Genomic DNA, 57,671 nt, shown 5'->3' with positions numbered 1-57,671 from the left:
GGGTCACGGGGGCGTATTGGATCGGACGGATAGCTGGCTGATCGTATTTCCATTAGTTCATATGCTTGGCCTTCTAACGATGTAATCGATTCGTTCCCCATACATAACTCGAGAGTAATAACCGTAAGGTTGATAGCGGAGGTTTCTCATGAAAAAAATAGTCGTCCTCGGCAGTACGGGCTCTATTGGTACCCAGACCCTTGACGTTATTGCTCGACAGCCCGAAGATTTCGAGGTTGTGGGCTTAGCGGCGGGTCTTAATGTAAATCTTCTGCTGGAGCAAGTCCGCCAATTTAAGCCGAAGTGGGTTTCCGCGGCGAACGAGGCTTTGGCCGATCGTATTCGGTCGGAAGTCCCTTCCGACGTTAAGGTCGTTCACGGAGATGCAGGTTTGAACGAAATCGCGAGTCAATCCGGGGCCGATTATGTGGTGTGCGCGTTGGTCGGCAGCTTGGGATTGACCTCGACCCTCGCCGCGATCGAAGCCGGGGCCGATATCGGACTTGCCAACAAAGAAACGTTAGTGACGGCAGGACACTTGGTCATGCGGAGGGCAAAGGAAAAGGGAGTATCGATCTTGCCAGTCGATAGCGAGCATTCCGCGATCTTCCAATGCATGAACGGGGAAAATCGCCAAGCGATCAAAAGGATCATGTTGACCGCTTCCGGCGGAAGCTTCCGCGATCTCGGGCGCGAACAACTGAAGAACGTTACGGTCGCGGATGCGCTCAAACATCCCAATTGGAGCATGGGCGCGAAGGTGACGATCGATTCTGCGACTATGGCTAACAAAGGCTTGGAAGTCATCGAAGCCCATTGGCTATTCGATCTGCCCTACGACCAAATCGACGTCGTCCTTCATCCGGAGAGTATCATCCACTCGATGGTGGAGTTCGCCGATACGAGCGTGATGGCGCAGCTTGGGAATCCGGACATGAGAGTGCCGATCCAATACGCGCTAACTTACCCGGAACGCAAAGTTTCGCCGGCTTCTCCGTTGGATTTGCTTGCGATGGGCGCCTTGCATTTTCGTAAAATGGACTTCGACCGATATCCATGCTTGAGATTAGCGTATGAGGCCGGGCGAGAAGGGGGCACCTCGACTACCGTATTCAACGCGGCTAACGAAATTGCCGTCTCGCGTTTTCTTAAAAGCGAAATATCGTTTCTCGCCATCGAAGAGATCATTGAACGGGTATTGTCCAAACATAATTTCGTTGCTGCTCCAAGCCTTGAGGCCATATTGGAGACGGATTCTTGGGCGCGTATCGAGGCTTCGGCGATAGAATAATGGTCAAGGTGGTATTCTCTTGTAACGGCTCGGAGAATAATGTTAATCTAAGATCAGCCGTTCGCGGTACAAAGGGGTTGGAATGATGGGAAATATACAGGTCGCATTGTCGATCGTGCTAATGTTTTTCTTATTGGTTTCGTTGCATGAATGGGGGCACTATTATTTCGCCCGCCGGGCGGGGATCTTGGTGCGCGAGTTCGCGATCGGATTCGGGCCTAAGTTATTTTCCATCAAACGCGGGGAAACTCGATATACCCTAAGATTGCTTCCGATTGGCGGATTCGTGCGAATGGCCGGCGAGGACCCGGAAGTGGTCGAGGTTCAGCCTGGACAAACCTTGGCGGTAAGGGTGAACAAAGACGATGTCGTCACCCGCATTTACTTGGACCGTTTGGATGAACGTTCGGGCTCCGGCGTCATGCGCGGAGAAGTGAAATCGCTCGATCTGGAGAGAGACTTATACATTGCGCTGGATGTCGACGGAGAGATCGAACGGTATTCCGTGCATCCGCAGGCGCTCATTATCGCACGGGGCCGGGAGACGCAGATCGCGCCTATCGACCGCCAATTCGGTCACAAACCGGTAGGCAAACGCGCGCTTGCAATCTTTGCGGGACCTGTAATGAACTTCCTGCTCGCCTTTGTATTATTTGCCGCTTATCTGATACAGGTCGGAGTGCCGCTAGAAAACTCGTCTAAGGTGTTCATCTCGAAGGTGCTTCCCGATACGCCAGCGCAACAATCCGGTCTTGCGGACGGGGATTGGGTGAAGTCGGTAAACGGCGAGCCCATCGGAGGCGACGTTCAGAAGTTCGTCGATCAGATCAACGCATCCGCCGGCAAGCAAATGAACTGGATCGTGGACCGGGACGGCTTGGACGTTCCGATTAAAGTAACGCCGGATCCCGAAACGGGGAAAATCGGCATCTACCCTGCAGGCGAGATGAGAAAGCCAGGCGCCGGAGAGACCTTGAACTTCGCTAGCAAATCGATGGTGGAGATGACCGAGCGAATTTTCGAGGGCTTCCGGAAACTGATCTTCGGAGAGTTCAAGCTGGATGACCTAGGAGGTCCCGTGAAAACAACGCAGGTGAGCGTTGAAATCGCTAGAGAAGGCATCGACCAGCTTACGTTATGGGCAGCCGTTCTAAGCTTGTATCTCGGGATATTCAATTTGCTGCCGATACCGGCGCTCGACGGAAGCCGACTGCTGTTCCTTGGCATAGAGGCGGTACGAGGGAAGCCGATCGATCCGAATCGCGAAAGCATGGTGCATCTAGTGGGGTTTGCCATGCTCATGCTACTGATGCTCGTGGTTACCTATAACGATATCGTTGGATTAGTGAAAAATTAAGCCGTTTAAAGCGTTTCGTAAGAAACGCACATCGTAAGCATTAGCTAGCGTTTCGTGAGAAACGAATTTCGTGAGCATAAGCCAGGAGTTGGGGGATCACCATGTCGAAGGATAAAGGATTCGTAACGGAGATTACGCCGCAGAGCGAGGATTTCTCCCGTTGGTATATCGACGTTATCAAGAAAGCCGAACTAATGGATTATTCCCCGGTTCGGGGCTGCATCGTATTTCGTCCGGACGGCTACGAGTTATGGGAGAACATGCAGAAGGAGTTAGACCAGCGCTTCAAGGATACCGGACACCGCAACGCGTATTTCCCGCTGTTCATTCCTGAGAGCTTCTTTAACAAAGAGAAGGAGCACGTGGAAGGATTTAACCCGGAGCTGCCTTTCGTAACGGAGGCGGGCGGAGAGCAGCTCGAAGAGAAGCTCGCGATTCGTCCGACCTCGGAGACGATGTTCGGTCATATGTACGCGAAGTGGATTAACTCTTATCGCGATTTGCCGCTGCTCATTAATCAATGGGCGAACGTCGTGCGCTGGGAGAAAAGAACGTTGCCGTTCTTGCGGACAAGCGAATTTTTGTGGCAGGAAGGCCATACCGCTCACGAGGACGAAACGGATGCGCGCAAAGAAACGATGCAAATGCTGGACGTCTATACGGACTTCGTACAGAACGTACTAGCCATTCCGGTTATTAAAGGTCAGAAGACGCCTTCGGAACGTTTCGCGGGAGCGGTAGACACTTTCTCCATCGAAGCGATGATGAAAGATGGCCGCGCCGTACAAGCGGGAACGTCCCATTATCTCGGAACGAAATTCGCCGTTGCATTCGATATTAAATATTTGGATCGCGAGAATACGCAGCAGTTCTGCCATACGACCTCCTGGGGCGTTAGCACGCGTTTGATCGGCGCGCTGATCATGGTTCACGGCGATGACCGCGGACTTGTTCTGCCGCCGAAGGTCGCCGCTACCCAAGTCGTCATGATTCCGATTGGTCCTCCGAAGACGAGAGAGGTCGTCATCGGCAAGACGGACGAGCTGTTCGCGCAATTGAAAGCGGCCGGCATTCGCGTACGCGTCGACGATCGCGCGGACGTATCACCGGGCTGGAAATTCAACGAGTACGAGATGCGGGGGATCCCGATCCGTCTGGAGCTCGGTCCGCGGGATTTGGAGAACGGACAATGCGTGCTCGTGTCCCGCGTAAGCGGAGAGAAGAAGTCCGTTTCGCTGGATAATTTGGTCGCGGAAGTGCAATCGCTTCTGGCGCAAATTCACGACGACATGTTCGCTCGCGCTCTTGCGTTCCAACAGGAAAACTTCTTCTCCGTCGATACGCTGGACGAATACAAAGCGGCGATGGATGAGAAGAGAGGTTTCGCGCTTGCGGGTTGGTGCGGATCGGAAGCTTGCGAGAAACAAGTGAAGGAAGAAACCGGCGCGACGAGCCGGAACATTCCGTTCGAGCCTGCCGAGCAAAAGTCCAAATGTCTCGTGTGCGGCGATGATGCGGCACACACGGTAGTATTTGCTAGAGCTTACTAATTCGTATGCGAGAGGACCTCAAAACCCGCTGTAAGCGGGGATTGAGGTTCTTTTTAGAAAGAGCGCTATGCAAAAGGAGCAACCAACGATGACGAGTATTTTGATCGTGGACGATGATTCTAACATTCGCAAGTTGATCTCTTTATATTTAAGAAACGAAGGATTCGATACGATCGAGGCGGGCGATGGCGTTCAGGCACTGATCAGCATGGAGCGGCAGCCTGCCGATCTAATCATTATCGATATTATGATGCCGAACATGGATGGATGGGAGCTGTGCAAAGCGATTCGCTCCCGGTTTCCGGAAGCGCCGTTCATGATGGTAACCGCGCAAGGAGAATCCGAGCAGAAGGTGAGAGCGTTCCGGCTCGGAACCGATGATTACATGGTCAAGCCGTTCGATCCGGTTGAACTGGTGTTCCGGGTCAAAGCTTTACTAAAGCGTTATCGGATCGCGACTTCTCAGATCATTAGGCTGGGCGACATCGTGCTGGATCGTGGATCTTACAAAGTTTTTCGCGGGAACGAACAATTGATATTGCCTAATAAGGAATTTCTTTTACTGTTCATGCTGGGAAGCTATCCGGGGCAAATATTGACCCGCGAGCAACTGATCATGGAAATTTGGGGGATAGACTACGAAGGAGATGATCGTACGGTAGACGTTCATGTGAAACGCATTCGTGAACGGTTCTCCGGCGACGAGCGCCACTTTCGGATCGCTACCGTACGCAGTCTCGGTTATCGGCTTGAGGTGGCGAAATGACCCGCACGTTGTACTTCCGTGTCGCGCTAACGTTTCTTGCCGCGGTGATCGCGGGAATGACTATCGCGGTGTTGCTCGGTTTGTTGTTTTTCGAGAAGGAGCTCGACGAGACGGGTCACCGGGATTTGCTAGCAGCAGGCAGAGAAATCGTACAAGTTTATAGGCAGACGAATCCAACCGATATGGCCCCATTCATGACAAGTATGGCTAAGTTAAGCTCTTATGATCTAGATCTGTATGCGACGAATGGCTCTCATCAATATTTTCCTTATGAATCCGGTCAGCTTCATCAAACCAATATCCGCACGGAAGCCGTACAATTCGTTCGGAAAGGCAACGTATACCTTTCGAACGCGCAAGATAACGAGACGTTAGTCGGTCTGCCGTTTCTCATTGGCGACGAACATCTCGCATTATTCGTGTCCCCTTCCTCCAAGAACGAATCGGCTATCTTCAGGCTGCTAGGCGCCATTTTGTTTATCGCGCTTGCGATCGGCGGTCTCTTCGTTCTCTTGGGCGCGAAATATATCGTTAAGCCGATTAAAGCGTTGACGTTAGCGACGAATAAGATCGCGAACGGAGATTACGACCTCGCGCTCGCCACGGATCGTAAGGACGAGCTCGGTACGCTCGCCCGAAGCTTTACCGAAATGACGGTTGGTCTTCGGCAACTGGAGAACATGCGCAAAGAATTCGTTTCTAACGTCTCCCATGAAATTCAATCGCCGCTGACGTCTATCTCGGGTTTTGCCAAGGCACTGAAGGACAAACGCCTTGTTCCTGAAGATGAACGCGAACAAGCGTTGGAAATTATCATCGCGGAAAGCGGGCGTCTATCCAAATTGGGCGACCATCTGCTGAAACTCGCCTCGCTCGAGTCCGAGCGTCATCCTCTGGAGCTAGAACAATATCGGCTCGATGAGCAGCTCCGACAATCGGTTGTCACGAGCGAGCCTCAGTTGTTGGCCAAGAACATTCGTATTGAATTGGAACTTCCGCGAGGTTCTTATTCGATCCTGGCCGACCGGGAGCTGCTGAGCCAAGTGTGGCTTAACCTTCTCGGCAACGCCGTTAAATTCACGCCGAAAGGCGGCCGCATTTGGATTCGGCTTCAAATCGATCCAGGTTCGGCTGGTTATTTCGTCACGATTAGAGATTCCGGCATCGGTATCGCTTCCGAGCATCTCGGGCGAATTTTCGAGCGTTTCTATAAGGGCGATACTTCCAGAAGCGAAGGCGGAAATGGTCTAGGGCTGGCAATCGTTCATAAAATCGTCTCCCTCCACGGAGGAAAAGTCGAAATGGATAGTATCGTTAAGCAAGGAACGACGGTAACCGTACATCTCCATCGGACAGTTCCTAACGAAAAGAAACGCTAAATTCAGTTCACGCTCCGTTCATATTTCTCTCTTATGCTACGTTTTGTACCGCGCGGACAGAGAAAAAGTAAACAGAGGTGAACGGAATAATGAGTTTTATCGGCACGATTGATTCGATTAAGTGGCTTACCGTCTACACCGCATTTCTAATCGTACTCCAGTTGTTTGTGTTGCTTCGTTATGCTTTGCCGATCAAAAATCAGGTTAGAGCGTTCGATTTCGTTCCGAGCGTGGGTGTGCTTGTTGCACTCGTTAGCTTGTTAATCGTCGGAGACGCTTCGCTTCCCGCCCTAGTCCTCTATGGACTGACGGTCTTGCAGTTTCTGCTCACGCTTCAAAGATTATTCCAACGGAAACGCCCATGGGTTCCATCCCGCAAGCCGCTCATTCGAGTCGTCCGAATGGCCATTGGTTTGCTCGGAGTCATCCCTATCTCAATATCGCTTATGTACGCAGGGGTATTGCGGTACAATCCGACCAGCGAATTCGGCGAGCTCGGCTACGCTGAAGCGTTCGTTCGCATGAACGATAGACTATCGCGCGAGTATCCGTTCGGCGAATGGAAAAACATCGATTGGCGAGCATTGCGGAACAAATACGAACCGATCTTCGCGAAAGCGGACCAGGACTCGGACGAAGCCGCATATTACCGGACGCTGCGAGAATACTTGTTTTCGTTCAAGGACGGGCACGTAAAAATCGCAAACGAAAACGTCTACGATGGCAATAACCACTTTTATGATTCGGTCGGCGGAGGATTCGGCATCAGCGTCGTAAAGCTCGATAACGGGGAAGTGCTTGCCAGCTTTGTGATTCCGGGCAGTCCGGCCGATCTGGGCGGCATGAAACCGGGGGCGGAAATTGTCGGTTGGAACGGCATGACAGCGGAAGAAGCGTTCGAGCGTACCTCTTGGAGCGATGCAAATTCGGCTACGATCGAGGCGATAGCCGAAAATAAAGGTCGTTTTATGGCGCGGGCCAAAGTCGGTAATTCCGTACGAGTGGAGTTTCGTAATCTGGGGGAACAACGACTTATTGCAACAAAATTAACGGCTTACGACGACGGATTCGAGACGTTAAAACGTACGAAACCAAAGCTAACCGAAGCCGATTTGAAAGTGTCCCCCGTAGAAAGCCAATGGCTTGACAACGGAATCGGCTACGTGAAAATTAAGCATTTGTTATCAAGCCCGGGTGTCATCTCTCCGACAAAAAGCGTTGGTGAAGCGATTCGAGGCTTTCTGGAGAAGCAGGTAAAAGGTTTGATTATCGACTTAAGGAACAACCCTGGAGGTGAAGATCAAATGGCCGCCGACATCGCCGCATTTTTCGTCCAAGAACGGCAACATTACGAAACGGTAAGTTATTACAATCGGAATTCGGGACGTTTCGAGGTCAATCGCAATGAAATCATCTCCGTGGTACCACGGGAGCCTTATTATGGCGGTAAAATCGCGATTCTGATCAACAATCGTACGGGCAGTTCGGCAGAAGGCATTCCTCTGGCGCTGGACGGCTTGCCCAACGTTACGGTCATCGGTTTCACGCCATCCGCGGCTTCCTTCGGCATTATGAGCAGCCCCATCGAAATCGAGCTGCCCGGAGATCTTGCCGTACATTTTCCCGACGGCAGATCGCTTGACGAGAAGGGGCGGATTCAAGGAGATTCCAACGGCGCGGGCATCGGGGGAGCGATTCCCGACATTCGGATTCCTCTTAACGAAGACACTTTTCGAGAACGTTATCTGGAAGGCCGGGACGTCGAATTGCAGAGCGCAATCGAAGCGTTAAGCAGATGATCTACGAATATAAATCTACGAAAGCGGTCGAGATTATGTATTGCTCGCATATGGTCATTCAGGTAGAATAATAGAAAGCGTAACGTTAGCTTCTGATTGAAGACGGTTTACGGATGCATGTGCATCGGACCTTTTTCACGGAAGCTTTTATATTTACCGGGTGTGGGACAGGAGAGGAACGTGGGGATGCAGCCGACGGAAGATCAACGAAAACGGTTCGAGGTACTGCTGCAACAGGCGGAGCTGCCGACCGAGTGGCTAGGGCAACATTTTCGGGACGGTCATATCGAGAAGGTGGAAATCAGCCGTTCCAGCAAGGAATGGACCTTATATATCGGGAAGAATACAATAATTCCTAAACCCATTTATACCGGATTCGCGGAGAGGGTTAAGGCAAAGCTCGGACATATCGCGGAGATCGGCATGATATTCAACTATGCGCCTACCGTGACCACGCAGAGTATCGTTCAGGAGTATTGGATGGTATTCGTGGAGAGGATGCAGCAAGAAATCGCTTCGGTCAACGGATGGCTAGCGAAAGCCGACGTGGGCGTGGAAGGCGACATCCTTACGATTACTTTACTTAACGATACGAACTTAGGGCTTGCGCGAAAAAAAGAAATCGACGTATATGCCGCTAAATTTTTCGAGGAACGATTTCTTCGTCCTTGTCGGGTAAAGCTCGCGGTTGGAGAAACAAAGCCGGAAACTTACTCCGAGTTCACGCAGAAAATCGAGCAGGAAAATCGAGAGGCGATCGAGCAACTGATGGCCAGCGCGAGAGAGGAAGTTCCGGTAGAGGAAGGCGAAGCTCCGCAAACTCTCGCTCACGGTTACGAGATCAAGGAACCCGCCGTTCCGATACAGGAAATCCGCGAGGAAGAGAAGAAGGTTACCGTGCAGGGCGTGATCTTCGGCTTGGAGACGAAGGAGCTTAGAACGGGCAGCACTTTGTTCCAATGTTATATTACCGATTTCACGGATTCGTTGTCGATTAAGATATTCGGCAAAAACAAAGAAGACGTCAAGATGCTCGGCTTGCTCGCTAACGGCAAATGGGTGAAGATGCGAGGCAAGATCGAATACGATCGGTTTCTTAACCCTCCCGAGCTCGTTATGTTCCCGAACGACATACGCGAGATGATGCCTCCTGCCGAGCCTAAGGACACTGCGGAGGAGAAACGGGTCGAATTTCATCTGCACACGACGATGAGCACGATGGACGCGGTAACTCCCGTCGACGTCTACATTAAGACGGCGGCGAAGTGGGGGCATAAAGCGATCGCGGTCACGGACCACGCGAACGTCCAATGTTTCCCGGATGCGGCCAAAGCCGGGAAAAAACACGGCATTAAAGTAATGTTCGGAGTGGAAGCGAACGTTGTCAACGATGCCGTCCCTATGGTTATTCAGCCAAGGGAGCAAAGCTTGGCGGACGCCGAATACGTCGTGTTCGATATCGAGACGACGGGGCTTTCGGTGACGAACAACAAAATCATCGAGCTCGCGGGCATCAAGATGGTGAACGGACAGGAAGTCGACCGATTCGAAACGTTCGTGAACCCGCATGAGCCGATTCCTTATAACATCCAACAATTAACGAACATCACGGATGAAATGGTCGCGGATGCGCCGGAACTCGAACCGAAGCTGAAGGAGTTCATCGCCTTCATCGGGGATGCCGTTCTCGTCGCTCATAACGCGAGGTTCGACGTGGGTTTCATGCAGGAAGCTTGCAAGCAACACGGCCTTCCTCCCATCTCGAATCCCGCGCTGGATACGTTGGAGTTGGCTCGGTTCCTGCATCCTTCGATGAAGAATCACCGATTAAACACGCTAGCATCGCTATACAAGGTTTCATTGGAAAATCACCATAGAGCTATCGACGATACGATTGCTTTGGGCGGCATCCTGACCGGTTTGCTGAAAGACGCTATGGTCCGCGGCGTAACGGAGTTAAATGCGTTGAATGAAGTTAACGATAATAGTTGGAAAACGACCCGTCCGTTCCATTGCGGCGTCTACGCGCTGAACGCGGTCGGCAAGAAAAACTTATTTAAGCTCATTTCCTTATCCCATACGGATTATCTAAACCGCGTTGCATGTATTCCGAAGAGCAAGCTGATCGAGCATCGCGAAGGTTTGCTGGTCATATCGGGCTGCGAGAAGGGCGAATTGTTCGAGACGGTGCTGAACAAGTCGCAGGAAGAGGCCGAGGAAGTGGCGGCGTTCTACGACGTACTGGAAGTTCAGCCGATCGATTTCTACCTGCATTTGCTGGACAAAGGTTTAGTCGCCAGCCGGAGCGCCTTGGAAGAAGCGTTACGCCGCATTTGCCGAATCGGCGAGAAGCTGACGAAACCCGTGATCGCGACCGGGAACGTGCATTACCTCGCGCCCCGGGAGAAAATATTCCGCGACATTACGATTCATGGCATTACGGGGTTCAGTCCGCTGAAAGACCAGCGCAAACCGGATGCGCACTTCCGAACGACCGCGGAGATGCTGGAAGCTTTCCAGTTTCTCGGCGCCGAGAAAGCGTACGAAGTCGTCGTCAAAAATACGTCGGAGCTTGCGGACCGGTTCGAGGAAATCAAGCTGTTTCCGGACAAGCTGTTCACCCCGATTATCGAAGGGGCGGACGACGAAATTCGCAATACTTGCTACGATACCGCTAAGAGCATGTACGGAGACGAATTGCCGCAGCTTGTTATCGACAGGCTGGAAAAAGAGCTCGTTCCGATTATCAAATTCGGATTCTCGGCCAACTATCTGATTTCCGAGAAACTCGTGAAGAAATCCAACAAAGACGGATATCTCGTTGGATCGAGGGGGTCCGTAGGCTCTTCCGTCGTCGCCATGTTCCTGGGCATTTCCGAAGTTAATCCGCTTCCGGCGCATTATCTGTGCGTGAACCCGGAATGCAAACACAGCGAATGGTTTCTGGACGGCAGCGTGCCAAGCGGGTTCGATCTGCCGGACAAGGCTTGTCCTCATTGCTCTACGATTATGAAAGGCGAGGGTCAAGATATTCCTTTCGAAACTTTCCTCGGTTTCAAGGGAGATAAAGTTCCTGATATCGATTTGAATTTCTCGGGCGAGTATCAGCCGACGGCTCACAATTTCACGAAGGAGATGTTCGGCGAGAAAGGCGTTTTTCGCGCGGGTACGATAGGAACCGTGGCGGAGAAAACCGCGTTCGGCTTTACGAAAAAGTATGAGGAAGAACAAGGGAAATCATGGCGGGGCGCGGAGCTGAATCGATTGGCGGCCGGCTGCACGGGAGTTAAACGCAGCACGGGTCAGCATCCGGGGGGAATCGTCGTCGTTCCGGATTACATCGAAGTGGAGGATGTCACTCCGGTGCAGTTCCCTGCGGACGATAAAAACTCGGAGTGGAAAACGACCCACTTCGATTATCATGCCTTCGAGGATAATCTTCTGAAGCTCGATATCCTGGGACACGACGATCCGACGATGATGCGGATGTTGCAGGATTTGACCGGGGTAGACCCGACTACGATTCCGATGAACGACCCTAAAGTCATGAGCATGTTCAACTCCGTGACGGCGCTAGGCGTCAGCCCGCAGCAAATTCGCTCCCCCGTCGCTACCTTCGGCGTGCCGGAGATGGGAACACGGTTCGTAAGGCAGATGCTCGAAGAGACGAAGCCGTCCTCCTTCGCCGATCTGCTGCAAATCTCGGGGCTCTCGCATGGAACGGGAGTATGGCTCGGCAATGCGCAAGAATTGATCAAAAATAATACTTGCACGATTAAGACGGTTATCGGTTGCCGTGACGATATCATGCTATTTCTTATTTATAAAGCCGGAATGGATGCATCGCTTGCGTTCAAAATTACGGAAAGCGTCCGGAAAGGCAGAGGGTTAACGCCGGAGTGGATCGAAGAGATGAAGCGATGCAAGGTGCCGCAATGGTACATAGATTCTTGCCTGCGCATCGAGTACATGTTCCCGAAAGCCCATGCCGCGGCATACGTCATTTCGGCAGTCCGCACGGCCTATTTCAAACTTTATTATCCGATTGAATATTATGCGACTTATTATTCGGTTCGCGCGGCCGATTTCGACGTGGAATTGTTCTGCCAAGGGTATGACGCGATATTGAAGATGCTGCTGGAAATCGAAGAGAAAGGTTTCCAAGCGACGACGAAAGAAAAGAGCATGATCTCGATCCTCGAGATGGGGCTGGAGATGACCGCCAGAGGACTGAAGTTCAAATCGGTCGATCTATATCGTTCGGAAGCGACGCGCTTCATTATTGATGGAGATAGTCTGATTCCTCCGTTCGGAGCGATCGCCGGCGTCGGCGAGAATGCCGCCCGCAACATAGCCGCATCCCGGGAAGAAGGGGATTTCCTGTCGATCGAAGACTTCCAGCAACGGTCCAAAGCGAGTAAGACGATCGTGGAAGTGTTGACCGGTTTAGGGACTTTCAGAGGGCTTCCCGAATCCAACCAGCTCATGCTGTTCTAAGGGCGAGGGGGGCGGCACGGCAGGAAAGTTGTGGTTGCCAGCGGCTTTAAGGTTATGTTATATTAATTTTGGTAATCATGTGGATATCACTGTCTGCAGAAGAGTGGGGAAACCCACTCTTTCCGTTTTGTCTGCGGATCTTTAAGGTTATCAAAGGCTGCAGGAATCCATTTGGAGCATCGGGAGGTCAACCATTTTGAATTCACCGCAAATCAAGTCCATCGTGGAAAACTTCGCAGCTTCCTATCTGGAGGAGAATAAGTTGGAACTCGTGGACGTGGAATACGTGAAGGAAGGCAGCAACTGGTTTTTGCGCGTTTACGTAGACAAGGAAGGCGGCATCGACATCGACGATTGCGGCCGGGTTTCCGAGTTCGTAAGCGGGAAACTGGATGAGCTGGATCCGATCGAGGAAGCGTATTTCCTGGAAGTAAGTTCTCCTGGCGCCGAAAGGCCTCTCAAGAAGGCAGAGGACGTCGCGAAAGCAGTCGGAAAACACGTATTCTTAACGACTTACGAACAGATTAACGGGGCCAAAGAGTTTGAAGGAAGGCTTGACGAGTTCGACGGAACGACCTTAATCGTGACGATAGGACGCCGCAAACAGGCCATCCCTTACGATAAAGTGGCCTCCGCAAGGTTGGCCATTGTTTTCTAATTAACCATTACAGTGATGGCAAATCGCCACGATAACGTGAGGCGATTTCGCGCACAATAGGAGGAATCAATCAAGACATGAGCATGGAGTTCATCGAAGCGCTGTCCGAAATCGAGCGCGAGAAGGGCATTAGCAAAGACGTCCTGATCGAAGCTATCGAAGCGGCACTTATCTCCAGCTACAAGCGTAATTTTAATACAGCTCAGAATGTTCGCGTCGACATCAACCGGACTACGGGACAAATTAAAGTATACGCTCGTAAGACGATCGTGGAAGAGGTTCTTGATCCGCGTCTGGAGATTTCGTTGGAGGCATCAAGAGCAATGAACCCGCATTATCAGCTGGATGATATCGCGGAGATCGAAGTTACGCCAAGGGATTTCGGCAGGATTGCAGCCCAAACGGCGAAACAAGTCGTTACGCAACGGATTCGCGAAGCAGAACGCGGACTCATCTATCATGCTTTCGTAGATAAAGAGCAAGATATCGTTACGGGTATCGTGCAACGGATGGACTTGCGCAATCTTTACGTCGATCTTGGCAAGGTGGAAGCGGCATTGCCGTTAACCGAATTGATGCCGACCGACAAGTTCAAGCAAGGGGATCGCGTGAAATCCTTCATTACGAAAGTGGAGAATACGAGCAAGGGCCCGCAAATCATTCTTTCGCGTACTCATCCGGGCTTGCTGAAACGGTTGTTCGAGCTTGAAGTGCCGGAAATTTTCGACGGCACCGTGGAAATTCGTTCGGTCGCCCGCGAAGCCGGTTTTCGTTCCAAGATCGCCGTCTATTCTCGTAACGAAGAAGTAGATCCGGTAGGATCTTGCGTCGGTCAACGCGGAATTCGCGTTCAATCGATCGTTACGGAGCTTAAGGGCGAGAAGATCGACATCGTGAGATGGTCCGAATCCATAGACGAATATGTCGCGAACGCGCTCAGCCCGTCGAAGGTATTGGAAGTGATCGTATTCGAAGCCGAGAAAATGGCTCGCGTCATCGTACCCGATTATCAACTTTCGCTCGCGATCGGCATTAAAGGCCAGAACGCTCGTTTAGCTGCGAAATTGACCGGTTGGAAAATCGATATTAAGAGCGAAACGCAGGCCGAACAAGAATACGGTCGTCCGAAATCGACCGGAGCCACGATGCACCAGGACAGCGTATCCATCGACTGAGTCTTTCGCTTACGTGATGCGTTTCTTACGAAACGCCGGGAGGAATCATCTTGAGACCAAGAAAGATACCGCAGCGCAAATGCGTCGCCTGTCAGGAAATGATGGCCAAGAAAGAATTGATTAGAGTCGTACGTTCCCCGCAAGGGGAAATACAAATCGACCTAACCGGCAAGAAGCCTGGCCGTGGCGCTTATCTATGCGGCAAAGTCGCTTGCTTTAAGCTGGCGAAAAAGTCGAAAGCGTTCGAGCGCGCCTTGAAGACGCCGGTCGGTGCGGATATATATGATCGTCTGGAAGCCGATTTCATCCAGGTGGAAGAGGAGTTCCAGGCTGGCAAGGAGCTAGTTGGCGACGATGAAGACGGCGAATAAGGTTTTATCCCGATTAGGATTGGCTACGAGAGCGGGCAAGCTGATCAGCGGAGAAGAAGTCGTGCTCAAAGCGATCAGATCGGGTGAAGCTAAGCTAGTCTTGCTTGCCGGCGATGCTTCGGACAATACGACGAAAAAGATATCGGATAAATGCAATAGTTATCAAGTTCCATTGTTAGTCGGCTTTACGCGATTCGAACTCGGATCGGCGGTAGGTAAACCCGAGCGTGTACTGTTTGCGGTAACGGATCGAGGATTTGCCGACATGCTGGCCAAGGGTTGGGGTCATCACTCGGAGGTGGAGAATATTGAGTAAACAAGAAGGTACGGATAACAAAGATAAGCTCAGAGTTTACGAATATGCCAAGCAGCTTAATATGAGCAGCAAAGAAATCATTACGATTTTGAAAAGACAGAACATGCCGGTCAACAACCACATGAGCGTTATGGAAGACGGAATGACCGGAGCGGTTGAGAAATTCTTCCGCGACGTTAAAGCGAATGCAGCCGCCAAAATGGCTCAAGCTGCCAAACCGGCAGCGCCATCGGCACCGACGGCGTCGAATGACCGTCGTCCGCAGTCGGGAGCGCCGGTTTCTTCGAATACGTCTAACGCAAGCGCTCAGGCTCAACCGGCACGTCCGGCGGCGCCTGCTCCAAGCTCGGCTCCGAAAGCGGCGCAAGCATCTACGGCTTCCGTTTCTTCGGAATCGGCGTCAACGCCTGCAGCACCGGCGCCAACTGCAAATGCGGCGCCTTCGCAACCTTCCGCATCTTCGGCTCCTTCGTCTGCGCCTTCGCAAGGTCATACTCCTCGTCCGCAAGGGCAAGGCAGCCGACCGCAAGGCCAAGGCGGATATAACCAACGTGACGGCGGTAATCGTCCTCAGGGAGGTTACAACCAACGCGACGGAGCTAACCGTCCGCAAGGAAGCGGCCAAGGCGGATACAGCAGCGGCGGCGGAAGCCGTCCGCAAGGAAGCGGCCAAGGCGGATACAGCAGCGGCGGCGGAAGCCGTCCGCAAGGAAGCGGCCAAGGCGGATATAGCAGCGGCGGCGGTAGCCGACCGCAAGGAAGCGGCCAGGGCGGATATAGCAGCGGTGGCGGAAGCCGCCCGCAAGGAAGCGGCCAGGGCGGATATAGCAGCGGTGGCGGTAGCCGACCGCAAGGAAGCGGCCAAGGCGGATATAGCAGCGGCGGCGGTAGCCGACCGCAAGGCCAAGGCGGCGGGTACAGCAGCGGTGGCGGAAGCCGACCGCAAGGCCAAGGCGGATATAGCAGCGGCGGCAATCGTCCGCAAGGCGGCGGCCAAGGCGGGTTCAGCAGCGGCGGCGGAAACCGTCCGCAAAGCGGACCTAGCAGTACGGCTGCAAGCCGTCCGGGTCAAGGCGTAGGAGCTGGCCGTAGTCCGGCTGCGTCTGCTGCCGGAGCTCGCGGCGGACGTCCGGGAGACAAAGGTCGTCCGGGCGAAGGGGATTTCAATCGCGGCGCAAGCGGCGGTCCGGGTGCCGCAGGCAAGCGCAAAGAAAACAACAGCCGGTTCGATGACGGCAGAAGCGGCAACTTCAGAGGACCAAGAGGCAAAGGCGGCAAAAACGCGCGCAAGAGCAATCAGCCTCCTCGCGAGAAAATCGACAACACGCCTAAGAAAGTTATCGTTCGCGGTAACATGACCGTGGGCGAATTAGCTAAGCTACTTCATAAAGATGCTTCCGAAGTGATCAAGAAATTGTTGATGATGGGCGTAATGGCTACGATCAACCAAGATCTCGATCTGGATACGGTGCTTCTAGTCGTTGGAGAATACGGCGTTGAAGTAGAAGTCAAAATCGCCGTCGAAGACACGCAGTTCGAGACGATCGAAGAGAACGACGAGCCGGACGCGCTCGTATCCCGTCCTCCCGTTGTTACGATCATGGGTCACGTCGATCATGGTAAAACAACGCTTCTTGACGCGATTCGCGAGACGAAAGTCGCTAGCGGAGAAGCGGGCGGCATTACGCAGCACATCGGAGCTTATCAAGTCGAGATCAACGGTAAGAAAATTTCCTTCCTCGATACGCCTGGTCACGAAGCGTTTACGACTATGCGTGCTCGCGGAGCTCAAGTTACGGATATTACGATTCTCGTCGTAGCGGCGGATGACGGCGTTATGCCTCAAACCGTGGAAGCGATCGCCCATGCGAAAGCAGCTAACGTGCCGATTATCGTTGCCGTGAATAAAATCGACAAACCGGGCGCTAATCCGGATAAAGTTAAACAAGAATTGACCGAATACGGTCTCGTTCAAGAAGCATGGGGCGGGGACACGATCTTCGTCGAAGTATCGGCTAAGCAACGCATTAACCTGGATGGCTTGCTCGAGATGATTCTCCTCGTAGCCGAGGTGAACGATTACAAAGCGAACCCGGACAAGCGCGCTCGCGGTACCGTTATGGAAGCCGAGCTCGACAAAGGAAAAGGTCCCGTCGCGCGTATCCTCGTGCAGAACGGAACGCTTAAAGTGGGCGACGCCTTCGTAGCGGGAGATTGCTTCGGACGTATCCGAGCGATGACGAACGACCGCGGTCGCAGAATCAAGGAAGCGGGTCCTTCGACGCCGGTTGAAATTACCGGATTAACCGAAGTGCCGCAAGCCGGCGATCCGTTCATGGTGTTCGAAGACGAGCGTAAAGCGCGCGAAATCGCCGACAAACGTTCGATCAAGACACGTCAGTCGCAGATGAAAGCCAACCAAACGGTTACGCTTGAAGATCTCTTCAGCAAAATCAAGGAAGGCGACATTAAAGAGCTTAACGTTATCCTTAAAGCCGACGTTCAAGGTTCTCTCGAGGCGCTTAAAGGCTCGCTCGAGAAGATCGAAATCGAAGGCGTGCGCGTTCGGACGATCTACAGCGGCGTAGGCGCGGTAACAGAATCCGATATTATTCTGGCTTCTGCTTCCTCCGCGATCGTCGTCGGCTTTAACGTTCGTCCTGAACCGCGCGCTCAAGGCATCGCGGAACAAGAAAAAGTGGACGTTCGCTTGCATTCGATTATTTACAAAGTAATCGAGGAAATCGAGCACGCTATGAAAGGGATGCTTGATCCTGTATTCAAGGAAAGAGTAACCGGTCATGCGGAAGTTCGCGAGACGTTCAAAGTGACCAAGGTCGGTACGATTGCCGGTTGTATGGTAACCGACGGCAAAATCGCCCGCAACTCCGAAGCGCGTCTTACCCGTGGCGGAATCGTCTTGTACACAGGTAAAATCGATTCCCTTAAACGGTTCAAGGATGATGCGAAGGAAGTTTCGGAAGGCTATGAATGCGGAATTACGCTCGATAAATTCAATGACCTTCAACAAGGGGATATTATTGAAGCGTTCGTGATGGAGTCCGTAGAGCGCTAATAACAGCAAGCAAGGTGGGATCTGGATGGCCAAATTTAGAGTCGGACGGGTCGGAGAACAGATTAAGAAGGAGATCAGCTCCATCATTCAGACGGAGCTGAAGGATCCTCGCATCGGTTTTATTACCGTGACAGGAGTAGACGTAACGAACGATCTTTCTCTCGCCCGAGTGTATATAAGCATATTGGGAAGCGAAGAGCAGAAGGAAGAGACGCTTAAAGCGATCGGCCGTGCGAACGGGTTTCTTCGTTCGGAGCTTGGGCGCCGAGTGAAATTGCGTCATACTCCCGTTATGGAGTTCCGTTTCGACAGCTCCATCGCTTATGGCAGCCATATTGAATCGCTGTTAGCGAAAATCAACAAAGATTCGTTGGAGTCCAAGTAAAACGGCTGCGCCGTCTTGGACGTCGCTATACGTTTGTATCGAGCAATCAGAAAGGTATAAAAACATCGAATGATATGCATTCTGATTGTCACAGAAATCGGCTAGGGGGAAATAGCATGTGGGCACAGGCTTTGAAGGAGGCGGCCGCTTTCATTCGTGAAAGGGACGATTTCCTTATCGTTTCTCATGTGCAGCCCGATGGCGATGCGATAAGTTCTACGGTTGCCACTGGCTGGCTGCTGGAGAAGCTGGGGAAAAAATTTACGATGCTGAATGAAGGCCCTGTGCCTTCTCGGCTTCAGTTTTTATGGAAAAGCTCGGAAATCCGCACGCTTGATGGAGACGGAAATCCGCCGGATCCGGATCGCAAATATCGTAACGTGATCTGCGTCGATTGCGCGGATTATGCACGCGTGGGTCAAACCAATCAATGGTTTGATCCGGATGCCGAGTTGTTGAACATTGATCACCATCCAACGAATGACGGGTACGGCCGCGTAAACCTAATGAAGTTTCATGCGGCTGCGACCGCCGAAATCTTATTCGAATTGATTGACGAGTTGGAACTGCGGATGGATACCGACGTTGCAACGGCGATCTATACGGGATTATTGACAGATACGGGCGGTTTCCGTTATTCCAACACGAGTCCGTTAGTTATGGCAATGGCTTCGAGGTTGCTGGAAGCCGGAGTTAACGGTCCGGATCTGGCCGAGCATTTGCTTGAACGGATGACGGCGGGACAGCTTCGCATCACGCAACGAGGATTGTCGCGACTTACTTTTAGCGATGATCAGCAAATTGCTTGGCTGTGGGTGAATTCCGAAGATCTCGAGGAATCGGGAGCGACGAACGAGGACTTGGAAGGTTTAGTGAACTATCCGAGAAATGTGGAAGGCGTAGAAGTCGGAATGCTGTTTAAGCAGAACGGCCAATCGTCGGTTAAAGTGAGCATGCGTTCCGCTGGACGCGTTAACGTCGCCGCCGTGGCTCAACATTTCGGTGGTGGCGGACACGTACGCGCCGCAGGCTGCAGGCTGACGGACCCTTTGCCCGAAGTCATTTCCCAAGTCGTCGCTTACGTTCAGAAAGCGCTGGATGAACAATGAAGCAACAGGCAGAACAGAATTGGGATGGCGTGCTGGCCATTTGGAAGCCCGCGGGCTGGACCTCCCACGATGTAGTGGCGAAAGCGCGCGGTTTGCTTCGGGTACGGAGGATCGGACATACGGGTACGCTAGATCCGGCTGTAACGGGCGTACTTCCCTTATGTGTCGGGCGTTCGACCCGTTTCGTAGAGTACTTGCAAGAGATGCCCAAGACGTATGTTGCAAAGCTAAGATTCGGTATTGCAACGAATACGGAAGATCTAAGCGGCGAAGTGATCGAGCAGAAGGACGCGTCGTTTCTGACGGAGCCTATGATGGTGGAAGCCGCCTTATCTTTCGTTGGCGAAATCGATCAAATTCCGCCAATGGTATCGGCGGTCAAGGTCAACGGTCAACGGTTATACGACTTGGCGCGGCAGGGGATCACGGTAGAACGCGCTTCCAGACGGGTAACGATTCAGGAGATTCATATACTCAAAGTCGTTGACGGAGTCGACCAGCCGGAGCTGACTTTTTCCGTTACGTGCTCCAAAGGCACCTACATTCGTACGTTATGCGTGGATATTGGCCGCAAGTTGGGCGTTCCGGCTGTCATGGCTGAACTTGTTCGTACGGAAAGTGCCGGTATCAAACAAGAGCAGTGCGTGACGTTAGAGCAGATTCCGGAGCTGATTAAGCAAGGGGAACTGGGAGATAAGCTGCTAGCTGGCGATTCGATGCTAACGGCAATCCCTTCGTCATCGGTAGCTTACCCGGAATCGTTATATGCATTGCAGGGCAAGAGGATTGAAGCCGCAAGACTTCAACCCCCTCCCGACAGCACTGGATTAATAAAACTTTACCGATCGGACGGTGCCTTTCTCGGATTATTCTTCGTTGACGAGAATAGAGAAACAGTCCGCCCGATTAAGGTGTTTTACGCTTCGGATGACAGTTAAAGTATTGTCCGTCCGACTGAGCAGGAGGGCATCACGTGGAACGGTTTGATCTATCAATTGCGAATGTAACGGGAGCTCTCCCTGAAGGAGCACGGAAAGAACAAGGGATATCGCTAGCGATCGGTTTTTTCGATGGCGTACACTTAGGTCATCAAGAAGTCGTACGCCAAGCTGTCGCTCTGGCGCGCGAACAAGGTTTGGTACCCGCTGTAATGACCTTCGATCCGCATCCTAGGGTTGTCTTAGGCCATGGTTCTCAGTACCAAACGGTGCTGACTCCGCTTGCGGACAAGCTTTCCCTGCTATCCAAGCTTGGCGTTGAAGCGGCGTATGTTATTCAATTCGAGCGGTCGTTCTCCGAAGTGACGGCCGAAGAGTTCGTCAAGACGCTAATTAACCCGCTAGGCGTGAAGGCGACGACCGTGGGCTTTGATTTCTCGTTCGGACACCGAGGCGAAGGGAATGCGGACACGCTTAGGCTTCATGGTAATGGGGAAATTCAAGTGCAAGTCGTTTCCCCCGTATTTCTGGAGGACGACAAAGTCAGCAGTACCCGAATACGCGACAGGTTGGCTGAAGGTGAAAGCCTTGAAGCTTCCGCGCTTCTCGGGCGTCCTTATGTTATTAAGGGCTTAGTCGTCCATGGCGACGCGAGAGGTCGATTGCTCGGCTATCCGACCGCGAATTTGTTGCCGGAGCAGCCATACGTGATTCCACGCTCCGGCGTATATGCGATCTATATCGATCTTCTATCCGACTCCGGCGAATTCGAAAGTCGATATAACGGAGTGTTGAACGTTGGCTATCGTCCGACATTCGACGCCCCTGGAGGCGCGTTAAGATTAGAGGCGCATTTGTTCGATTTCGGTGGGGACTTGTATGGGCGCCAACTCGCCCTGACATTCCATACCTTCCTACGCGCGGAGAAAAAATTCGATTCCATCGAGCAGTTGGTCGCACAGATATCGCTCGATGCCGCTCAAGCCAAAGAAATCGTTTCGGTTCAAAGATAGGTAGAAATAATTCATGTTTTAGTTGTCCCTCATACTCTGGCATTGTATGTAAGGCCAATAGTATGCTATACTGTAACACGTTGCTGTCATCCGGGTTTCACTCGGGTGTACATGCGCTAATGAACCTTATCTTGGCAATTCGTGCTCACCGACGTTTGCTGGGGTAACGGCGATTCTAATGAAGGAGGTGAACAAGGATGGCATTGACACAAGAACGCAAACAAGAATTGATCGAAGAGCATAAGACGCATGCTACGGACACGGGTTCCCCGGAAGTCCAAATTGCTATCCTTACGCAGAACATCAACAATCTGACGACTCACTTTAGGGAGCACAAGAAAGATCATCACTCCCGCCGTGGTTTGCTCAAGATGGTTGGTCAACGTCGTAAGTTGCTAGCATACTTGAAAAACAAAGACGTAAGCCGGTATAGTGCCCTGATTGCAAAATTGGGACTTCGCCGTTAATTTATTACCCGCACGAAAGCAACCTGGCTTCGCCGAATGGGGCTCAACGCCCTTTCCGGCATCAGGTTGCTTTTTCCCATATTAGGGATTCGAATCTTAAGAGTCATGCCTAAGCTACGGTTTGGCAGGAAATAATGAGAAGAGTGTCGAAATTACATAAGGTTATTTAGCCCAAGTCTAATATCGTGAGATACGCCTTATGGTAGGATTTGGATGACGTGACGAGCAATGCTCGCACTTAGAGGAGGGAATCAGTTTGGAGCAACGCGTGGAAATGCAGCTTGGCGGCCGTACATTCGCTTTGGAAACGGGAAGATTGGCTAAGCAGGCGAACGGCGCTGTCGTCGTACGTTATGGAGATACGGTGGTTCTTTCTACTGTAACGGCTTCTAACGAGCCGAAGGATCTCGATTTTTTTCCGCTTACCGTAAACTATGAAGAGCGTTTATATGCGGTAGGTAAAATTCCCGGAGGTTTCATTAAACGGGAAGGACGCCCGAGCGAGAAAGCGATTCTTGCCAGCCGATTGACGGATCGTCCGATTCGTCCGTTATTCTCCGAAGGCTTTAGGAACGACGTTCAAATCGTAAATCTCGTACTGAGCGTGGATCAAGATTGTTCTCCCGAAATTGCCGCAATGATCGGAACTTCCGCTGCGTTGGCGATTTCGAACGTACCGTTTAACGGTCCGATCGGAGGCGTAATCGTTGGCCGGATCGACGGTAAGTTTATCGTGAACCCGACGCAAGCTCAGGAAGAAATCACGGATATGTACGTAGTCGTAGCGGGAACCCGAGATGCGATTATGATGGTCGAAGCAGAAGCTAACGAGGTATCCGAGGCGGATATGCTGGAAGCGATCATGTTCGGACACGATGAGATCAAGAAGATCGTAGATACGATCGATCAATTGGTTAATGCAGCCGGTCAACCGAAAATGGCGGTGAAACTTCATAGCGTGGACGAGACTGTGGAAGCAGACGTTCAAGCATATGCACAGGCTAGACTCGTACAAGCCGTTAGCATCTCCGAGAAACATGCCCGCCAAGAAGCGATCGATGCTATCAATGGCGAGACGGTAGAACATTTCGGCAACTTGTACGCCGAGACGCCAAGCAAGCTTAAAGACGTCAAAGAAGTATTGTACGATATCGTCAAGAACGAAGTTCGCCGTCTGATCACGCATGATAAAGTGCGTCCCGATGGTCGAGGGTTGTCCGAGATCCGTCCGATTTCAAGCGATACGTCGATTCTTCCTCGTACGCACGGTTCCGGGTTGTTTACCCGCGGCCAAACTCAAGCTCTTAGTATTTGTACGTTAGGACCGCTTGGCGAAGTCCAAATTTTGGACGGTATTAGCCCGCAAGAGTCCAAACGGTTCATGCACCACTATAACTTCCCGCCGTTTTCCGTTGGCGAGGCACGTCCTTTGCGTCCGCCGGGCCGTCGCGAAATCGGTCATGGTGCTCTCGGCGAGCGGGCATTGCTTAAAGTTCTCCCGTCGGAAGTGGATTTCCCTTACACGATCCGCCTAGTATCCGAGGTTCTGGAGTCGAATGGCTCTACTTCGCAAGCAAGTATTTGCGCGAGCACGCTTGCAATGATGGATGCCGGGGTTCCGATAAAAGCACCTGTCGCGGGTGTTGCGATGGGCTTGATCAAAGACGGAGATCATACTTCGATCTTAACCGATATCCAAGGGATGGAAGATCATCTGGGCGATATGGACTTTAAGGTGGCAGGAACTGCCGCTGGAATTACGGCTATCCAAATGGACATCAAGATTGACGGAATCGATCGTCAAATTCTTACGGATGCCTTGCAACAAGCCAAAGAAGGACGTTTGTTCATCTTGGGCAAAATGCTCGAAACGATTCAAGAGCCGCGTAAGCAATTAAGCAAATACGCTCCGAAAATCATTTCGCTCAAAATTAACCCGGATAAAATTCGGGACGTTATCGGCTCCGGCGGTAAAATCATCAACAAAATCATTGAGGAAACCGGCGTGAAAATCGATATCGAACAAGACGGTACCGTCTATATTGCTTCTACGGACGAAGCGGCTAACCAACGCGCCCGCGGAATTATCGAGGGAATCGTTAAAGAAGTCGTAGTCGGCGAAGTGTATACTGGAACGGTTAAACGGATCGAGAAATTCGGCTGTTTCGTCGAAATTCTGCCGAACAAAGACGGGCTTATTCACATTAGCCAACTCGCGAACGAACGCGTTGCGAAAGTGGAAGACGTCGTGAATATCGGAGACCAGATCGAAGTTAAGGTCACTGAAATCGATAATATGGGCCGTATCAACTTGTCCCGCAAAGCTTTGCTGAATTCGGAGCAAGTATCGGTATAACCCAACAAACAAGTGCATAGGATTGACAAAAGAGACTCCAACAAGCTGGTCTCTTTTTGTTTTGCATAAATCAGCGAGTTCAATGGGATGCTCACTCATAAAGCCCAATTTCCCGGCATAGGATGAGGCAGGGAACAGGGACAAGACGGGGGTGCGCCAATTGAACAGAAATACGTCAGCTGCCAAGTTAGGGATCATGCTGGCATGCTTGGTAACGATCCTGATAGCCGGGACATATGGTCCGTTACAATCTTTCGTACAAGCCGTTAAATCACGCCCGACCGCGAGCGCGGCAATTATGAATGAGCAATCCGAGGATCAATTGATGAGTTGGATCAAATCCGAGGCTGCCAAACAAAACCAATCTCCGATCAACCCTGTCATCGATAGGGTGTGGAAAGCGATTCCCGGCTACGACGGCCGTGTAGTGGATGTAAAAGCTACGTATCTGAAAGCGAAACTGATCGGCTTCAAACCAGAGAACGCGAAAGGTTTTCCATGGATTTATCGGAGTGTTAAACCGAAATTAGCTTTAGACGATTTGCCAATGGAACCGATTTACCGCGGCAACTTCGCCAAACCAATGGTCGGCCTTATGATCAACGTGGCTTGGGGAGATGAATTCTTGCTTCCTATGCTCCAAATATTAAGCGAAACGGGAGTGAAAGCGACCTTTTTCTTCGATGGAACATGGCTGGCTAAACATATGGACACCGCGCAAAACATCCTGGCTCAAGGACATGAATTATCGAATCATGCTTATACTCACCCGGATATGAGCAAGCTTAGCGCGGCCAGGCAACGGGAGGAAATAGGGAAAACCGAGCAGTTATTGAAAAAGCTCGGAGTGAAAAACGTTTGGTTCGCTCCCCCGTCCGGATATTACAATAGCGAGACGGTAAAGGTCGCTTCAGAGTATGGTCTAAGAACGGTTTTATGGACGTTGGATACGATTGATTGGCAGAAGCCCGAGCCCTCGTCCGTCGTTTCGAAAATCTATCGTAAGGTAGGCCCGGGAACGTTGATCTTGATGCACCCTACATCGACTTCGCAGGGGGCGCTTAGAGGAATGATCAAGGCAATAAGGGATAAAGGATTCGTACCAGGCACGGTGTCGGAAACGTTGTCTTCGGAACGAGTAGAGGATCGGTTGTGACAGTTGTCGTAATTTGATATAGTGGTATCACTGTTCGTTAGGTATTCAGCAAAGGGGGAAATCGGATGAACAAATATGAGCTTAAGAACGGACTGCGCGTGATGATCGAATCGATACCGACATGTCGGTCGGTGTCGTTCGGAATTTGGGTCAAAACCGGTTCCCGTTACGAGGATTTGAACAACAACGGGATCTCCCACTTTATCGAGCACATGCTGTTCAAAGGGACTAATCGCCATAGCGCTAAGGATATAGCCGATCGTTTCGACGGAATCGGCGGCAACGTTAACGCATTTACGTCCAAAGAATATACATGCTATTACGCTAAAGTTTTGGACCAGCATTTGCCGATCGCTGTAGATATTTTATCCGATATGTTTTTTGATTCGCAGATGGCCGATGTCGAGCTAGCGAAAGAAAAGAACGTTATTCTTGAAGAAATCTCGATGTACGACGACACGCCGGATGATACCGTCCACGATCTTGCTTCCCGTGCAGCCTATAACGATCATCCGCTAGCCTATTCTATTCTGGGAACGGCAGAGCGGTTAAACGCGATGGGCTCGAATGATCTGCGCAAGTATATGGGAGAGAGATACCGGATTGATAATACGGTTATTAGTCTTGCGGGGAACGTTGGAGAAGAAGTGCTGGAGCTTCTCGAACATCATTTCGGACAGTTTGATGTTAAGGGCAGCGACTCCGTGCTGGAAGTACCGACATTCCAATCTCGTGCGTTGTTTCATCGTAAGAAAACGGAACAGAACCACCTGTGCTTAACCTTCCCCGGAAGCTCGAGCAAGGCGCCTAACCTTTATGCCATGATTTTGTTGAACAATACGATCGGCGGAGGGATGAGTTCCCGCTTGTTCCAAGAAATCCGGGAAAAGCGCGGTCTTGCCTATTCCGTTTATTCCTACCATACTTCGTATGCGGATAGCGGTCTGTTTACGGTTTACGCGGGAACTGCGCCCAAGCAAACGAAAGAAGTATACGATCTCACGGTTGAATTGTTGAATGATATCGCGGACAAAGGGTTAACCGAAGCTGAACTTTCCCGTGGGAAGGAACAGTTGAAAGGTAACTTAATCTTAAGTCTAGAGAGCACCAGCAGCCGCATGAACCGTTTAGGCAAAAACGAACTCATGTTAGGCCGCCATTATACTTTGGATGAAATGCTGGAGCGGATCGACCAAGTGCAAATGTCCGATTTGGACGCTATAATGAAATCAATGATTTCGCAGCCTTGTGCTGTTGCACTAGTAGGCTCGAATGAGAAAGTGCTGTCGGGAATCGGGAGGGAATTCATTGTATCCAATTCAGTTGAAGAGGCTGCCGGGGAATGAAGACGTTGAATTGCCGCGTCAAATGTCTGAATGGGCAGCAGGATTCGATTTACACGCCGCGGTGGCGGAGCCCGTTGTACTTGCTCCTGGAGAACGGGCATTGATCCCTACGGGATTCGCGATGGCGATGCCTCGGGAGCTCGAAGCTCAAATCAGGCCTCGTAGCGGTTTGGCTTACAAGCATGGAATTACGTGCCTGAACTCGCCGGGGACGATCGACGCGGATTATCGCGGAGAAGTGAAGGTGCTGCTCATTAATTTAGGGCAAGAGCCGTTCACGATCGTGCGGGGCGAACGTGTCGCGCAGATGGTTTTCCAACACGTGCCGCAAGTCAAGCTCGAAGAAGTGACCGAACTGTCGGAAACCGTTCGCGGAGAAGGCGGCTTCGGCCATACCGGCAAATAGCCGGAATAAGAAAAATGATAAACCACCTGACGCAGCCGTTTGCGATGCTCGGGTGGTTTTTCGCACATGATCCCCCTCGCTCAGGATAATCGTAAACGAATGCAAGTGCTTGTTCACATGTTCACCCTTGTTGCCATTATCCCTTTTGCTCAGGTTTCACGTAACCTGTAAATCTGTGCATCTGTGCATCTGTACATCTGTGCATCTGTACATCTGTGCATCTGTACATCTGTGCCTCGTCATCTGTATACCCATTATCCCCTCAGCTCAGGGCCGCTCGGTTATAGAAGAAAACCCACAATCAGTTGGTCGTTTGAATATAAATTCCATAGCCATTAGATCTAAATCCACCCGTATTCACCCCATCAATTATCCATCCAATCAACTATTCGACTAATAGCCAATATGACCAACTTATATCCTCGATTCGTCAAATATCTCCATTATCCCCGTCGATCAGGTTTAGAGTTAAGCTCATTTGAAGCTGAAGCTCGTTCAAAGCTCATTCAAAGCTCATTCAAAGCTCATTCAAAGCTCATTCAAAGCTCATTCAAAGCTCATTCAAAGCTCATTCAAAGCTCAGCAAAATGTCGAATTAGAAACTAACTGGCATTTTTTAAGTAGTGAGCATATTGTAATCTAAGTTTAGGTTGAATGTTCGGTTTACGGATGAGTTCCGGGTATGGAAGAGCAGAAGTCGTCATGCTGAGGTTAAAAAGACTAGAGAAAGCATCTTGTTTTAGAACAGTCATATTAAACCCGTAACTGTACTGATCCAAATAAGCCTGCAGATGCTTAGCTCCAATGCCTCTAAAAGTGGAATTAATCCATATGGAAGCATTTTGGCAGATACGGAGAAGAGACTTGTTTCTATCTTTGCTGTACTTTAGGGTAACCGCAACGATTTCTGTGGCTTGGGGATCGACATGTTTACGAATAAAAGGAAATTTATCCAACGGGCAAGTGAACTGGGGATACGAACATTCCTCGACGGCTTGCTTGATTTTGATATGGGTAAACTCACCTGCTGCATTCATACTTGCTCCGATTAAGAGAGGTTGCTCCTGCGGGTGCCTGAAAACAGTTGGGTTATATGGGTGACCGTATTGAGCGAAATTAATACGCACTAATCCTTGTAATAATTGGCTTTGGTCGGAATGGGCAATGGCATGGCGAATCTTATGGCAAATAAGCCACGCGGTCTTGTAGGTGGTACCGATTATTCTTGTTAAGCGGGAAGCGCTGATGCCTTCAGGTTTCGAGTGAAGATATATGGCAAGAATCCAAAGTCTGATTGGCGTTCTGCTTCCCTCCATAATCGTACCTGAGGTAAGCGAGGTTTGTGTTCCGCATGCGCTGCATTCGTAGAGAGGTAATCTTCGGGTTCGGATCGTGTAGGAATGCCGAGCACTACATTTCGGACAGCAAAAACCATTTGGCCATCTTGAATCGTGAATTTTCTGAATCCACTGCGTCTCGCTTACCTCGGACAGACAAAAAGTAGTCATTTCGGACAATTCCATACTAATCCTCCTTCAGGATGATAATCGGTTATCTAAATCAATTATACCAAACATGCGTTCTTGTTTAAAGTTATTTTACTAAATTTTAGGATAAAATTTAGAGTGCTGAAGACGGGGATTTCCTGAATTAAGCCTAGAGTAAGTAAATTATTAATCATGTATGTCAATCGGAAAAGTTTGAAAACGAACCTGAGTGAGAGGGATAGTGATAATAGCCGATGGAGGGACTAGTAATTGTCTGGATTACTCTGAGTGAGCCGGATAGTGGTGATAGCCGATGGAGGGACTAGTAATTGTCTGGAGTTACTCTGAGTGAGCCGGATAGTGGTGATAGCCGGTGGAGGGACTGGTAATTATGTGGATTACCCTGAGCGAGCGGGATGGCTGGTATAGCAGTTTGAATAATATGGAACGACGGGGAGTTACGAGTATTACACTGAGCGAGTGGGATAGCGGTCATAGCTGGCGGGAAGTGGACTGAAGTCTTGAACGATCCTGAGCGTAGGGAATAACGGGGATAAAGGGGATAACGGGTATAACGGGTATTGCGGGTATTGCGGTAGGTTAGAAGGAAGTCAGTTGATTTGATGGAAAGTTGAAGGGATTACCCTGAGCGAACGGGATAATGAGAATAGGCGAAAGAGCGAGGCCGGTAGCAGGATTAGGTCGGCACGCCGGACTGGGCGTATGCATACGATGTGCTATGCAAGAAATGCCGAGAGGAGGGGGCTGCGATACTTACGGGAGTTCAAATCGTTCTCGCGGGTGGAGATGCCCGGCAGTTGGAAGTGATTCGGCGGTTGACGGAGTTGGATGCCGCGGTTACGATAACGGGCTTTGACAGGTTGGATACTCCCTTTAGCGGGGTCGTTAAAGCGGAGTGGTCTCCTGATATTTTAAAGCAGGCTGACGTGTTGATATTGCCGGCGGTAGGTACGGATGACGAAGGTGTCATTCCAACGTTGTTCAGCGATCAAGAGTTGAGGCTAACGGATGCTCATCTCGCCGCTATCCCGAAAGCGAGCAAGGTGATTACGGGTATGGCAAAGCCATATCTTAAGAAGCTGTGCGAGAAAAATCATTTGGAAATCGTAGAATTGTTCGAGAGGGACGACGTGGCCATATACAACTCGATTCCGACGGCGGAAGGCGCGTTGATGATGGCTATTCAGAATACCGATATAACGATCCACGGGTCGAATTGCATCGTGCTCGGACTCGGAAGAACGGGGTTTACGATGGCGAGAACGTTGCAGGCTATCGGAGCTAACGTGAAGGTTGGAGTAAGGAGGGATGAGGCTTTCGCCCGTGCTTTCGAGATGGGTTTCGAGCCTTTCTATATGCCTGATTTAGCGCGTCAGGCGGGGAATATCGACTTGATTTTTAACACAATTCCGACTATGATAGTCACAGCACAAGTGATCGCACAACTTCCCCTGCGCGCATGTATTATCGACTTGGCATCTAAGCCCGGCGGCACTGATTTCCGCTTCGCGGAGAAGCGAGGAATCAAGGCTTTGCTTGCTCCCGGACTGCCTGGGATCGTGGCTCCGAAGACGGCCGGTCGAATCATCGCGAACAGTCTAACCCAGATCATTCTGGAAGACGACCGATTACGGGGGAATAGACCATGAACTGGCAGGGAATTACCGTAGGGTACGCATTATCGGGTTCTCATTGTACGTTAGAAGAGATTATGCCGCAAATACAGCGGTTCGTGGATGCGGGAGCTAACGTGATCCCGATCGTTTCGTCAACGATCATGACTACGGATACCCGATTCGGCACTTCGAATCATTGGCAAGAAAGTTTGCGCGCAATAACCGGAAACGAAATCATATCCTCTATAGTAGACGCAGAGCCGCTAGGACCTTCCAAGCTATTGGACGTCTTGACGATTGCGCCTTGTACCGGCAATACCACCAGTAAGTTGGCAAATGCCATGACCGACGGTCCCGTGCTTATGGCGGCGAAAGCGCAAATGAGAAATCAACGGCCGCTAGTGCTCGCCATATCGACGAACGACGGGTTAGGCTTGAATGCCGCGAATATCGCTAAGCTCCTTATTATGAAAAACATTTATTTTGTGCCGTTCGGGCAAGACAATCCGATTGCCAAACCGAATTCGCTCGTGGCTAGAATGGATCTCGTAATGGAAACTTGCGAAGCGGCGTTACAAGGAAAACAATTGCAACCTTTGCTTATTGAGCGGTTCCTACACGCTTGAGATAGACTTGTCAGCAGGAACGAGGTATTCGTAGGAAGTACTGCGGCACCTCTATAATCCTCGCGAGTTGAATTTAAAGATCGTTTCCGAAAGCTTGCTTAAGGGCCCAGCAGGGAATGCGGTGCAATCGCCGGGGTTATAGCGATTCCGCAAGAGCGGAGGAAAACGAGATGGACCTGATCGTACAAAAATTCGGAGGGACGTCGCTGTCCGACGAACAAAGTCGGCGGCACGTCCTCCGTCATATCATTCGGGAACGCGAGGCGGGAAACGGCTTAGTCGTCGTCGTATCGGCAATGGGAAGAAGCGGAGAGCCCTATGCAACGGATTCTCTTCTTAATCTCGTTCTTCGAAACGGCAACGCGCTTCCTGCGAGAGAGCGGGATTTACTGTTATCTTGCGGCGAATTAATATCGGCTTCCGTCCTTTGCAGTCTTTTGAACGCCGAAGGCATTCCTTCCGTTGCCTTGACGGGAGGACAGGCAGGTATTATGACGGACGACCGATTCGGTTCCGCCCGAATTGCGGATATCAAGACAGAACGGGTACACAAACATCTGTCGGAAGGTCTTGTCGTTGTCGTCACGGGTTTTCAAGGGATGACTTCCGAAGGCGAGATCACGACATTAGGCCGCGGCGGCAGCGATACATCGGCGACGGCTCTCGGCGCAGCCTTGAGCGCAAAAGTTGTCGATATTTATACCGACGTTGATGGAATTCTGACCGCCGACCCGCGTTGGGTAAGCAATGCTCGCCCGTTGCCCGCCGTCAGCTATGAAGAAATATGCAATATGGCCCAGAACGGGGCAAAGGTCATCCATCCGCGAGCGGTCGAAATCGCCATGAAAGCGGGAATTCCGGTTCGCGTTCGTTCCACGTTCTCGGACGGGGAAGGAACGCTGGTTACGAATGCGGAGGCCTTGCGTAAACAAGGAATCTGGTTCGATAAGACAGTTACCGGACTTGCTCATGTTCATCAAGTTACGCAGATAGGCGTTATTAATAATAACGGTCCGGCCGACGTGCAGTTAAGGGTGTTTCGCGCGATGGCGTCCCATGGCATCAGCGTTGATTTTATTAACGTTATGCCTTCAGGCGTGCATTATACGGTATCGGATCATGATACGCCGAATGCGATTGGATTATTAGAGGGTTTAGGATTCAAGCCGCAAATTCGCCGGGCATGCGCGAAAGTCGCCGTCATCGGCGGAGGAATGAACGGGGAACCCGGCGTCATGGCGGTCATCGTGGAAGCGTTGACGAATTCGGGAATCCCGATTCTGCAATCCGCGGATTCCAATACGACCATATGGGTGCTTATATCCGAAGAAGATTTGGCGAAAGCGTTGCAGGCATTGCATACAGCTTTCGGGTTACATCTTGCTTAGGGAATTTAGAGGAGGACATTGTAATGAGTTTCGGTCGTCTGATTACAGCAATGGTAACGCCTTTTGACGCGCAACTGAAAATCGATTGGGAAGTTACGGGGCGTTTGATCGATTATTTAATCGAGGAGCAAAAATCCGACAGCCTGGTCGTCTCCGGAACGACGGGAGAATCCCCGACGTTATCCGACGAGGAGAAGGTCGACTTATTCCGTTTTGCGGTTAAACATGCGGCAGGAAGATGTAAAATCATTGCCGGAACCGGCAGCAACGAAACCGCTCATTCCGTCGAATTGACCAAAAAAGCCGAACAAGTAGGCGTGGACGGAATTTTGTTAGTGGCTCCTTACTACAATAGGCCTACGCAAGAAGGGATTTATCAGCATTTCCGTACGATCGCGCAAGCGACTTCCCTACCCGTCATCTTATATAATGTACCATCGCGTACGGTCGTTAGCGTCTCAACGGAAACAACGTTGCGGTTAGCTCAAATTCCGAATATCGTGGCGACTAAAGAATGCGCTTCTTTAGGTCAAATGACGGAAATCATTAGCGGCGCTCCCGAAGGCTTTGTTTTATATAGCGGCGATGACGCGGTTACCCTACCGACATTGTCAGTCGGCGGTCATGGTATCATCAGCGTGGCTAGCCATATCATCGGCGCCAAAATGAAGCAACTGATCGAAGCTTATCTAGACGGTCGCGTTCATGATGCGAAAGCAATCAACGAAGAGTGTTACCCGTTCTTCAACGGACTGTTCAATTGTCCGCATCCCGTGCCGAATCCGGTTGCCGTGAAATACGCGCTTGAATTGCGCGGATTGCCGGTAGGCGGAGTACGTCTTCCTCTAGTGAACGCGAACGAGGCGGAAGCGGAATTCTTGCAAAAATTGATTAAGGTCTAAATAGGAGTTTGTCGGTCGCCAGCAGCTGATTATGCGCAAACCGATGTCCTCCGGGCATCGGTTTTTTGAGCGATCAGATGAGCAGGAGTACAAAAGATACTTAGGTTCATCTGATCGTTCGATACATAGGAATGTCGTTATCTTGGGGCTGCGAATCCGTTTAACTTGACAGGGAAAGATAATATCGTCGATCTTGTATTTCCTGAATTGCTTCATGTATAATGATTGAGAGTGATTGGGTGCGGCTAATATTTTAGCAAATTGAAAATTTCATATCGATCGGGTGCGTCGAATGGATCTAGGAGGTACTAGGAGTGTCAAAGAAAAACAGCCAAGATAAATTACTGATTTTCGCGCTCGGTGGCGTTGGCGAAATCGGCAAAAACATGTATTGCATCCAGTATGGAAACGACATCGTGGTCGTAGATGCTGGGTTGAAATTCCCGGAAGAAGAGATGCTCGGAATCGACGTCGTTATCCCGGATATTTCCTATTTGTTGGAAAATCGCGAGAAAGTGAAAGCAATTCTGCTTACGCATGGTCATGAGGATCATATCGGCGGGCTACCTTACGTCTTGAAACAGTTTAATATTCCGATTTACGGAACGAAACTGACGTTAGGCTTGGTAGAAAACAAGTTAAAAGAAGCGGGTCTTCTCGGAGATACGAAACGGCATTTGATCAACGAGGATTCGGAGCTGACGTTCGGTACGATTAAAGCGACCTTTTTCCGTACGAACCACAGTATTCCTGACTCCGTTGGCGTTTGCTTGGAAACACCGGAAGGTAACGTCGTGCACACGGGCGACTTCAAGTTCGACCATACGCCGGTTAACGATCAGTTTGCCGACTTGCAAAGAATGGCGGAGATCGGAAGCCGCGGAGTACTCGCTTTGCTATCCGACAGCACGAACGCGGAGCGCGCGGGTTATACGCCTTCGGAAAGCAACATCGGAAGAGAGTTCGAATCTATTTTCCGCAGCGCGAAGCAACGCGTCGTTGTGGCAACGTTCGCTTCCAACGTTCACCGGATCCAACAGGTTATTAACGCGGCAGCGGAAACGCGCCGCAAAATGACGGTCATCGGCAGAAGTATGGTCAACATCGTAAGCATCGCTTCCGAACTCGGCTATTTGAACATTCCGGAAGGCATGCTCATCGAGCCGGAAGAAGTGAACAAGCTCCCTGCGGATCGCGTAGTTATCCTCTCGACCGGAAGCCAAGGAGAGCCTATGTCGGCGCTAACGCGGATGGCTCGTTCCACGCATCGGAAAGTCGATATTTTACCGGGCGATACGGTTATTATCTCGGCAACGCCGATTCCAGGCAACGAACGTTACGTCGGCAGAACGGTCGATGAGTTAATGCGCTTGGGTGCAAGCGTTATCTACGGCCCGGGTTCCGTATCCGGGGTGCACGTTTCCGGTCACGGAAGCCAAGAAGAGCTTAAATTGATGCTTAACTTGATGCGCCCGGAATACTTCATTCCGATTCACGGAGAATACCGTATGCTTCGTCATCACGGTTTGCTCGGCGAATCCGTAGGTATTCCTAAAGAGAACATCTTCCTGCTCGACAACGGAGATACGGTCGAGATTCAGAATGGCGCCGCGCGCAAAGCCGGCAAAATTCCTGCAGGCAACGTATTGATCGACGGACTTGGCGTTGGCGATGTCGGAAATATCGTTCTTCGCGATCGCAAGCTGTTGTCGCAAGACGGTATACTCGTTGTCGTCGTCACGCTCAGCAAGCAGGACGGAACGATAATGTCGGGTCCCGACATTATCTCCCGCGGTTTCGTGTACGTTCGCGAATCCGAAGGGTTATTGGAAGAAGCGAACCGCATCGTGACCAACACTTTGCATAAGCTGATGAACGAGAACGTGAACGAATGGGCTTCGCTCAAGACGAATGTCAAAGACGCGCTCGGACGTTTCCTATACGAACAAACAAGAAGAAGACCGATGATCTTGCCGATCATTATGGAAGTGTAGAAAGACTTACCCACACTCATCTAAAACCGTTTTCCGTCGCTAATGCGTCTGGAAGACGGTTTTTTTTACATAAAACGCTCATACTAGGTCGAGTCGTACATCTATTAGGAGGCCTAATCAGTGAGCGAGAAAACGAAACCCGGGGAGACGGCAGAACAGCCGGCCCCATCCGAAGAAGGACGCAAGGCAGCCGCCGTTACGGAATCGATCGTACAATTAGGGCAAACCTCCATCCCTTCCGGGGAGAGCAATATTTTCTGCATGACGATCATCGGGCAGATCGAAGGTCATCTCATGCTGCCGCCTCAGAATAAAACGACCAAATACGAGCATGTCATTCCTCAATTGATCGCCGCCGAGCAGAATGCCAAGGTGGAAGGGCTTCTGATCGTGCTGAACACCGTCGGCGGAGACGTGGAAGCCGGTCTTGCGATCGCCGAGATGATTGCTTCCCTTACGAAGCCTACGGTTACGATCGTCCTTGGCGGCGGCCATTCGATCGGCGTACCGATCGCGGTGTCTGCGAATTATTCTTTTATCGTAGAAACGGCCACAATGACGATCCATCCGATTCGAATGAACGGACTAGTGATCGGAGTACCGCAAACTTTCGATTATTTGGAGAAAATGCAAGAAAGGGTTACCCGTTTCGTCACTCGTCACTCTCGGATTACGGAGGAGCTATTCAAGCAGCTTATGTTTAAGACCGGCGAGCTGACTAGGGACATCGGTACGACGGTGATCGGCGGAGATGCGGTTAAACACGGGCTTATCGATGCGGTAGGCGGGCTGGGGGATGCGCTTAAGGAATTGAATCTACGGATTAGCAATCGAAAAAAAAACGAGGCGGAAGAGGCGACTAACCGATGACCCTATATACGATATTGCCCCTGGAACTCGTTCTGGACGGGATACAGAACGATCCGCCTCCATACGTGGAGGCGACCGTCCAAGGCGTGACGATGCAACTGCTTCCGCTTGCGCCGGGCATTGGGAAGATCGTGAGATTGCTGTCCGCCCCGTTGGATTATTATCTGTTAGCGGAGTATGCCCCAGGCCAAACGGTCTGTTATCATCCTACCTTAGAACCACGCCCCGCTCCCGAGCTTCCCGACTTTGGAATGTAACGCCCGATAGTCTGCCAACCGCCCCTCAATTGTGATATAATGTTGAACCGGGAGGTGGCAAATTTGGCCAAACGCAAGAAGAAGCGGGCTTCGTTCGGAGCAAGCTTAAAATACGAAGTATACGGTATTCTCCTGATTACGATTTCAGTCATTGCCATCTCCGGAGAAGCCGCGGTCGGACGCTCGCTTTCCAAGCTGTTCGGCTTTCTGTTAGGGAAGCATTACTACTTGTTGGCTTTAGCCGGCATTTGGGTCGGATTGCACGTCATGATTAAACGCAACTGGCCCCGCGGATGGACTTCTCGACGTTCGGGCTACGTTCTGGTCTCTTTGATCGCGACGTTATGGAGCGCGATGGCTGCTATCGACAATAGCCTTGGTCTTATGGATTCGGTAACCCCATCGAGCATCGTCAACCAGACGATGGCGCAATTAAGGGAAATGCTCTGGCAAGCGCCTTCCGCGGATAATATCAAGGTATTTAATGCCGATGTCGGCGGAGGAATCGTGGGCGCTGTTCAATACTCCATGCTGTATTGGCTCTTCGGCTATTACGGAGCCAAATTCGTGCTCATGATCGAGATCGCGATAGCGATCATGTTGATTACCAATCGATCATACGTCGAGATCGGACGTTCTCTTCGGACATTCCTGTTAAGAGTAATGCCGTTGTTAGCGGCTCGGTTCTCTTCCGGCCGGAAGCTTCTGTCGGCTCGGGTCGTGCCTGTTGCCGGAACGGGACGGGGAGGAAGGGCGAACCGGCCGGTTGCCCAGGCGGAAATTCCGACAATGCCCGAGGACGATGGCATGGAGGAGCCCGCGTTGATCCCGCGGCCGAGGAAAACTCCGCTGTTCTTCCAATTGTTCCATGGGAAGCCGGAACGCGATCCCTATGCTCCGCAGGAAGAACATTGGGAAGAAGATGAGCCGATTAAATTTACCGGCAAGTCGTCTTCGACGTCTCCGCAAGCTCAGTCTCCCATTTCTGAAACTCCGATCACACAATCGGCTCAGAGAGAATTCGGACTTCGGTCGCAACGGCATGTGCCGGAAGTTCCGGATGACGAATCCGAGGAGGATATTCCGATAGCTCCTCGTTTTACGGACTTTACGGCTCAAGGGTATCCCGATTACGAATGGGATGACGAAGCCGAGATGGAGCAGCAGACGATGCCGTTAGCCGTAGAAGCCACGAATGCGATTACGTCTTCCGCCGTCGTGACGGAAGATCCGGAAGAAGCGACGGATATCGAACTGGATTTACTACCCGATGCGGACTCCCCGCCTGAAGCTTCTCCCGCTCCGCCTAAGCCGGTTAAGAAAATCCAGAAGCCTTATCGGTTGCCTAGCGCTAATCTGCTGGATAAGCCGTCCGGCGGAGGCAAATCGGGCAATCCGGCCGATTATATGAATATCGCGCGCAAGCTGGAAGCTACGCTTGAAAGCTTCGGCGTAAGGGCTAAGGTGCTGGACGTAGCCCGCGGCCCTGCGGTTACACGATACGAACTTCAGCCGGACGTTGGAGTCAAGGTTAGCCGGATCGTTAGCTTAACGGACGATATCGCTTTGGCGCTCGCGGCGAAAGACATTCGGATGGAAGCTCCAATTCCGGGTAAGGCGGCTATCGGGATCGAGGTTCCGAACAATGAAGTGAGCGTGGTTACGTTACGCGAAGTATTGGAGACTCAACCGTTCCAGGAATCGCAAGCAAAGCTGACGATTGCTTTCGGCCGGGATATTTCGGGGCAACCGATCGTAGGCAATCTCGCTAGAATGCCGCATTTGCTCGTCGCGGGAGCCACGGGATCGGGAAAATCGGTTTGTATTAACGGGATTATTACGAGTTTGTTATATAAGGCCAAGCCCGACGAAGTGAAGTTCCTAATGATCGATCCGAAGATGGTTGAGCTAAACGTGTATAACGGGATTCCCCATCTGCTAGCTCCTGTCGTAACCGATCCTAAACGGGCTTCGCTAGCTCTCAAGAAAATCGTCGTGGAAATGGAAAAGAGATACGAAAAGTTCTCGAAGTCGGGAACGAGGAATATCGAAGGATATAATGCGCTAATGCTCAGCGGAGACAATCCCGATGCGGTTCTGCCTTATATCGTAGTCATCGTGGACGAGCTCGCGGACTTGATGATGGTTGCCGCGGGAGACGTGGAAGACGCGATCTGCCGATTGGCGCAGATGGCTCGCGCCTCCGGCATCCACTTGATCATCGCGACGCAACGTCCGTCCGTAGACGTCATTACAGGCGTCATCAAAGCAAATATTCCAAGCCGGATCGCGTTCGGGGTATCTTCCCAAGTGGATTCGCGGACGATATTGGATATGGTCGGCGCCGAGAAACTTCTCGGCCGAGGCGATATGCTATTCCTGCCGATGGGAGCATCCAAGCCGATCCGCGTCCAAGGAGCGTTCTTGTCCGACGGAGAAGTGGAAGCCGTCGTCGGATACTGCCGCGGACAGGCGGAGGCCGAATACAATGAGGATCTCGTACCGGAAATCGACGATACGGCTAGCGACGAAGTAGCAGAGTTTTTGGACGAATTGTTCGATCAAGCGGTGCAGATCGTACTGGAAGCTAAACAGGCTTCCGTCTCGCTGCTCCAGCGGCGCATGCGCGTGGGTTACACGCGCGCTGCCAGACTGATCGACTCCATGGAAGCCAAAGGCATCGTAGGCCCTTACGAGGGCAGCAAGCCCCGCGAGGTGCTGATGACGATGGAGCAATACCAGCATCGGATTCCTTCTTAAAACAAGCTGCCCATGATTACAATTCAAAGCCCGCAACCCGATTTGGGGAGCGGGCTTTGGCATGCGTGCAGAAAGGATACAATTTTGGGTATAAGAGCCTTTCCCCTTTCTCATACTAACGGTCGAAGGCCAACATGGAAAAGGAAAGGCGTGACCTTGAGTGAGTTATCGTCTAGTGATCTTGACAGTATGCGTCGTATTCGGCTTGCTTGGGCTTTATACGATACAGCACTCCACCCAAAGCCGGGAAACGTTCAGCAACGCGATTCTCAAAGAAGGCTCTTCAGGCAAGGACATTTACGAGCTGCAGGGGCGCCTGAAGGCTCTGGGGTATTTCAACGGCAAAGTCGACGGCCAGTTCGGCGCGAGCACGAAAAACGCCGTTACCTGGTTCCAATGGAAATTCGGCATGAAATCGGACGGCGTCGTCGGCGCCAAGACGAAGCTGAAGCTTTGGACGGCGACGAAAGATTGGAAACCGACTGCCGCCGATTTGCCTCAAACGGGAAACGGCGGAGGCGAAGCCTCGAAAGCTCCCGCTTCCGGCGGTGGAGAGAGCAGTAAGCTTCCGGCATCGAACAATCTCGGATTCACCGAGAAGGATTTGAAAATGATGGCGAACGCGGTGTACGGGGAATCTCGCGGCGAGCCCTACGAGGGTCAGGTTGCCGTTGCCGCGGTTATTATCAACCGGGTGAAATCGTCGCAATTTCCGAATACGGCGACGGGCGTTATTTTCCAACCGGGGGCGTTCACGGCCGTCGCCGACGGGCAGATTTGGTTGACGCCTAACGCTCAAGCGGTCAAAGCCGTCAAAGACGCCGTTAGCGGCTGGGATCCTAGCGACGGATGCTTATATTACTTCAATCCGGAGACGGCGACTTCCAAATGGATATGGACCCGACCGCAGTATAAGACGATCGGCAGGCATATTTTCTGCAGATAGTCGCTTCTCGGAAACACGGTAGCGCAGATAATTATCGCGTTTGATCTTCACGATTGCCCTTGCAACCAACTTGCGCGCCTAAGGCGTTGCGGTTGGTTGTGTTGTTTATGGACTAGCCGCGTTTCCAACATTTGCTTCCTGTTCGTCCAATCGGTTAGAATGGGGCTGAAATGTCACGATGGACGCTTGAACAAGCGATTTTACTTAAAGGAGTCTGAGAAGATGTCGGAACAGTTCCAGAGAGGCGTATGGGGGCGGCTGCGGCTGCACGTGCTGCCGACGAAACGGTTCAAAACCTTCGCCATATCTTTGTTCGCGGGAGTCCCGTTGTCCGAGGATAGAGTGACGCCGGTTGCCTTAACTCCGTTCGTTCTCAGAAGAGGCACGAAATCCTATCCCGAGACGATAGCTTTCCGCGAACGGTTGGATGATCTATACGGCGCGGGATTCGGTTTTGATTTGTATAAGCGGGGCGATCATCAGATCGTTCAATTCAGGTTGGATATTATCAATGACCGCTTCGTGTCGTCTACGGAGTCGTTACTCGGGGAAGCTTTGTCTTTCCTAGGAGAGGTATTGACCGCTCCGGCTTTGGACGGCGGAGTTTTCCGCAGCAAATTCGTGGAAGCGGAGAAATCGACGGTCAGCAAAAGAATCGAAGCGATCATTAACGATAAGATTCGTTACGCCGCCGAGCGATGCGTGGAAGAGATGTGCAAAGATGAGCCGTTCAAGTTGCTCGCGCTCGGCCGCAAAGAACAGTTGGCGGATATCAATGCCGAAACGCTGTACCAAGCCTACCGGCAATGGTTGCAGGAGGCATCCTTCGACTTGTACGTCTCCGGCGATACGACGCTTGCCGACGTGCAAGCGTTGGTCGAGAAGTCGTTCAGCCTTCCGGAGGGGCAGCCGTCCAACTATTCGAAGCCAATGCTAAGATCGGCCCGAGCGGAAGTTCAGACGATCGTCGAGAAGCTCGATGTCGGTCAAGGCAAGCTGAACATGGGGTTGCGAGTCGGCGCGACATATGGGAGCAAGGATTATGCTTCCTTGCTCGTATACAACGGGCTGCTGGGAGGTTTTCCGCATTCCAAGCTGTTCGTAAACGTTCGCGAGAAGGCGAGTTTGGCTTATTACGCATCGTCTCGCTTGGATGGCCATAAAGGTATTCTTACTTTGCAATCGGGCGTAGAAGTCGCGAATTACGAGCGGGCCGTAAAGATCATTCGAGAGCAGATTGAGGCGATGAAAGCCGGAGATTTCGCCTTGGAGGACTTGCGCAGGACGCAGGCGATGATCGTCGGGCAGCTAAGGGAATTGCAGGATTCGGCGTTCGAGCGTATCGCGTTCGACTTCAGCAACGTATTGTCCGGCGTAGAACGAACCGGGGAGAGCTTTATCGCCGAAATCCAAGCGGTAACGCCGGAGATGGTAACGGCCGTCGCCCAGAACGTTGCATTGGATACGATCTACTTCTTGCGCGATCGGAAAGAGGAGGGCTGAGCATGACGGCTAAAGCATATCCGCAGCTACAGGAAGCGTTATGGTACGAGAAGCTGGATAACGGCTTGGAGGTATTCATCCTCCCGAAGCCGGGATTTACGAAAACGTATGCGACGTTCACGACGCGTTACGGTTCCATCGATAATCATTTCACGCCTCCCGGAGGAGAAACGATCAAAGTGCCGGACGGGATCGCGCATTTTCTCGAGCATAAGATGTTCGAGGAACCGGAAGGGGATATTTTCTCCAAATTCGCTTCCCAGGGCGCTTCGGCGAATGCTTACACGAGCTTCGACAGAACGGTGTATCTGTTCACGGCGACCGGCGAGGTAGAAGCGAACCTGGATACGTTGCTTCATTTCGTGCAAAATCCGTATTTTACGGACGAGAACGTGGAGAAGGAAAAAGGGATTATCGTTCAGGAAATCGATATGTACAGAGATAATCCCGACTGGCGCGTCTATTTCGGACTCATCGAGGCGATGTACCGGAATCATCCGGTGCACATCGATATCGCGGGTACGGCGGAATCCGTTCGTTCCATCACGAAGGAAATGCTCTACGACTGCTACAATACGTTCTACCATCCGACCAACATGACCTTTTTCGTCGTGGGTGGCGTAGATCCGCAGGAAACGATGGATCGCATCAAACGGGATCAAGCGAACAAAACTTTCGCCCCGGGCGGTGAAATCAAGCGCTTGTTTGAAGATGAGCCCGGTCAGGTTAAGGAAAAGAAGAGGGAGCTACAGCTCCCCGTATCCTTGCCGAAATGTTTGTTCGGGTTTAAGGAACATCCGGGCGACGAGCAAGATGCCGTCCGGCGCGAGCTCGCCAGCAAGTTGATGTTGGAAGCGTTGCTTGGCTCCAGTTCGGCGCTATATCAGCAACTGTACGACGACAATCTGATCTCGGACGGTTTCGGCCATGAATATAATACGGGTCCCGGTTATTCTTTCTCGATCATCGGCGGCGAAACGAGAGACCCGGACGAACTGGTCGAAAGGGTAAGCCAAGCACTGTACGAAGCCGCGAAAAACGGAATTCCGGCGGAAATCTTCGAGCGGACGCGCCGGAAGAAAATCGGGGCTTATCTGAGGATGCTGAACAGTCCGGAATCGATCGCAAGCGAGTTTACTCGTTACCGTCATAAAGGCGGAGATTTGTTTAACTTGGTGGAAATTTACGAAAGTTTAACCGTGGACGAGATCAACGAGCGGATCAAGGAACACGCTCAACCGGACCATCGGGCCGTATCGGTCGTGCGGAGCGGGACGGCTTGAAGCGCGTAGCGTTAGTGACGGGCGCATCCCGCGGCATCGGTGCCGCGGTTGCCCGTCAGCTGGCATCGGATGGCGCCGATGTCGCCCTCCAGTATTATGCGGCGGAAGATGCGGCGGAAGGTGTGGCGAGCGACTGCAGGAGCTTCGGCGTGCAGGCAATCGCTTTGCAGGCCGATCTTCGGTCGAAAGCCTCCGCCTGGGAGCTGAAAGCTCGGATGGATCGGCTTCAGTGGTCGCCGGACATTGTCGTGCATTGCGCGGGAATGGCTCACTACGGCTTGCTCGAAGATACGGACGAGCAGTTGTGGGATGACTTGATGAACGTGAATCTGAAGGGCGCTTATTACTTGACCCAATGGTTCGGACCTGCGATGAGATGGAAGAGGTGGGGACGTTTCGTGCACCTGTCCAGCATCTGGGGAGTTGTCGGGGCCGCCGGAGAGGCTGCCTACTCCGCTTCGAAAGGCGGTCTTAACGCATTCACGAAGTCCGTAGCCAAGGAAATGGCTTCTTCGGGAATTACGGTTAACGCCGTTTGCCCCGGAGCGGTGGCCACGGATATGCTGTCCGCTCTCGATGCGGCGGATCGAGAGCAGTTATGCCATGACATTCCGCTGGGACGGCTTGGTCATCCGGAAGAAGTTGCGTGGCTCGTCAGCTTCCTCGTCTCCGAGGAAGCCGGCTATATTACGGGTCAAACGATCGGATTGAACGGCGGCTGGCAGATGTAGGATTTTCACTAACGGATTCGCATACTTAACGGCTTAGACGGACATATTAGCATTGAGTCTTTAATCCCAATGATATTTAGGAGGTTGCTTAATGTCGTCCGTACTCAGCAATTTCGATAATTGGAAGAAGTTTTTGGGAGATCGCGTGGAAGCGGCTAAGAAGCTCGGTATCGACGAAGATGCTATTTCCAAGCTCGCGTATGAGATCGGGTCATTTCTGGATCAGAAAGTCGATCCTAAGAACAATGAGGAACGTGTCCTCAAGGAACTGTGGGATGTCGGAGATGAAGCCGACCGTAAGACAATGGCGCGTTTGATGGTCAAATTGGCGGATAGCAACACTTAATGAGAGAAAAATAGCAAGGGAGAGCCTCCGGTTGGAGGCTTTCTGCACATCATCGCGAATAAATAATAGGACTTTTGGAGTAATAATCGGTTTTATTTTGCAGGATAATGATGAGCGTTGTAGAATAAAAGAAAGTGCCGGAAAAAATGTCTTAACCCCATGGCATTTATTAATCCTAATTATTTTCCGTAATTTGAATGAGGTGCAAGATGGAACCCAAACAATGGTACATGGAGTATAAGATCCACAAAAATCGCCCCGGATTGTTAGGCGATATCGCTTCATTGCTTGGGATGCTGGAAGTTAACATTCTAACGATCAACGGAGTGGAAGATAGAACCCGGGGAATGCTGCTGCAAACCGACGACGAAGAGAAAATCGAGTTGCTTGGCAAAATGCTCCGGAAGGTCGAGAATATCACGGTGAATACGCTTCGTCCGCCGCGACTGACGGATATCTTGGCAGTGCGGCACGGACGTTATATCGAGCGGGATTCCGACGATCGGAAAACATTCCGGTTTACCAGGGACGAGCTAGGTCTTCTGGTCGATTTTCTCGGCGAACTGTTCAAGCGAGACGGGAACCAAACGATCGGACTTCGCGGTATGCCGAGAGTAGGAAAAACGGAATCCATAATTGCCGGAAGCGTGTGTTCGAATAAACGCTGGGCTTTCGTATCTTCCACGCTGCTTCGCCAGACCGTAAGAAGCCAATTGTCGGAAGAAGAAATGAATCCGAATAACGTCTTCATCATCGACGGGATCGTCAGCACGATCCGTTCGAACGAGAAACATTACGCCTTGCTTCAAGAAATTATGGCCATGCCATCTACCAAAGTGATCGAACATCCGGATATTTTCGTGCGGGAATCTCAATTCGATTATGATGTTTTCGACTGTATCGTTGAATTGCGCAATACGCCAGACGAAGAAATTTCTTATGAAAGCTTCACGACGGCAGGTTATACCGAAGAATTTTAACTACATACCGCCAACACCATGAACACGAGGAGGTGAAAGGCATGTCCGATTTGGGCGCCCTGCTTCGCAAAGCGCGGGAGCAGCGGGGATATACGCTTGATGACATCCAAGAATATACGAAAATTCGCAAAAGATATTTGGACGCGATCGAGACCGGCGATTATAAAGTATTGCCTGGATCGTTTTACGTACGGGCGTTCGTGAAAACCTATGCTGAAACCGTAGGCTTGGATGCCGAAGAAGTGCTGAGACTGTACCATAAAGAATTGCCTCAGGCGCCCGCTACGGAAACGGTCACCGTCGAGCCGCGGATTAAAGCGAGCAGAAGAAGCGTTCAGCACAATGATCGCTGGGGCAAAGTAGCCGTTTCGCTTCTGATGTGGGCATTCCCCATCCTGATCGTTGCCGTTATTTATATTTACTGGACCAACAACAAGGAACCGGATACGCAGGAGCTCAATTCCAATCCTCCGATCTCTACGGAAACTTCGCCGCCTAGCTCTTCCGCTAGCATTACGCCTTCGATTCCGCCGTCTGAAACTGTTACGCCGACTCCTCCGGCTAGCGCGGTTACGCTGACGTTCAAGGAAAAGCGGGGAAGCACAAACTATTACGAAGTTTCGCCGGGTACCGGAAAGCAGCTTAAGCTTGATATTACAGGTGACGTTTGGATTGAAGTTCGAGAGAACAACCGAAGTGGCAAGAAGTTGTTTTCGAAGAGCGTAACGGAACATAAGCCCATATCTTTCGATTTGACGACTCCGCTATACGTAAACATTGGTCGAACCGATTTCGTTGCGTTCTACGTAGATGATGTGACTTTCGACGACGGCAATGCTGCGGGCTCTACGAAATATTTATTTACCCCCGTGTCCGATCCTGTTCAGGGGCAGTAAGCAGATGCTAAGCAACAATTGTGATCGGGAATGACTTTTCGGCCCTCATCCGAGGGCTTTTTGTTTTAATCCTACCGTGCTCTCGTGCTATAATATGAACATAAATGGGTATAGATGAAAGGAAGAGGATCGTTGTGGCATCGGAATATTCGTTTGACGTCGTATCGAAAGTGGACATGCAGGAAGTGAATAACGCGGTTCAGCAAGCGATGAAGGAGATTGAAACGCGATTCGACTTCAAAGGCAGTAAAAGCAACATCTCGCTGGAAGGCGAGCAGCTTGTCGTCGCGTCGGACAGCGACTTCAAACTGAAGAGCGTCGTCGATATTTTGCAATCGAAGCTCATTAAACGGGGAGTTCCGATTTTGAATTTGGATTACGGGAAGATCGAGCCGGCCTCTGGCGGCACGGTTCGTCAAGAAATCAAGTTGAAGCAGGGGGTCGACCAGGAGCAAGCGAAGAAAATGAACATTCTGATCCGCGATTCCAAGTTGAAAGTAAAAAGCCAAATTCAGGGGGATCAGTTACGGATTACGGGCAAGAGCAAAGACGATCTGCAGGCCGTCATGACGCTCTTAAAGGGAGCGGGGTTGCCGCTTGAACTTCAATTTATCAACTATCGCTAAAGATCGGAACCTTAGAACGATCGGTTTTGACACGTATAGGGGGTTCGTTTATACTGTTGTGGATAACTACGGACGAACGTTTGGGGGAAGACATCCATGATAGAGAGAGTCAGCGTCGTCACGCTTGGCTGCGAGAAAAATTTAGTCGATTCCGAGATTATGTCGGGGCTTATTCATCAAAGAGGGTTTTCCTTGGTCGAGAAGCCGGAGGACGCGACTGTAATCATCGTGAACACATGCGGTTTTATCGATGCGGCGAAGGAAGAATCGGTTAACACGATCTTGAATTTGGCAGAGCTTAAGGATACCGCGCGTTTAAAGGCGTTAATCGTATCCGGTTGCTTGACCCAACGGTATAAAAAAGAATTGATGGACGAGATGCCGGAGATCGACGGGATCGTCGGCACGGGAGATTTTCATCGAATCAACGATATTATCGACGAGGCGCTACGCGGACGCAAACCGGTCTATGTAGGGAACCCCGTATTTAATTATGAAGAGAATCTGCCACGGTTGCTTACGACTCCTCGTCATACGGCCTACGTGAAAATCGCGGAAGGATGCGACAATGCCTGTACGTTCTGCAGTATTCCGATCATGCGGGGAAAATTCCGCAGCCGTTCGGTAGAGTCGATTCTGGCCGAGGTGAAATTGCTGGCCGATCAAGGCGTTAAGGAAGTCAGCTTGATCGCGCAGGATTCTACGAATTACGGAACCGATTTATATGATGGATTCAAGCTTCCGGAATTGCTGAACCGCGTAAGCGAAGTGCCTGGAATCGAATGGGTGCGCCTGCACTATGCTTATCCGGGGTTCTTCACGGACGAGCTGATCGAGGCGATCGCGACCAATCCTAAGATTTGCAACTATATCGATATGCCTTTGCAACATAGCGAGGATTCTATCTTAAAGAGAATGCGCCGTCCCGGGCGTCAACGCGACGTTCGCGAGCTTGTAGGCAAAATCCGGTCGCGTATTCCCGAAGTGGCGCTTCGCACATCGATGATCGTCGGTTTCCCGGGAGAGACGGAAGAAGATTTCGAGAGATTGTGCGAGTTCGTTCGCGAGATGAAGTTCGACCGCTTAGGCGTGTTCGCGTATTCGCAAGAGGAAGATACTCCGGCGAATCGCTTGCCGAACCAACTGTCGGATGAAGTGAAGCAGTTCCGTCAGAACACGTTGATGGAGATACAGCGCGAAGTGGCGAAAGATAATGCCGCGAAATACGTCGGGCGTACGATCGAAGTGCTGGTCGAACGTTATGACGGCCGCAGCGACGTATACATTGGCCGCAGTCAATATGATGCCCCAGAGGTGGACGGAGAAGTGTATATTTCGAATTGTCCGGTGCAAATCGGCCAAATGAGCAAAGTTAGAATTACTCATGCTTACGAGTATGATTTGTCAGGGGAGGGAATCGCGTGAACCTCGCCAATCGGATCACGCTTGTTAGAATCTTTCTAGTGCCGATCGTGACGATTTTCCTATTGGTCCGAGTGGATCTTGGTTCGCTTACAATCGGTGAATATTCCATTTCCTATAATCAAGTGTTTGCGCTGCTGCTCTTTATTATCGCGGCAAGCACGGACGGGTTAGACGGGTATATCGCGCGCAAAAGAAAGATCGTAACGAACCTTGGGAAGCTGCTTGATCCGCTTGCGGACAAGCTTCTCATGGCTGCCGTGCTCATTGCGTTGGTCGAAATGGGTAAACTAGGCGCGTGGGTAGCGATCATAATTATTAGTCGCGAATGGGCGGTTACCGGCTTAAGACAAGTCGCTCTGTTGGAAGGCGCGGTGCTTGCCGCGAGTAAATGGGGCAAGTGGAAAACGGCCGTTCAAATCACGATGATTATCGTACTGCTGTTGAACAATTTTCCGTTTAACTTCATCGACCTTCGCATCGATCTTGTCGTTGTCTGGGCGGCCGTATTGATTACCGTCTACTCGGGCGTTGACTATTTCGTGAAAAACAAAAATTTAATTCCGGTTTCTAACTAAGCGGTCTTGCGTCGCTATAGTACATATGGACATATCGAGGTGCGATTAAGAGCATGAGAGCAGAAATCATAGCTGTCGGCACGGAACTGCTCCTTGGTCAGATCGTAAACACTAACGCCCAGTATCTGTCGCGCGGTTTGGCAGAACTGGGCATTGATGTTTATTATCAGACTGTCGTGGGCGATAACAAAGAAAGATTGATTCAAGCTATCGATATCGCCAGGGAGAGGGCGGATTTGCTCGTGTTTACGGGCGGATTGGGGCCTACTCTCGATGATCTGACGAGGGATGCGCTTGCCGAATACTTAGGGCGGGGCATCGAACTGCACGAGCCTTCGATGGCCAAGATCGTGAGCATGTTCTCCGCGCGCGGCGGTTCGTTCGTCGAAAGCAACCGCAAACAAGCTCTGCTGGTGGAAGGGGCTACCCCTTTGCGGAACGATACCGGCCTTGCCGTCGGTAACGCTCTGAACGTGGATGGGACCTGTTATTTGTTATTGCCGGGGCCGCCTCGCGAAATGAAGCCGATGTTCGACAACGATGCATCCGCCTGGTTGAAAGAGCAGTTAGGACCGGCTAAGACGCTTCATTCGGCGATGCTCAAGTTTGCCGGAATCGGGGAGTCCGGGCTGGAGGATTTATTGATCGACCTTATTCGCGAACAGCAGGATCCGACGATTGCTCCTTATGCCAAGGAGGGAGAGGTTGCGATCCGCGTTTCCACGAAAGCCGCTGATGCGGAAGAAGCGGCACGGAAGCTTGCGGGGACTTTGACGGAGATTCGCGGCAGAACATCGTCGTATTTGTTCGCCGAGGAGGACGTGCCTATCGAAGCGACGATCGTGCGGACGTTGACGGAGCAGCAACGGACATTGACGCTGGCGGAGAGCTGCACGGGGGGCATGGTATCCGAGCTGATTACGACGATACCGGGAAGCGCGGTCGTGTTTCTCGGAGGCATCGTTACCTATAGCAACGGGATGAAAATGAAGCAATTGGGCGTTCCGGCAGAGTTGCTCGAAGGGCCGGGCGCTCCCGGTGCGATCAGCGCGGAGACGGCTGTGGCGATGGCTGAAGGCATGCGGGCTTCGGCCGATTCCGACTTCGCGTTGTCCATTACGGGCAATGCGGGGCCAGCGGCTGCGGAAGATAAGCCTGTCGGTCTCGTCTATATTGGCCTAGCCGAACGCGGCCGCGAAACTCGGGTAGAGCAGTTGCAGCTTTCCGGCGATCGGGAAGGAATTCGTTTGCGGGCGGCTAAACGCTCTTTGTACCTGTTGTGGCAGTCTTTGACGGGTCGGTGCTGATAGCGCTCGGAGCTGGGCAGGCGGGTAGTTGGTTTTTGCCATTATCCCGTTGGCTCAGGTGCTGCGGGGCAGTGGGAGTTGGTATAGCCATTATCCCGCTTGCTCAGGCGGTTTGGAGTAGGAGATTGGTGTAGCCATTATCCCGCTTGCTCAGGCGGTGTGGGGTAGGAGATTGGTGTAGCCATTATCCCACTTGCTCAGGCGGTGTGGGCAAGAGGCTGCTTTAGCCAATATCCCATTGGCTCAGGTGGGGCCGGGCCGTTTGTTGATATAACCATTTATCCCACCGGTTCAGATTAGCCGCTTTGGAAGTCGGATGCGCATACCAGGTTCATTACTAATAACTAGTGACACCGAATAAGTATGTCACACGGTTCTAATTCGGAAAAATAGGCTAGTGGCACTGAATAAGTACGCCACACGGTTCTAATTCGGAAAAAGTAGGCTAGTAGCACCGAAAAAGCACGCCAAATGGAACTAATTCGGAAAAAGTAGGATAGCGGACGAAATTAGCACGCTATACGGTACTAAATCGGAAAAGAAAAGTTTGTCACACTTCATAAGCACGTCACACACTTCTATTTTTCAAAGTAGAGGCACTGGGTTGAAGCTTAAGACAAAATAACAGCTCGGTTTCGGAGAAGCTGTTTAAACTGAGCCAAAAGGGATAATGGCTAGAGGGACGAAGAGTTGAGATTTCCTCACTGCCGTAAATGTGACAGAAAATTGTCGATGCTTGTCAATTGTTCGGGCGTATGGTAAAGTCTATTTGAAAGTTGCGGAAGAACCGTAGCGAAGATTACTTTGCTGCGGTTCTTTTTTCGAAATAAAATCGAACAAATGTTCTCAAAAAGCTTGGCAAACTCTTGGAAACACGGTATGATAAAACTATCAAAGGATAAGGATGTGGGTGTGTTGTCGGATCGTCGCGCCGCATTAGACATGGCCTTGCGCCAGATTGAAAAGCAGTTCGGTAAGGGTTCGGTAATGAAACTGGGCGAAAGCGCAAATATTGCTATTGAGACAGTATCCAGCGGGGTGCTGGCACTGGACATCGCTCTTGGAATAGGCGGATATCCCCGTGGGCGGATAATAGAAGTATACGGACCTGAATCGTCCGGTAAGACGACGGTTTCCCTTCATGCGATAGCGGAAGTTCAGCGTGCTGGAGGAACGGCGGCATTCATCGATGCGGAACATGCATTGGATCCGGTTTATGCGAGAAATCTCGGCGTAAACATCGACGAATTGCTTCTTTCCCAGCCGGATACGGGCGAACAAGCTTTGGAAATTGCGGAAGCATTAGTACGAAGCGGCGCCGTCGATATTATCGTAGTAGACTCCGTTGCGGCCCTCGTTCCGAAAGCGGAAATCGAAGGCGATATGGGAGATTCCTTCGTCGGTTTGCAAGCGCGTTTGATGTCGCAAGCAATGCGTAAACTGTCCGGTGCTGTCAGCAAGTCGAAATGTCTAGCAATCTTTATTAACCAGCTTCGCGAGAAGATCGGCGTAATGTTCGGTAACCCGGAGACGACTCCAGGCGGTCGCGCTTTGAAGTTCTATGCCAGCGTTCGGTTGGACGTTCGTCGCGTCGAAGCGATCAAACAAGGGAACGACGTAGTCGGTAACCGCACGAAGATCAAGGTCGTGAAGAACAAAGTTGCGCCTCCGTTCAAGCAAGCTGACGTCGACATCATGTACGGCGAAGGAATTTCGAAGGTCGGAAGCATTATCGATATCGGTGCTGAGCAGGACATTATCCAGAAGAGCGGCGCATGGTTCTCTTACAATAGCGAACGTCTCGGCCAAGGGCGCGAGAATGCGAAGCAATACTTAAAGGACAACCCTGAGGTTTCCGATAAAATCGAGAAACAAATTCGGGAAGCGTTGCTCTCTTCATCGTTAACTGCTGCCGCAGCCAGCTCTGCTGCGGTCTCTGCCGATGAGGAAGACGACACAGAATTCGGTGAAGACGCATAAATGCATATCGTTCGATTAACGGGCGGACTGAACGATTAGACGGATAGGAGCTAGCCAGTAGCTTTACTGGCTAGCTGGCTAGCTAGACGAATATAGGCTTAACACAGAAGGCGGCATATATTGCCGTTCTTTGTGTTTTTGCGGAGAGGAGAATGGGCGGAGATGTACGGATCGGGAAGAACGGGTAGAAACGATGAGCATGAGGTTAGCGATAAAAAGAGCGGAGCGGGTCGTACCGATTCGAATAATCGTAACGGCGACACCGATATCGGATCGAACAGCCGTAACAGTGGAACATCCGCTGGAACTTATAATCGCAACAGCGACACGGAAATCGGATCGAATAATCGTAACAGTGGAACATTCGGCGGATCTAATAATCGTAAAACCGGAAAGTATGCCGGTTCGAATTATCGAAGCGGTGGAACGAAACGGTTCGGAAATAACGCTAGAAACGAATCCTCGGACGAGGATGCGGGGAATCCGCTGAAATTACCGGTATTAGGAGCGGTTGTCGTTGGGATCGAGTCGCATCCGAAGAAACCTCATATGTATTGGGTGTCGGTTAAGCTGGAATTGGATGGGTCGAGCGCTGAGGATGACGCTAGGTTAGGCATTCAGCATGAGAGTGAACCGATGCAGTTGTCCGTCGACTGGAACGAAGAGGTGGACGCGCTCATTGCCGGGGCTCAGTCCTCACGAGGGGAAAGCGAATCGTTGCTTACCGTACACGAGGATACGCTAGTCAGTTGGCGGTTGTTAAAGGGTCGCCGGTTGTCGGCCGCGGATTATGAGACGCTAAGGCAGGACGAGCAGAAGGAAGACGCTTATCGATCGGCGCTGCTGATGCTGGAACGCAAAGCGCGGACGACTGCCGAGTTGTCCAAGGCGTTAAAGCTCAAGGGATACGTCCCAGAGGTCGTAGCGGCATGTTTAGAGCGTTTACGGGCGAGCAGGATGATAGATGACAGCTCGTATGCGAAACGCTTCACGGAGCAGCGTGCGGTCGGACAGCGCAAGGGACGGATGCTGATCAGGCAGGAGTTGCTGCAGAGGGGCGTCGGACGGGAAGATGTCAACCAAGCGATCGGAGAGTTGGACGGGCAGATCGAGCTGGATTCGGCGTTGGCGTTGGCGCGTAAAAAGTGGCCGAGCGTCAAAGGAAATGACAGGGAGCGCAAGATGAAGCTGATGTCGATGCTGATGCGCCGAGGATTCCCGTCGGGAGTCGTTAGAACCGCGGTACAGCAAGCCTCAGCGGAATCGGGAGAGTCCGATTCGGATGCCGAGTTCGGCGAAGACTACAACGACGGATCGGAATATATGGAAGATTAATGGAATGCGCGGATTCGGGATCGAAAGATACGTGCGAACCTTGCTTGACAATCTAATTTAGCAAAAGATAAAATGATTTTGTATTCCATCTTCCCAACTGAACGTTTTTTCCTTCCAAAAAGCGATTCAGAACGTGTTATTTCGACCCTTTATGCAATGTTCACATGTAATCAGACGGTTTGGAAACCGGAAAATCAATTGAATAAGTGTCCCCAAGCGGTTGCCTTGGTGATGCAACGAGGAGGTGAAAGACCATGATGCCATGGGTCTGGGTCTTGATCGTTCTCGTTGTTGGCGTCCTTTGCTTTGGGATCGGTTATGTCGCACGCAAATCCATTGCGGAAGCCAAAATCTCTAGTGCCGAAGCGGCTGCCATTCAGATTGTTGAAGCTGCCAAGAAAGAATCGGAAGCCGTACGTAAAGAAACGGTGCTGGAAGCCAAAGACGAGGTGCATAAGCTCCGTAACGAAGCGGAACGCGATATTCGCGAACGCCGCAACGAAATTCAACGCCTGGAAAGGCGGCTGTTGCAAAAAGAAGAGTCGCTGGATCGTAAGCTAGAAGCGTTGGAACGGAAAGAGGAGCAAGTCGCCAACAAAGAGAAACGGATCGAAGAGGTACAGGATCAGATCGAATCTCTGCATAAGCAGCAGATGAACGAATTGGAGCGCATTTCGAACCTGTCGACGGAAGATGCCAAACAGATGATTCTGTCGAACGTGGAACAAGAAGTGCGTCACGAGACGGCGCAGATGATCAAGGAAATCGAGCATCAAGCGAAAGAAGAAGGCGACAAGAAGGCTCGCGATATCATCTCCCTCGCCATTCAACGTTGCGCCGCGGATCACGTGGCGGAAACGACGGTATCCGTCGTAACGTTGCCTAACGAAGAGATGAAAGGTCGCATCATTGGTCGTGAAGGACGTAATATCCGTGCTCTTGAGACGTTAACGGGTATTGATCTCATTATCGACGATACGCCGGAAGCGGTTATTCTGTCGGGCTTTGACCCGATTCGCCGCGAGATTGCACGGACCTCTCTAGAGAAATTAGTTGCGGATGGACGGATTCACCCGGCTCGGATCGAGGAAATGGTGGAGAAGTCCCGTAAGGAAGTCGATGAGAGAATTCGCGAGTACGGCGAGCAAGCTACTTTCGAAGTTGGCGTGCACGGCTTACATCCGGATTTGATCAAAATCCTAGGTCGTCTGAAATTCCGGACGAGCTACGGCCAGAACGTGTTGAAGCATTCGATGGAAGTCGCCTATCTAACCGGTCTTATGGCCGGGGAGTTGGGAGAAGACATCACGCTTGCGAAACGCGCCGGCTTGCTTCATGATATCGGCAAAGCGCTCGACCACGAAGTGGAAGGCTCGCATGTCGAGATCGGCGTGGAATTGGGCAAGAAATACAAGGAACATCCTGTTGTTATCAACAGTATCGCGTCCCATCACGGCGACGTGGAAGCCACATCGGTTATCGCTATGCTCGTCGGAGCGGCAGATGCGCTTAGCGCTGCACGTCCGGGAGCTCGCCGCGAAACGTTGGAGACCTACATCCGCCGGCTCGAGAAGCTGGAGGCGATCTCCGAATCGTTCGAAGGCGTCGAGAAATCGTACGCGATTCAAGCCGGACGCGAGGTTCGCGTCATGGTTCAGCCGGAGAAGATCGACGACACCGAAGCGTTCCGCTTAGCTCGGGATATTACGAAGAAAATCGAGGGCGAGCTGGACTATCCAGGTCACATCAAGGTTACCGTTATTCGTGAAACCCGCGCGGTTGAGTACGCCAAATAAATTACGGAATGCAGGGAAGGCTGAAAAGTGGCTGCGGCAACATGCAGCCACTTTTCCCTTTGTATAACGATTCAGAATGTAAAAATTTCGCTATCCATTTCTGAATCGTCACCGACATAAACGTTTCCGCACCCTACCTAAGTGGCGTTGGAAGACGTTAATGCTTGTACGCATAGAAAGTATAAGTTTTCGATACAAACGTATGCCGCCGTCTACGGACGGCGAAGTCGTTTTACTGGTACGGAAAGCGAGTTGAAGCGGATGAAGGTCGTTTTTATCGGAGATATCGTAGGTAATATCGGAAGAGACACGGTCAAACGGTTGCTTCCATGGATCAAAGACAAATATAATCCTCACATCATTATCGCCAACGGGGAAAATGCGGCCGGAGGGCGCGGAATAAATGCCGCGATTACCCGGGAGCTGTTCGAATGGGGCGTACACGGCATTACGATGGGTAACCATACGTGGGATAACCGGGAAATCTTCGACTTCATCGACGATGAAGCCAGGATGATTCGGCCCTCGAATTTGCCGCATGGCACGCCAGGGCGAGGAAGCATGATCGTAAGGGGGAACGGCAAGGAGCTAGGCGTCGTTAACCTGATCGGCCGCACGTTCTTGCCCCCTGCGGAATGTCCGTTCCGGACGGCGGAAGAAGAAATCGAAGAGCTGCGCAGGCATACGAAGTGCATTCTCGTCGATTTCCACGCGGAGGCGACAAGCGAGAAAATCGCGATGGGATGGCATTTGGACGGATACGCTTCATTGGTCGTTGGCACGCACACGCATGTTCAGACGAACGATGCCCGCATTTTGCCGGAAGGTACGGCTTATCTGACGGATGCGGGGATGACCGGGCCGCGCGATGGCGTTCTGGGCATGGACAAAGAGACGGTCGTTCGCCGGTTCATCACGGGAATGCCCGCAAGATTCACCGTAGCCGAAGGAAAATGGACGTTAAACGGCGTGTTCGTCGACATTGACGAAGCGACAGGTAAAGCGGTAAAGGTACAAAATATTTCGGTGGACGAGGATTCTTGGATCGCCGTATAAAAATATTGCGAAGGTTTACAAGCTTTCATGGCCAAACCTCTTTGGAAAAGAAGGAATTATCGTCCGGGTTACCGAATAAGTATGCCTTAGTGGGCCCATCCTTTGATTTCCGAATAATTCCCGATGCAACCGATGAAATAAGCGGGTTGTCATAAGAGGAGGAACTGGTCATGGAAGTATTAAAGGTTTCCGCAAAGTCCAATCCAAATTCCGTAGCAGGCGCACTGGCAGGCGTACTCCGCGAACGCGGGGCCGCCGAACTGCAAGCTATTGGCGCTGGGGCGCTCAATCAAGCGGTTAAAGCGGTCGCAATCGCCCGCGGATTCGTGGCACCGAGCGGGGTAGACCTGATTTGCATCCCGGCTTTTACGGATATTGTGATCGATGGAGAAGACCGGACGGCAATAAAGCTTATTGTCGAACCAAGGTAAACAACAGTAGGGTAAGATGTCGACCTGTTCCTGGGTGATAATCGTAGCCGCGTGACTCACGTTACGTCTCGATTACATCGATGTAGCAGGTTTTTTTGTGCCGTTCAGGCATAGTGGGGCCAGTTGCGCAGAGGGGGACATAAGATGAGAGTGGCCGATTTGCACGTAGACGTGCTTTGCAAGATGCTTGAAAACCCAGGCTCCAAATGGGGGAGCGCTACCGATGTCGGCGTTTTCGATGCCACTCCGGAACGATTAAGGCAAGGGGGCATTGGTCTTCAAGTGTTTGCCATTTACTTGCCCGACACGATTCCGAGCGATCCGGAATCGTTGTTTCATGCTGCGGAACTGTTCTGGAGCGAGGTTCTGACCGTAAGGGGAATAAAACTCGTTCGCAAAGCGGGGGATATCGAACGGGCGGAGCAGGATGGGAAAATCGGTGTTCTGCTATCCTTGGAGGGGGCCGAAGGATTGCAAGGCAATCTATGGGCGCTGCGTCTTCTCTACCGATTAGGCTTAAGGCTGCTTGGACCGACGTGGAATCATGCGAATTGGGCGTGCGACGGAGCAATGGAGCCTCGGGGAGCGGGATTCACGAAAGCGGGGAGACAGCTTGTTACGGAATGCGAATCTTTGGGTATCCTGATAGATGTGTCCCATCTATCCGATCGGGGATTCTGGGAGCTGGCCGAGCGCGCGCAACGCCCTTTTTTCGCGTCTCATTCCAATGTCCGCGCGATTAAAGACAATCCTCGTAACCTAACGGATCGGCAAATCCAGGCTATCATCGGCGCGCAGGGGATCATCGGGCTAACGTTCGTTCCTTGGTTTGTGACGGGTGAAGAGTCGGTTAAAATAGGCGATGTTCTTAGGCATGTCGAACATGTATGCGCGCTAGGAGGGGCTGAACATATCGCCTTTGGGTCGGACTTCGACGGGATTTCCCGACATGTAGAAGATTTAGAGCATCCCGGTCGGTATCCGGATCTAATCGAGGCGCTTTTGAAACGTTATCCGGAATCGCTCGTAAGAGAGATGGTAGGGGGAACGGCCACCCGGTTTTTTACAAAAAATCTACCTAATTGAACTGTTCGCCTGACATCCATCTCGAATCGGCATTGAT

General features: G+C 51.5%; 49 protein-coding genes (1 of these 49 cut by a window edge). 48 read left to right on the top strand and 1 reads right to left on the bottom strand.

The genetic code is table 11. The annotated features are described in order from the left end of the window. From HH215_RS09260 to dut, 22 genes are all read left to right on the top strand, one after another. A protein-coding gene (locus HH215_RS09260; RefSeq protein WP_169279639.1) for a phosphatidate cytidylyltransferase crosses the window boundary here: on the top strand, nt 1-85 show its 3' portion. 707 nt of this gene lie to the left of the window's left edge; only the last 85 of its 792 coding nucleotides appear in the window; the start codon falls outside the window, past its left edge; its stop codon occupies nt 83-85. 63 nt (nt 86-148) lie between these two features. Then, entirely contained in the window at nt 149-1,291 is a 1,143-nt protein-coding gene (locus HH215_RS09255) for a 1-deoxy-D-xylulose-5-phosphate reductoisomerase (protein ID WP_169279638.1), read from the top strand. Nucleotides 1,292-1,376: 85 nt separating this feature from the next. Then, nucleotides 1,377-2,648, top strand: coding sequence for an RIP metalloprotease RseP (gene rseP / locus HH215_RS09250; RefSeq protein WP_169284306.1), 1,272 nt, complete (start codon nt 1,377-1,379; stop codon nt 2,646-2,648). Nucleotides 2,649-2,749: 101 nt separating this feature from the next. Further along, a complete protein-coding gene (gene proS / locus HH215_RS09245) occupies nt 2,750-4,198 on the top strand; it encodes a proline--tRNA ligase (RefSeq protein ID WP_169279637.1) in 1,449 nt (482 codons plus the stop codon). Nucleotides 4,199-4,286: 88 nt separating this feature from the next. Then, on the top strand, nt 4,287-4,964 hold the full coding sequence (locus tag HH215_RS09240; protein ID WP_169279636.1) for a response regulator transcription factor: 678 nt from the start codon (nt 4,287-4,289) through the stop codon (nt 4,962-4,964). Continuing rightward, nucleotides 4,961-6,343 carry a sensor histidine kinase gene (locus HH215_RS09235; protein ID WP_169279635.1) on the top strand — a complete coding sequence of 461 codons (1,383 nt, stop codon included), beginning with the start codon at nt 4,961-4,963 and terminating at the stop codon, nt 6,341-6,343. The genes HH215_RS09240 and HH215_RS09235 overlap by 4 nt, the downstream gene beginning before the upstream one ends. Nucleotides 6,344-6,432: 89 nt before the next feature. Continuing rightward, entirely contained in the window at nt 6,433-8,142 is a 1,710-nt protein-coding gene (locus tag HH215_RS09230) for a S41 family peptidase (protein ID WP_169279634.1), read from the top strand. A 186-nt stretch (nt 8,143-8,328) separates the two neighbouring features. Beyond that, complete coding sequence (locus HH215_RS09225; protein ID WP_169279633.1) at nt 8,329-12,639, top strand: PolC-type DNA polymerase III; 4,311 nt, start codon at nt 8,329-8,331, stop codon at nt 12,637-12,639. Between the two features lie 196 nt (nt 12,640-12,835). After that, a complete protein-coding gene (gene rimP, locus HH215_RS09220; RefSeq protein WP_169279632.1) occupies nt 12,836-13,297 on the top strand; it encodes a ribosome maturation factor RimP in 462 nt (153 codons plus the stop codon). A 77-nt stretch (nt 13,298-13,374) separates the two neighbouring features. Continuing rightward, nucleotides 13,375-14,472 carry a transcription termination factor NusA gene (nusA, locus tag HH215_RS09215; protein ID WP_169279631.1) on the top strand — a complete coding sequence of 366 codons (1,098 nt, stop codon included), beginning with the start codon at nt 13,375-13,377 and terminating at the stop codon, nt 14,470-14,472. Between the two features lie 50 nt (nt 14,473-14,522). After that, nucleotides 14,523-14,843, top strand: a complete 321-nt coding sequence (gene rnpM / locus HH215_RS09210; protein WP_169279630.1) for an RNase P modulator RnpM — start codon at nt 14,523-14,525, stop codon at nt 14,841-14,843. Then, complete coding sequence (locus tag HH215_RS09205) at nt 14,827-15,159, top strand: YlxQ family RNA-binding protein (RefSeq protein WP_169279629.1); 333 nt, start codon at nt 14,827-14,829, stop codon at nt 15,157-15,159. Before rnpM ends, HH215_RS09205 begins: the two co-directional genes overlap by 17 nt. Continuing rightward, nucleotides 15,152-18,235, top strand: a complete 3,084-nt coding sequence (gene infB, locus HH215_RS09200) for a translation initiation factor IF-2 (protein WP_169279628.1) — start codon at nt 15,152-15,154, stop codon at nt 18,233-18,235. Before HH215_RS09205 ends, infB begins: the two co-directional genes overlap by 8 nt. A 25-nt stretch (nt 18,236-18,260) precedes the next feature. Then, nucleotides 18,261-18,620, top strand: a complete 360-nt coding sequence (rbfA, locus tag HH215_RS09195; protein WP_169279627.1) for a 30S ribosome-binding factor RbfA — start codon at nt 18,261-18,263, stop codon at nt 18,618-18,620. 116 nt (nt 18,621-18,736) lie between these two features. Then, the gene (locus tag HH215_RS09190; RefSeq protein ID WP_169279626.1) at nt 18,737-19,729 is read left to right on the top strand and encodes a DHH family phosphoesterase; all 993 of its coding nucleotides are present in this window, start codon (nt 18,737-18,739) and stop codon (nt 19,727-19,729) included. After that, complete coding sequence (truB, locus tag HH215_RS09185; RefSeq protein ID WP_169279625.1) at nt 19,726-20,667, top strand: tRNA pseudouridine(55) synthase TruB; 942 nt, start codon at nt 19,726-19,728, stop codon at nt 20,665-20,667. Before HH215_RS09190 ends, truB begins: the two co-directional genes overlap by 4 nt. Before the next feature lie 35 nt (nt 20,668-20,702). Beyond that, the gene (locus HH215_RS09180) at nt 20,703-21,680 is read left to right on the top strand and encodes a bifunctional riboflavin kinase/FAD synthetase (protein WP_169279624.1); all 978 of its coding nucleotides are present in this window, start codon (nt 20,703-20,705) and stop codon (nt 21,678-21,680) included. Between the two features lie 197 nt (nt 21,681-21,877). Continuing rightward, on the top strand, nt 21,878-22,147 hold the full coding sequence (gene rpsO, locus HH215_RS09175; protein WP_120976316.1) for a 30S ribosomal protein S15: 270 nt from the start codon (nt 21,878-21,880) through the stop codon (nt 22,145-22,147). Nucleotides 22,148-22,403: 256 nt separating this feature from the next. Further along, nucleotides 22,404-24,503 carry a polyribonucleotide nucleotidyltransferase gene (pnp, locus tag HH215_RS09170; RefSeq protein WP_169279623.1) on the top strand — a complete coding sequence of 700 codons (2,100 nt, stop codon included), beginning with the start codon at nt 22,404-22,406 and terminating at the stop codon, nt 24,501-24,503. Nucleotides 24,504-24,699: 196 nt separating this feature from the next. Then, complete coding sequence (locus HH215_RS09165; RefSeq protein ID WP_169284305.1) at nt 24,700-25,659, top strand: polysaccharide deacetylase family protein; 960 nt, start codon at nt 24,700-24,702, stop codon at nt 25,657-25,659. A 65-nt stretch (nt 25,660-25,724) separates the two neighbouring features. Beyond that, complete coding sequence (locus HH215_RS09160; protein ID WP_169279622.1) at nt 25,725-27,005, top strand: M16 family metallopeptidase; 1,281 nt, start codon at nt 25,725-25,727, stop codon at nt 27,003-27,005. Beyond that, complete coding sequence (gene dut / locus HH215_RS09155; protein WP_169279621.1) at nt 26,968-27,411, top strand: dUTP diphosphatase; 444 nt, start codon at nt 26,968-26,970, stop codon at nt 27,409-27,411. Before HH215_RS09160 ends, dut begins: the two co-directional genes overlap by 38 nt. Nucleotides 27,412-28,013: 602 nt before the next feature. Here the strand turns inward: dut and HH215_RS09150 are convergent. Then, a complete protein-coding gene (locus tag HH215_RS09150; protein WP_169279620.1) occupies nt 28,014-28,934 on the bottom strand; it encodes a transposase in 921 nt (306 codons plus the stop codon). A gap of 355 nt (nt 28,935-29,289) precedes the next feature. Here HH215_RS09150 and HH215_RS36700 point away from each other — a divergent pair, with 355 nt between their 5' ends. The 26 genes from HH215_RS36700 (at nt 29,290) to HH215_RS09025 (ending at nt 57,634) form a co-directional block, all read left to right on the top strand. Beyond that, complete coding sequence (locus HH215_RS36700; RefSeq protein ID WP_256376714.1) at nt 29,290-29,415, top strand: hypothetical protein; 126 nt, start codon at nt 29,290-29,292, stop codon at nt 29,413-29,415. Between the two features lie 253 nt (nt 29,416-29,668). Beyond that, nucleotides 29,669-30,568 carry a dipicolinate synthase subunit DpsA gene (gene dpsA / locus HH215_RS09145; RefSeq protein ID WP_169284304.1) on the top strand — a complete coding sequence of 300 codons (900 nt, stop codon included), beginning with the start codon at nt 29,669-29,671 and terminating at the stop codon, nt 30,566-30,568. Next, nucleotides 30,565-31,161: a dipicolinate synthase subunit B gene (locus tag HH215_RS09140; protein WP_169279619.1), complete on the top strand. Its 597-nt coding sequence runs from the start codon at nt 30,565-30,567 to the stop codon at nt 31,159-31,161. The genes dpsA and HH215_RS09140 overlap by 4 nt, the downstream gene beginning before the upstream one ends. Before the next feature lie 170 nt (nt 31,162-31,331). Continuing rightward, on the top strand, nt 31,332-32,549 hold the full coding sequence (gene dapG / locus HH215_RS09135) for an aspartate kinase (RefSeq protein WP_169279618.1): 1,218 nt from the start codon (nt 31,332-31,334) through the stop codon (nt 32,547-32,549). Between the two features lie 23 nt (nt 32,550-32,572). Next, nucleotides 32,573-33,451: a 4-hydroxy-tetrahydrodipicolinate synthase gene (gene dapA / locus HH215_RS09130; protein WP_169279617.1), complete on the top strand. Its 879-nt coding sequence runs from the start codon at nt 32,573-32,575 to the stop codon at nt 33,449-33,451. Between the two features lie 314 nt (nt 33,452-33,765). Next, nucleotides 33,766-35,445 carry a ribonuclease J gene (locus tag HH215_RS09125; RefSeq protein ID WP_169279616.1) on the top strand — a complete coding sequence of 560 codons (1,680 nt, stop codon included), beginning with the start codon at nt 33,766-33,768 and terminating at the stop codon, nt 35,443-35,445. Nucleotides 35,446-35,565: 120 nt separating this feature from the next. Beyond that, the gene (locus HH215_RS09120; protein ID WP_169279615.1) at nt 35,566-36,315 is read left to right on the top strand and encodes a ClpP family protease; all 750 of its coding nucleotides are present in this window, start codon (nt 35,566-35,568) and stop codon (nt 36,313-36,315) included. After that, nucleotides 36,312-36,572 (top strand): YlzJ-like family protein, encoded by a 261-nt coding sequence (locus HH215_RS09115; RefSeq protein WP_169279614.1) that lies wholly within the window; start codon nt 36,312-36,314, stop codon nt 36,570-36,572. Before HH215_RS09120 ends, HH215_RS09115 begins: the two co-directional genes overlap by 4 nt. A gap of 63 nt (nt 36,573-36,635) precedes the next feature. After that, on the top strand, nt 36,636-39,332 hold the full coding sequence (locus HH215_RS09110; protein ID WP_445662478.1) for an FtsK/SpoIIIE family DNA translocase: 2,697 nt from the start codon (nt 36,636-36,638) through the stop codon (nt 39,330-39,332). A gap of 160 nt (nt 39,333-39,492) precedes the next feature. Beyond that, nucleotides 39,493-40,278, top strand: coding sequence for a spore cortex-lytic enzyme (gene sleB / locus HH215_RS09105; protein ID WP_169279612.1), 786 nt, complete (start codon nt 39,493-39,495; stop codon nt 40,276-40,278). A 222-nt stretch (nt 40,279-40,500) separates the two neighbouring features. Next, nucleotides 40,501-41,781 carry an EF-P 5-aminopentanol modification-associated protein YfmF gene (gene yfmF, locus HH215_RS09100; protein WP_169279611.1) on the top strand — a complete coding sequence of 427 codons (1,281 nt, stop codon included), beginning with the start codon at nt 40,501-40,503 and terminating at the stop codon, nt 41,779-41,781. Between the two features lie 2 nt (nt 41,782-41,783). Continuing rightward, entirely contained in the window at nt 41,784-43,064 is a 1,281-nt protein-coding gene (gene yfmH / locus HH215_RS09095) for an EF-P 5-aminopentanol modification-associated protein YfmH (RefSeq protein WP_169279610.1), read from the top strand. After that, on the top strand, nt 43,061-43,795 hold the full coding sequence (gene ymfI / locus HH215_RS09090; protein WP_169279609.1) for an elongation factor P 5-aminopentanone reductase: 735 nt from the start codon (nt 43,061-43,063) through the stop codon (nt 43,793-43,795). The genes yfmH and ymfI overlap by 4 nt, the downstream gene beginning before the upstream one ends. A 91-nt stretch (nt 43,796-43,886) precedes the next feature. Then, nucleotides 43,887-44,141: a DUF3243 domain-containing protein gene (locus tag HH215_RS09085; RefSeq protein WP_169279608.1), complete on the top strand. Its 255-nt coding sequence runs from the start codon at nt 43,887-43,889 to the stop codon at nt 44,139-44,141. A gap of 209 nt (nt 44,142-44,350) precedes the next feature. Continuing rightward, nucleotides 44,351-45,121 (top strand): DUF3388 domain-containing protein, encoded by a 771-nt coding sequence (locus tag HH215_RS09080; protein WP_169279607.1) that lies wholly within the window; start codon nt 44,351-44,353, stop codon nt 45,119-45,121. Nucleotides 45,122-45,162: 41 nt separating this feature from the next. Beyond that, nucleotides 45,163-46,017 (top strand): RodZ domain-containing protein, encoded by an 855-nt coding sequence (locus HH215_RS09075; RefSeq protein ID WP_169279606.1) that lies wholly within the window; start codon nt 45,163-45,165, stop codon nt 46,015-46,017. 134 nt (nt 46,018-46,151) lie between these two features. Further along, nucleotides 46,152-46,643 carry a YajQ family cyclic di-GMP-binding protein gene (locus HH215_RS09070; RefSeq protein WP_169279605.1) on the top strand — a complete coding sequence of 164 codons (492 nt, stop codon included), beginning with the start codon at nt 46,152-46,154 and terminating at the stop codon, nt 46,641-46,643. 96 nt (nt 46,644-46,739) lie between these two features. Next, entirely contained in the window at nt 46,740-48,068 is a 1,329-nt protein-coding gene (gene rimO / locus HH215_RS09065) for a 30S ribosomal protein S12 methylthiotransferase RimO (RefSeq protein WP_169279604.1), read from the top strand. Then, on the top strand, nt 48,065-48,643 hold the full coding sequence (gene pgsA, locus HH215_RS09060; protein ID WP_169279603.1) for a CDP-diacylglycerol--glycerol-3-phosphate 3-phosphatidyltransferase: 579 nt from the start codon (nt 48,065-48,067) through the stop codon (nt 48,641-48,643). Before rimO ends, pgsA begins: the two co-directional genes overlap by 4 nt. Before the next feature lie 53 nt (nt 48,644-48,696). Then, on the top strand, nt 48,697-49,950 hold the full coding sequence (locus tag HH215_RS09055; protein WP_169279602.1) for a competence/damage-inducible protein A: 1,254 nt from the start codon (nt 48,697-48,699) through the stop codon (nt 49,948-49,950). Nucleotides 49,951-50,865: 915 nt separating this feature from the next. Further along, nucleotides 50,866-51,930, top strand: coding sequence for a recombinase RecA (gene recA / locus HH215_RS09050; protein ID WP_217362288.1), 1,065 nt, complete (start codon nt 50,866-50,868; stop codon nt 51,928-51,930). A 162-nt stretch (nt 51,931-52,092) separates the two neighbouring features. Next, nucleotides 52,093-53,265, top strand: a complete 1,173-nt coding sequence (locus HH215_RS09045) for a regulatory protein RecX (protein WP_169279600.1) — start codon at nt 52,093-52,095, stop codon at nt 53,263-53,265. Nucleotides 53,266-53,519: 254 nt separating this feature from the next. Next, nucleotides 53,520-55,061 (top strand): ribonuclease Y, encoded by a 1,542-nt coding sequence (rny, locus tag HH215_RS09040; RefSeq protein WP_169279599.1) that lies wholly within the window; start codon nt 53,520-53,522, stop codon nt 55,059-55,061. 261 nt (nt 55,062-55,322) lie between these two features. Then, entirely contained in the window at nt 55,323-56,117 is a 795-nt protein-coding gene (locus tag HH215_RS09035) for a TIGR00282 family metallophosphoesterase (RefSeq protein ID WP_169279598.1), read from the top strand. Nucleotides 56,118-56,287: 170 nt separating this feature from the next. After that, entirely contained in the window at nt 56,288-56,548 is a 261-nt protein-coding gene (gene spoVS / locus HH215_RS09030) for a stage V sporulation protein SpoVS (protein WP_027084382.1), read from the top strand. A gap of 144 nt (nt 56,549-56,692) precedes the next feature. Further along, entirely contained in the window at nt 56,693-57,634 is a 942-nt protein-coding gene (locus HH215_RS09025; RefSeq protein ID WP_169279597.1) for a dipeptidase, read from the top strand. Nucleotides 57,635-57,671: the final 37 nt, after the last annotated feature.

The sequence above is a fragment of the Cohnella herbarum genome (assembly GCF_012849095.1).
Classification (GTDB): Bacteria; Bacillota; Bacilli; order Paenibacillales; family Paenibacillaceae; genus Cohnella; species Cohnella herbarum.
The sequence above is the reverse complement of the archived record's forward strand: the minus strand, read 5'-3'. Positions and strand labels throughout refer to the sequence as shown.

What these genes read in the sequence shown, in the direction of transcription:
- HH215_RS09255 (WP_169279638.1), top strand. Translation starts at nt 149, where the DNA reads ATGAAAAAAATAGTCGTCCTCGGCAGTACGGGCTCTATTGGTACCCAG.
- rseP (WP_169284306.1), top strand. Translation starts at nt 1,377, where the DNA reads ATGGGAAATATACAGGTCGCATTGTCGATCGTGCTAATGTTTTTCTTA.
- proS (WP_169279637.1), top strand. Translation starts at nt 2,750, where the DNA reads ATGTCGAAGGATAAAGGATTCGTAACGGAGATTACGCCGCAGAGCGAG.
- HH215_RS09240 (WP_169279636.1), top strand. Translation starts at nt 4,287, where the DNA reads ATGACGAGTATTTTGATCGTGGACGATGATTCTAACATTCGCAAGTTG.
- HH215_RS09235 (WP_169279635.1), top strand. Translation starts at nt 4,961, where the DNA reads ATGACCCGCACGTTGTACTTCCGTGTCGCGCTAACGTTTCTTGCCGCG.
- HH215_RS09230 (WP_169279634.1), top strand. Translation starts at nt 6,433, where the DNA reads ATGAGTTTTATCGGCACGATTGATTCGATTAAGTGGCTTACCGTCTAC.
- HH215_RS09225 (WP_169279633.1), top strand. Translation starts at nt 8,329, where the DNA reads ATGCAGCCGACGGAAGATCAACGAAAACGGTTCGAGGTACTGCTGCAA.
- nusA (WP_169279631.1), top strand. Translation starts at nt 13,375, where the DNA reads ATGAGCATGGAGTTCATCGAAGCGCTGTCCGAAATCGAGCGCGAGAAG.
- HH215_RS09205 (WP_169279629.1), top strand. Translation starts at nt 14,827, where the DNA reads ATGAAGACGGCGAATAAGGTTTTATCCCGATTAGGATTGGCTACGAGA.
- rbfA (WP_169279627.1), top strand. Translation starts at nt 18,261, where the DNA reads ATGGCCAAATTTAGAGTCGGACGGGTCGGAGAACAGATTAAGAAGGAG.
- HH215_RS09190 (WP_169279626.1), top strand. Translation starts at nt 18,737, where the DNA reads ATGTGGGCACAGGCTTTGAAGGAGGCGGCCGCTTTCATTCGTGAAAGG.
- truB (WP_169279625.1), top strand. Translation starts at nt 19,726, where the DNA reads ATGAAGCAACAGGCAGAACAGAATTGGGATGGCGTGCTGGCCATTTGG.
- rpsO (WP_120976316.1), top strand. Translation starts at nt 21,878, where the DNA reads ATGGCATTGACACAAGAACGCAAACAAGAATTGATCGAAGAGCATAAG.
- HH215_RS09165 (WP_169284305.1), top strand. Translation starts at nt 24,700, where the DNA reads ATGCTGGCATGCTTGGTAACGATCCTGATAGCCGGGACATATGGTCCG.
- HH215_RS09160 (WP_169279622.1), top strand. Translation starts at nt 25,725, where the DNA reads ATGAACAAATATGAGCTTAAGAACGGACTGCGCGTGATGATCGAATCG.
- HH215_RS09150 (WP_169279620.1), bottom strand. Translation starts at nt 28,934, where the DNA reads ATGGAATTGTCCGAAATGACTACTTTTTGTCTGTCCGAGGTAAGCGAG.
- HH215_RS36700 (WP_256376714.1), top strand. Translation starts at nt 29,290, where the DNA reads ATGTGGATTACCCTGAGCGAGCGGGATGGCTGGTATAGCAGTTTGAAT.
- HH215_RS09140 (WP_169279619.1), top strand. Translation starts at nt 30,565, where the DNA reads ATGAACTGGCAGGGAATTACCGTAGGGTACGCATTATCGGGTTCTCAT.
- dapG (WP_169279618.1), top strand. Translation starts at nt 31,332, where the DNA reads ATGGACCTGATCGTACAAAAATTCGGAGGGACGTCGCTGTCCGACGAA.
- dapA (WP_169279617.1), top strand. Translation starts at nt 32,573, where the DNA reads ATGAGTTTCGGTCGTCTGATTACAGCAATGGTAACGCCTTTTGACGCG.
- HH215_RS09115 (WP_169279614.1), top strand. Translation starts at nt 36,312, where the DNA reads ATGACCCTATATACGATATTGCCCCTGGAACTCGTTCTGGACGGGATA.
- yfmF (WP_169279611.1), top strand. Translation starts at nt 40,501, where the DNA reads ATGTCGGAACAGTTCCAGAGAGGCGTATGGGGGCGGCTGCGGCTGCAC.
- yfmH (WP_169279610.1), top strand. Translation starts at nt 41,784, where the DNA reads ATGACGGCTAAAGCATATCCGCAGCTACAGGAAGCGTTATGGTACGAG.
- HH215_RS09085 (WP_169279608.1), top strand. Translation starts at nt 43,887, where the DNA reads ATGTCGTCCGTACTCAGCAATTTCGATAATTGGAAGAAGTTTTTGGGA.
- HH215_RS09080 (WP_169279607.1), top strand. Translation starts at nt 44,351, where the DNA reads ATGGAACCCAAACAATGGTACATGGAGTATAAGATCCACAAAAATCGC.
- HH215_RS09075 (WP_169279606.1), top strand. Translation starts at nt 45,163, where the DNA reads ATGTCCGATTTGGGCGCCCTGCTTCGCAAAGCGCGGGAGCAGCGGGGA.
- rimO (WP_169279604.1), top strand. Translation starts at nt 46,740, where the DNA reads ATGATAGAGAGAGTCAGCGTCGTCACGCTTGGCTGCGAGAAAAATTTA.
- HH215_RS09055 (WP_169279602.1), top strand. Translation starts at nt 48,697, where the DNA reads ATGAGAGCAGAAATCATAGCTGTCGGCACGGAACTGCTCCTTGGTCAG.
- HH215_RS09045 (WP_169279600.1), top strand. Translation starts at nt 52,093, where the DNA reads ATGTACGGATCGGGAAGAACGGGTAGAAACGATGAGCATGAGGTTAGC.
- rny (WP_169279599.1), top strand. Translation starts at nt 53,520, where the DNA reads ATGATGCCATGGGTCTGGGTCTTGATCGTTCTCGTTGTTGGCGTCCTT.
- HH215_RS09035 (WP_169279598.1), top strand. Translation starts at nt 55,323, where the DNA reads ATGAAGGTCGTTTTTATCGGAGATATCGTAGGTAATATCGGAAGAGAC.
- spoVS (WP_027084382.1), top strand. Translation starts at nt 56,288, where the DNA reads ATGGAAGTATTAAAGGTTTCCGCAAAGTCCAATCCAAATTCCGTAGCA.
- HH215_RS09025 (WP_169279597.1), top strand. Translation starts at nt 56,693, where the DNA reads ATGAGAGTGGCCGATTTGCACGTAGACGTGCTTTGCAAGATGCTTGAA.